This is a genomic window from Maribacter aquivivus, assembly GCF_900142175.1.
Classification (GTDB): Bacteria; Bacteroidota; Bacteroidia; order Flavobacteriales; family Flavobacteriaceae; genus Maribacter; species Maribacter aquivivus.
This window is the reverse complement of the sequence record NZ_FQZX01000004.1, coordinates 1-45,061: the sequence shown is the minus strand read 5'-3', so window position 1 is coordinate 45,061 and position 45,061 is coordinate 1. Positions and strand designations below refer to the sequence as shown.

Annotated in this window: 48 protein-coding genes and 1 tRNA gene; 18 read left to right on the top strand and 31 right to left on the bottom strand. The window is 33.6% G+C overall.

Annotated features, from left to right (window positions below; genetic code table 11):
- Positions 1-257 precede the first annotated feature (257 nt).
- The 18 genes from BUC31_RS18310 to BUC31_RS18225 form a co-directional block, all read right to left on the bottom strand.
- Positions 258-653, bottom strand: coding sequence for a group III truncated hemoglobin (locus BUC31_RS18310; protein ID WP_073246998.1), 396 nt, complete (start codon positions 651-653; stop codon positions 258-260).
- Positions 654-662: 9 nt separating this feature from the next.
- The gene (locus tag BUC31_RS18305; RefSeq protein WP_073246996.1) at positions 663-1,007 is read right to left on the bottom strand and encodes a cupin domain-containing protein; all 345 of its coding nucleotides are present in this window, start codon (positions 1,005-1,007) and stop codon (positions 663-665) included.
- Between the two features lie 181 nt (positions 1,008-1,188).
- Positions 1,189-1,692: a YegJ family protein gene (locus tag BUC31_RS18300; protein ID WP_073246994.1), complete on the bottom strand. Its 504-nt coding sequence runs from the start codon at positions 1,690-1,692 to the stop codon at positions 1,189-1,191.
- Positions 1,693-1,799: 107 nt separating this feature from the next.
- Positions 1,800-2,528 (bottom strand): zinc-dependent peptidase, encoded by a 729-nt coding sequence (locus tag BUC31_RS18295; RefSeq protein WP_073246992.1) that lies wholly within the window; start codon positions 2,526-2,528, stop codon positions 1,800-1,802.
- Positions 2,529-2,599: 71 nt separating this feature from the next.
- A complete protein-coding gene (locus tag BUC31_RS18290; RefSeq protein ID WP_073246990.1) occupies positions 2,600-3,088 on the bottom strand; it encodes a P-loop nucleotide/nucleoside kinase family protein in 489 nt (162 codons plus the stop codon).
- Positions 3,089-3,149: 61 nt separating this feature from the next.
- Positions 3,150-4,004: a DUF5694 domain-containing protein gene (locus BUC31_RS18285; RefSeq protein WP_073246988.1), complete on the bottom strand. Its 855-nt coding sequence runs from the start codon at positions 4,002-4,004 to the stop codon at positions 3,150-3,152.
- Between the two features lie 8 nt (positions 4,005-4,012).
- A complete protein-coding gene (locus BUC31_RS18280; protein ID WP_073246986.1) occupies positions 4,013-4,849 on the bottom strand; it encodes a tetratricopeptide repeat protein in 837 nt (278 codons plus the stop codon).
- 5 nt (positions 4,850-4,854) lie between these two features.
- The gene (locus tag BUC31_RS18275) at positions 4,855-5,352 is read right to left on the bottom strand and encodes a hypothetical protein (protein ID WP_139252031.1); all 498 of its coding nucleotides are present in this window, start codon (positions 5,350-5,352) and stop codon (positions 4,855-4,857) included.
- A 30-nt stretch (positions 5,353-5,382) separates the two neighbouring features.
- Complete coding sequence (locus tag BUC31_RS18270) at positions 5,383-6,075, bottom strand: hypothetical protein (RefSeq protein ID WP_073246982.1); 693 nt, start codon at positions 6,073-6,075, stop codon at positions 5,383-5,385.
- Between the two features lie 144 nt (positions 6,076-6,219).
- Complete coding sequence (locus tag BUC31_RS18265) at positions 6,220-6,735, bottom strand: hypothetical protein (protein ID WP_073246980.1); 516 nt, start codon at positions 6,733-6,735, stop codon at positions 6,220-6,222.
- 60 nt (positions 6,736-6,795) lie between these two features.
- A complete protein-coding gene (locus BUC31_RS18260; RefSeq protein WP_073246978.1) occupies positions 6,796-7,362 on the bottom strand; it encodes a hypothetical protein in 567 nt (188 codons plus the stop codon).
- Between the two features lie 46 nt (positions 7,363-7,408).
- Positions 7,409-7,867 carry a DUF2750 domain-containing protein gene (locus BUC31_RS18255; RefSeq protein WP_073246976.1) on the bottom strand — a complete coding sequence of 153 codons (459 nt, stop codon included), beginning with the start codon at positions 7,865-7,867 and terminating at the stop codon, positions 7,409-7,411.
- Positions 7,868-7,945: 78 nt separating this feature from the next.
- On the bottom strand, positions 7,946-8,461 hold the full coding sequence (locus BUC31_RS18250) for a M23 family metallopeptidase (RefSeq protein ID WP_073246974.1): 516 nt from the start codon (positions 8,459-8,461) through the stop codon (positions 7,946-7,948).
- A gap of 92 nt (positions 8,462-8,553) precedes the next feature.
- A complete protein-coding gene (locus BUC31_RS18245) occupies positions 8,554-9,399 on the bottom strand; it encodes a TlpA family protein disulfide reductase (protein ID WP_073246972.1) in 846 nt (281 codons plus the stop codon).
- A 102-nt stretch (positions 9,400-9,501) separates the two neighbouring features.
- Positions 9,502-10,008: a hypothetical protein gene (locus tag BUC31_RS18240; protein WP_073246970.1), complete on the bottom strand. Its 507-nt coding sequence runs from the start codon at positions 10,006-10,008 to the stop codon at positions 9,502-9,504.
- A 221-nt stretch (positions 10,009-10,229) separates the two neighbouring features.
- A complete protein-coding gene (locus BUC31_RS18235; RefSeq protein WP_073246968.1) occupies positions 10,230-12,074 on the bottom strand; it encodes a hypothetical protein in 1,845 nt (614 codons plus the stop codon).
- 231 nt (positions 12,075-12,305) lie between these two features.
- Positions 12,306-13,547, bottom strand: coding sequence for a Swt1 family HEPN domain-containing protein (locus tag BUC31_RS18230; RefSeq protein ID WP_073246966.1), 1,242 nt, complete (start codon positions 13,545-13,547; stop codon positions 12,306-12,308).
- Between the two features lie 435 nt (positions 13,548-13,982).
- Entirely contained in the window at positions 13,983-15,092 is a 1,110-nt protein-coding gene (locus BUC31_RS18225) for an alpha/beta fold hydrolase (RefSeq protein WP_073246964.1), read from the bottom strand.
- Between the two features lie 177 nt (positions 15,093-15,269).
- Here BUC31_RS18225 and BUC31_RS18220 point away from each other — a divergent pair, with 177 nt between their 5' ends.
- Positions 15,270-15,659 (top strand): GTPase, encoded by a 390-nt coding sequence (locus tag BUC31_RS18220; RefSeq protein WP_073246962.1) that lies wholly within the window; start codon positions 15,270-15,272, stop codon positions 15,657-15,659.
- A gap of 486 nt (positions 15,660-16,145) precedes the next feature.
- Here the strand turns inward: BUC31_RS18220 and yihA are convergent, their stop codons facing one another.
- Positions 16,146-16,763, bottom strand: coding sequence for a ribosome biogenesis GTP-binding protein YihA/YsxC (gene yihA / locus BUC31_RS18215; RefSeq protein ID WP_073246960.1), 618 nt, complete (start codon positions 16,761-16,763; stop codon positions 16,146-16,148).
- Between the two features lie 11 nt (positions 16,764-16,774).
- On the bottom strand, positions 16,775-17,539 hold the full coding sequence (locus tag BUC31_RS18210; protein WP_073246958.1) for an alpha/beta fold hydrolase: 765 nt from the start codon (positions 17,537-17,539) through the stop codon (positions 16,775-16,777).
- A gap of 262 nt (positions 17,540-17,801) precedes the next feature.
- Between BUC31_RS18210 and BUC31_RS18205 the strand changes: the two genes are divergently transcribed.
- The 15 genes from BUC31_RS18205 (at position 17,802) to BUC31_RS18135 (ending at position 33,871) form a co-directional block, all read left to right on the top strand.
- Entirely contained in the window at positions 17,802-18,275 is a 474-nt protein-coding gene (locus BUC31_RS18205; protein ID WP_073247182.1) for a division/cell wall cluster transcriptional repressor MraZ, read from the top strand.
- The gene (gene rsmH, locus BUC31_RS18200; protein WP_073246956.1) at positions 18,265-19,167 is read left to right on the top strand and encodes a 16S rRNA (cytosine(1402)-N(4))-methyltransferase RsmH; all 903 of its coding nucleotides are present in this window, start codon (positions 18,265-18,267) and stop codon (positions 19,165-19,167) included. The genes BUC31_RS18205 and rsmH overlap by 11 nt, the downstream gene beginning before the upstream one ends.
- A 1-nt stretch (position 19,168) precedes the next feature.
- Entirely contained in the window at positions 19,169-19,495 is a 327-nt protein-coding gene (locus tag BUC31_RS18195) for an FtsL-like putative cell division protein (RefSeq protein ID WP_073247180.1), read from the top strand.
- Positions 19,495-21,501 (top strand): penicillin-binding protein, encoded by a 2,007-nt coding sequence (locus BUC31_RS18190; protein ID WP_073246954.1) that lies wholly within the window; start codon positions 19,495-19,497, stop codon positions 21,499-21,501. Before BUC31_RS18195 ends, BUC31_RS18190 begins: the two co-directional genes overlap by 1 nt.
- Complete coding sequence (locus tag BUC31_RS18185; RefSeq protein WP_073246952.1) at positions 21,498-22,961, top strand: UDP-N-acetylmuramoyl-L-alanyl-D-glutamate--2,6-diaminopimelate ligase; 1,464 nt, start codon at positions 21,498-21,500, stop codon at positions 22,959-22,961. Before BUC31_RS18190 ends, BUC31_RS18185 begins: the two co-directional genes overlap by 4 nt.
- A 30-nt stretch (positions 22,962-22,991) precedes the next feature.
- Complete coding sequence (gene mraY / locus BUC31_RS18180; RefSeq protein ID WP_073246950.1) at positions 22,992-24,212, top strand: phospho-N-acetylmuramoyl-pentapeptide-transferase; 1,221 nt, start codon at positions 22,992-22,994, stop codon at positions 24,210-24,212.
- Complete coding sequence (murD, locus tag BUC31_RS18175; RefSeq protein WP_073246948.1) at positions 24,212-25,546, top strand: UDP-N-acetylmuramoyl-L-alanine--D-glutamate ligase; 1,335 nt, start codon at positions 24,212-24,214, stop codon at positions 25,544-25,546. Before mraY ends, murD begins: the two co-directional genes overlap by 1 nt.
- Before the next feature lies 1 nt (position 25,547).
- The gene (locus BUC31_RS18170) at positions 25,548-26,756 is read left to right on the top strand and encodes an FtsW/RodA/SpoVE family cell cycle protein (protein ID WP_073246946.1); all 1,209 of its coding nucleotides are present in this window, start codon (positions 25,548-25,550) and stop codon (positions 26,754-26,756) included.
- Entirely contained in the window at positions 26,743-27,831 is a 1,089-nt protein-coding gene (gene murG / locus BUC31_RS18165; protein ID WP_073246945.1) for an undecaprenyldiphospho-muramoylpentapeptide beta-N-acetylglucosaminyltransferase, read from the top strand. Before BUC31_RS18170 ends, murG begins: the two co-directional genes overlap by 14 nt.
- Position 27,832: 1 nt before the next feature.
- Entirely contained in the window at positions 27,833-29,188 is a 1,356-nt protein-coding gene (murC, locus tag BUC31_RS18160; RefSeq protein ID WP_073246942.1) for a UDP-N-acetylmuramate--L-alanine ligase, read from the top strand.
- On the top strand, positions 29,178-29,897 hold the full coding sequence (locus BUC31_RS18155) for a cell division protein FtsQ/DivIB (RefSeq protein ID WP_073246940.1): 720 nt from the start codon (positions 29,178-29,180) through the stop codon (positions 29,895-29,897). Before murC ends, BUC31_RS18155 begins: the two co-directional genes overlap by 11 nt.
- A gap of 5 nt (positions 29,898-29,902) precedes the next feature.
- On the top strand, positions 29,903-31,249 hold the full coding sequence (gene ftsA, locus BUC31_RS18150) for a cell division protein FtsA (protein ID WP_073246938.1): 1,347 nt from the start codon (positions 29,903-29,905) through the stop codon (positions 31,247-31,249).
- 43 nt (positions 31,250-31,292) lie between these two features.
- The gene (gene ftsZ, locus BUC31_RS18145) at positions 31,293-33,206 is read left to right on the top strand and encodes a cell division protein FtsZ (RefSeq protein ID WP_073246936.1); all 1,914 of its coding nucleotides are present in this window, start codon (positions 31,293-31,295) and stop codon (positions 33,204-33,206) included.
- An 89-nt stretch (positions 33,207-33,295) separates the two neighbouring features.
- Positions 33,296-33,739, top strand: coding sequence for a GatB/YqeY domain-containing protein (locus BUC31_RS18140; protein WP_073246934.1), 444 nt, complete (start codon positions 33,296-33,298; stop codon positions 33,737-33,739).
- Positions 33,740-33,797: 58 nt separating this feature from the next.
- Positions 33,798-33,871: transfer RNA gene (locus BUC31_RS18135), tRNA-Arg, on the top strand.
- A gap of 109 nt (positions 33,872-33,980) precedes the next feature.
- Here BUC31_RS18135 and BUC31_RS18130 read toward each other — a convergent pair.
- The 5 genes from BUC31_RS18130 to BUC31_RS18105 all read right to left on the bottom strand — a co-directional run bounded on the left by BUC31_RS18130 (position 33,981) and on the right by BUC31_RS18105 (position 36,975).
- Entirely contained in the window at positions 33,981-34,445 is a 465-nt protein-coding gene (locus BUC31_RS18130; protein WP_073246932.1) for a hypothetical protein, read from the bottom strand.
- Positions 34,438-35,061 (bottom strand): Panacea domain-containing protein, encoded by a 624-nt coding sequence (locus BUC31_RS18125; protein ID WP_084135092.1) that lies wholly within the window; start codon positions 35,059-35,061, stop codon positions 34,438-34,440. Before BUC31_RS18125 ends, BUC31_RS18130 begins: the two co-directional genes overlap by 8 nt.
- Before the next feature lie 151 nt (positions 35,062-35,212).
- A complete protein-coding gene (locus BUC31_RS18120; protein WP_073246929.1) occupies positions 35,213-35,449 on the bottom strand; it encodes a hypothetical protein in 237 nt (78 codons plus the stop codon).
- Positions 35,450-35,503: 54 nt separating this feature from the next.
- Complete coding sequence (locus BUC31_RS18115) at positions 35,504-36,328, bottom strand: hypothetical protein (RefSeq protein WP_073246927.1); 825 nt, start codon at positions 36,326-36,328, stop codon at positions 35,504-35,506.
- A gap of 374 nt (positions 36,329-36,702) precedes the next feature.
- On the bottom strand, positions 36,703-36,975 hold the full coding sequence (locus BUC31_RS18105; protein ID WP_073246923.1) for a hypothetical protein: 273 nt from the start codon (positions 36,973-36,975) through the stop codon (positions 36,703-36,705).
- 462 nt (positions 36,976-37,437) lie between these two features.
- Here BUC31_RS18105 and BUC31_RS18100 point away from each other — a divergent pair, with 462 nt between their 5' ends.
- Together BUC31_RS18100 and BUC31_RS18095 are read left to right on the top strand one after the other, a co-directional pair.
- Complete coding sequence (locus tag BUC31_RS18100) at positions 37,438-38,082, top strand: hypothetical protein (protein ID WP_073246921.1); 645 nt, start codon at positions 37,438-37,440, stop codon at positions 38,080-38,082.
- 25 nt (positions 38,083-38,107) lie between these two features.
- Positions 38,108-38,320, top strand: a complete 213-nt coding sequence (locus BUC31_RS18095; protein ID WP_073246919.1) for a hypothetical protein — start codon at positions 38,108-38,110, stop codon at positions 38,318-38,320.
- Between the two features lie 459 nt (positions 38,321-38,779).
- On the opposite strand, the gene BUC31_RS18090 is transcribed toward BUC31_RS18095, so the two are convergent.
- From BUC31_RS18090 to BUC31_RS18065, 6 genes are all read right to left on the bottom strand, one after another.
- Positions 38,780-40,072, bottom strand: coding sequence for a hypothetical protein (locus tag BUC31_RS18090; protein ID WP_073246918.1), 1,293 nt, complete (start codon positions 40,070-40,072; stop codon positions 38,780-38,782).
- Between the two features lie 88 nt (positions 40,073-40,160).
- Positions 40,161-40,535 (bottom strand): hypothetical protein, encoded by a 375-nt coding sequence (locus tag BUC31_RS18085; protein WP_073246916.1) that lies wholly within the window; start codon positions 40,533-40,535, stop codon positions 40,161-40,163.
- 3 nt (positions 40,536-40,538) lie between these two features.
- Complete coding sequence (locus BUC31_RS18080) at positions 40,539-40,811, bottom strand: helix-turn-helix domain-containing protein (protein WP_073246914.1); 273 nt, start codon at positions 40,809-40,811, stop codon at positions 40,539-40,541.
- A gap of 87 nt (positions 40,812-40,898) precedes the next feature.
- Positions 40,899-41,807, bottom strand: coding sequence for a hypothetical protein (locus BUC31_RS18075; RefSeq protein WP_139252029.1), 909 nt, complete (start codon positions 41,805-41,807; stop codon positions 40,899-40,901).
- Between the two features lie 62 nt (positions 41,808-41,869).
- Positions 41,870-42,730: a hypothetical protein gene (locus BUC31_RS18070; RefSeq protein WP_073246910.1), complete on the bottom strand. Its 861-nt coding sequence runs from the start codon at positions 42,728-42,730 to the stop codon at positions 41,870-41,872.
- A 73-nt stretch (positions 42,731-42,803) separates the two neighbouring features.
- Complete coding sequence (locus tag BUC31_RS18065) at positions 42,804-44,240, bottom strand: site-specific integrase (protein WP_073246908.1); 1,437 nt, start codon at positions 44,238-44,240, stop codon at positions 42,804-42,806.
- Between the last annotated feature and the right edge of the window lie 821 nt (positions 44,241-45,061).

The following is a 45,061-nucleotide window of genomic DNA, read 5'->3' as shown; positions in this document are numbered from 1 at the left end:
AAAAGCCAAAAGCCAAAAGCCAAAAGCCAAAAGCCAAAATTTAGTATTAAGTAATAAGTACAAAGTATTAAGTATCTCTTGTAAAGTTGGAAGAGAGAAAATAGAGTAAAGAGAATAGACTTGCTTTTACTGTAGATTTTAGTAAAGCTAAATTGTTGTGATTACAAAAGCCAAAAGCAGAAGTAACTGAAAACTGAAGCTACCAACTGATACTGAATACTAACAAACTAGCCCACTATCTCACTAATAAACTAGAATCACTGATTTTCCGGTCTATTCTGCCAAATATGAATATACTGACCAGTAGACATTCTACGAGCCATATCTTTTGCATTATTTGCCAGTTCACCCTCGTATAGTTCGTCAATAGTTTCGAACCAAATTTGTAGCCATTGGGCAAAATGTTCTTGTGAGATGGTGTGCTTAAGATTTTTATCAACGTTCAAGTGTGCCTTAGACGGACTCCCCCTAAACGTGCGGACACCAAAAAGATTAGATTCCCAGAAATCGGTAAGTTTGCTTAGGTGTGCAGGCCATTGTTCATCTGTAATATGTCCGTTGAAAATAGGGCCTAGCATTTCGTTTTGCCTTATTTTATCATAAAAGGTATGCACCAAAACATGTACATCTTCTCTATTGGTAATTTGGGTCATAGTCTCTGTTTAAGAATCGGCAACAACTTTTTCTACCCGTTCTGCAGCATCTTGTTTAGAAAGGGTAAGACGCACAATACTGTCAGATTTTGCTAAAAGGTCATGTGGTACATTGGCAGCTAAGGTAATGATATCTCCCTGCTTTAGGGTGTGATGAATACCTTCTACTCCAAAATCAATCTCTCCTTGTACGATGTGTACTATAATGGGAAAAGGAGCTTTGTGCTCTTTCATAAGTTGTCCGCTCTTCAATAGAATTCGAATCTCTTTTGAGAACGAAGTTTCTAAAAGAACTTTAATAACAACTTTGTTATCGTTGAAATCTAGATTTTCGGTAAAAGATGTCTTTTGCATACAACTGTTTTTACAAAAGTAGCAACCAATATTTTATAGAACTATGATACTTCTCATACTAAACCGATAACTAAGATGTCCAATTAAGAAATAGGTTATTTGAATGTCAACAGAATGTAGATCTTATTACAATAAAAAACAGCTGTTTGCGCTATGCTGAATGGTGAAAAAGAAGCAATAATTATTTGAATATAAGTCCGTTCTCTGCATCGAATTGCGCTTGCTCTTCAGGCGAAAGTGCATCACGAATAGCACGAATGGTAAAACCGCCAACCACTTTGCCTTCGTCGTAGTACATCCAATCGCTAATGTCGGCGTTGTTTACCGTAATGGTATCGCCCAATTGAACTTCGCCGGTGTAAACCGGTTCGTTGGCAATAATTCCCATTAATACATTATCAATTAATTGAATGTCGCCCACCCAAATATGTTCTGCACCACCATCGGCTTCGAATTTCTGTTTAATAGTAAAATACTCAAAATTAGGATTATCGCTAGCTATTGCCTTTTTAAAATCACCGATAGAGTTTTTAGCATCTATCATAGCTTGGTTCATTTTGGCATCGTCATCTTCCACATTGTACACATCTGGTTCACCAGAGCGTTCTGTTTTGTCAGCTGAGCTTTCTTTGCAAGAAGTTAGAATAAATAGTAATGATGCGATGAAAAGTAGCGATTTCTTCATAAGATAAGTGTCTATTTTATTTGATGTGTATTGTAGTACTATGAAACACAACGTAATAGTACTTCTATTGTTTTACTCGATAAGCGAGATTTTAATATCTAGGTAGTTTACTTTGGGTTTTTACCGTTTCTAGGGTCTTGTTTTAACACTTTGGCGGTGGTACGGTAAAAAGTAGGCGAGTAGGAGTAGAACTCATGAGGTTGCTCAAAAAAGGTCTCTAATGAAATGGCAAAAAGCTCCATTAAATTAGTGCCGCCATAGTCTCTGAAAATGGTGTATTTACCTTCACGTATAAGCGGTATTTTTTTAGTAGCCAGTTCTTTCCAAGCGTTGAGGTCCGCATCTTTAAAAGCTTTCGAAAAATACGAGCCTTTGGCATTTTCAATAATTAAGCAATGACTGAACTCGTGTATGGCAATATTTAATCCGTCATCGGTAATAACGAATCCTTTTTCTACCGCAGGCCAAGATAAGTTTACACGCTTGGTAACGGTATTTACATCACCATCATACAAAACATCTCTACCAGTGTATGAATATGAAGTAGGAGTCACAAATATAGTTTTGAAGACACTTAGAACATCTTGTTTCAAGCCAAAAGTAATCTGAACGAATGCACTAGAAATAACCAGTTTCATCTCAGTAGTAAGTTCAAAACCTTCTGTAGCATCAAAATCTGTAGTATTTAAAAACAGCAGTGTTCTCACTACAAAAGACTCTTGATGCTTTTCTGATAATGCAGCGTAATAAGAGTTCCATTTGCTAAGTACCTCATGGCATTCTTGTTTGCTACTGGTCTTAAGAAATAAATTGACGAAAGTATGTTTGGCGTTCAAGTAATTGGTTTGGTTGAAAGTGTGGTTCAGTAAATAATTAGCACAAAAAAATGCGGAGGGTAAAATTAGTGTTATTCGGTGATAACAACACTACCAATAAGTTCATTTTCGGTAGGTTTTTCAAACCAAGTTTCCATAAAATCAAAATTCTCTTTACTGACCTCAAATTCAAAAGTTGCTCCTTTTTCAGTGTTGCGCTGCTGTACACGTTGCCATCTAGTATCTTTAGAAAGATCTAAAAAGTGAAGTTGAATTGTATAACCATGAGTGGCTGCAAAAGCTCTAAATTTTTCTCGATGCTCATATTTTGATAATCCTAGGTCTAGAATAGCATCTGTATGAGATTCTTCTAATTGTGTAACAATATTCAAGATTAAACTTTCAGCTCTTTCTATACGTTCTAAAAACCATTCTAAACCATCAGTCTCTTTCTTGTCGGGTAGAAACAACGTATTGTTCCAAGTGTCAATAGAAAAGAGTACTCCTTTGGTTTTCTTTTTAAGCTCGTTCGAGTAGGTGGTTTTACCTGACCCTGTATTACCGACGATGAGGTGTAGCATAGAGTTTTTGAAATTTTAAGTTTTAGAATAATCTCTTTTACGGATAGATGTCTGGCAGCTCCTACTTCAAATACTCAAACGTATCTACCATGTCATACTTAGCATCTCTGCGCATAAATTCTCTAAGAAAAGCGGTATGACTTCCGCCGGATATAATAAAAACTCTCTCTGTAGGGTCTAGTTTAAGTCTATTTAGGTTAGAGTAGATTCTCAGATTTCTTTGATAATACTTTGCAGCTTCATCAGCACCTTCAAAACCATTTTCAGTACCTACATAGGTGAGCATATCAGCATTTGCAGTGATAAGTAAATCCAGTATTTTAGGATGATTCATTCGAGCTAATTTCTCGTATAATGATATACCTTCCTCAAAAATGTTTTTACCAGGAACGGACTCAAACGGATTGTTCATAAATGTGTTGTAGGTTACAGAATCAATTGCATTTGTGATTTCTGAACCAATGGCATAGTTATATTCCATTTTATGATCAACACCATAAATACGTTTTACACCCGCTAATCTTCCCAATTCAAAAGCAAGAAGTTCAACTTCATTTGGCTCTTCAAAATTAGTCTCTGGCGCCTCTAAATAAGTAGCGTAGTTCTTTTGTAAAGTCTCGTTATATTCAGGTACGGTTTCTACGATAATAACAGTAGGCTTAAACGCAGATAGCATTTTAGCTATTTGGTGAATAGAGTCTTTATTTTTCTCATTGTTTTCATCAAAATCCATGGTGTGGGCATCGCTGGTGTACCCCATGTGGAACGTAGCAAAGTTTAATACTTTTATGCTAGAACTTTCTGGTGTTGTAGGCGTGGCTTCGGTGCTTGTTTCTTCTGCTTCTTTAGGAGTCTCTGCGCAAGAAATAAAGAATGATACGATCAGAAAACCTGCTACAATTTTTAAGTTTTTCATTTTTAGTTTTAAAGTTGGTGGTCGGTGGTTTTTTTGATAGAAGGCTTTTCTTCTAAAGATTGTTTGAAATCTAAAATTTCATTTAAATAAATTTCATTTAGAAACTCGTCATAACTATCTTCTCTTTTTGAGCCTATATTTTCTTCAGCTTTTAAAATATGCTCTTTGGCTTTTTCTGTCTCTCCTATATTTTGGTACGCTTTTGCTATGCCAAAATGAGCTTCCGGAACGTGATCCGATTGGTTTAATGCACGTTGAAATTCAGAAATTGATTTCTCGTAATTACCAAGTTCGTATTCGCAAAGTCCTAAATAAACAAATGCGTGTACATCTGCCCAATCTTCTTTTTGGTTTATGATACTTTGGTTTAAGAAACCGATAGCTTCATGGTAATTCTTTTTTCCGAAATAACACTCCCCTCGTAAAAAGTCAATGTCTTCTCCCCAGGGTGCATCAATCGAGTTAGGTGTTAAGCTATCTAATCTATCGAAATCACTTAAAGCACCGTCATAATCTCGTAATTTTCTCAATTTCATCCAGCCGCTGTATCCCAAATGTATTTTTGGATTATGGTCAACAGCTTTGTCTAATAGCTCAAAACCTTTCGCGTAATCGCCTCTTTTGTTGAAAGCTACAGATTGCTCAAAATAAGCATCGGAATAATCTGGGTGTTGCATTTTTAAAATGTCGAACATCGTTTGAGATAAATAAGAACCTTGAAATTCCTCTGCCAATTTAAATCGGTCAATTTTAGGAGCCAATGCCGTGTAATAGAGCATGATTATTGAAAAAGAGAAAAATAGTAGTGTAAAAAACACCTTAATTATTTTTATAAAAGTCTTCATAGTCTTTAAAATATATCTGTGATTTTACCATCCTGAATTTTAAAGCTCAAATTGTAATACGTATCAAGGGGTTGATTGTTCCATTTACCGGCATGCCAATCCTTCAAGTTTTTAATTGATTCTTGAATCTGTTTTATATTACTAGAATTAAAGCTGGTTTCCTTTAAATCTGTGTTTACCATTTTAATACGAAATCGACCTGTTTGATTCTTACAATTAACGATAAATCTAAAAGTAATGATACCCGATTTTTCGAAATCAAGATGAGTTATAAGTTCTCTTAGTTCTTTTTTTATAGCCTTTTTTCCGCCTTCATAATAAGTGCCGGCCGAATAGTATTGAACAATATATTCTTCATTGCACACCACAAATTCAGAATTGTCAATAGAAGAGTCAAAATCTATATCCCCAACATTATTAGTAGTTTGGTAATACAGCCAAATAATTACGGCTGCAGCTATAAGCAAACTAGTAAGTAAGAGGATATTCAGTTTGTTTTTCAATTTAAATTTCAGTTTTAAAGGGAGAATACTTTACTCAGATAATTCAGTATTAATTTTTTCTAATACCTTGTTGATATTCGTTTCAACTTGAGCATAAGATTGAAGAATGAACTTTCTGTTTTTTTCAATCTTCCAGAGATATGTTAATATTATTTTCTTCTTTTCGGTAGTTATGTTTATAGGTAAATCAATACCAACAATGTTTTGGTCAGCATTGAATTGAAAGTTTGGTGCTAGACTTTGGTTTATTTCCTTAAAATAGTTTTCGTTGAACTGAATTTCTGAATATTCTTCTTCTAATTTTCTTAGTGTCTGATAATCATATTCATATAAAGAGATTATGTCAAGTCTTAAACTGTCATTTTTGATTAACTCTAGACCTTGCGATTTTAAAGTTTCGTATCCGGCTACATTTTGAATGGAAACAAAATCTCTGGTAACAATAAAGTAGTAAATGCCTAAAGAGTCTAAATCAACAGGTTTATCTGTCAAGATATTTTTGAAATACTGGGATGCAGAAATCCCCAATTTATGACCTCCTTCATTGCCTCGAACATCTTCAAGATCTTTTACTAGTCCGTTCGCAATTTCTCTTAGAATTTTTTGTTCAGAGGTACTGTCTCTTCGGTTGTCGTTCCAATTGTTTAAAGCAAAAGCAGATATGACGGCAATAAAAATGGATAGAAATTCAAATCCGTTTTTTTTCCAATTTCCAATTTTCATTAATTTAAATATTTAGCTGCTTAGTAAATATAAACTTACAAAAATTAGAATTATATGTTATGTGCTTTATCAGAAGGATTGATGCGAACGATGAGGTGTAGCATGAGTTTTAATTAAAGGTCATTAATGAACTACGGAATTGTTCTATTCAACGCTAAAACTTTTCTCGATCAAATCAAACCCTGGCTTGTTTGCGGCGTTATCTTCCGTAGCTTGTTGTATTAGAATGGCAAAAGTTTTATCTCCTTCATAAAAAAAGTGAATATCGCCTTCATGATCTAAGCCTAAAATACTTGCCGTAAACTTTAATGAAGTAGAATTTATATCGTTAAATGAACCTTCAACAATACTTTTAAAATTGAGTTTAGAATTTTTATAGATGATATTATTTACTAATTCTTCTTTATAGATATCTACCCATTCATTTATATCCATCTCACCATTTACCCAAGTTATGGTTATAATGCCGCTAGAATCAAAACCATCTTTTTCGACAGATAAATAATACCCAAGGTCATCTATATTTTCTTCATCAGTAATTCCCCAACCCGTGGGGCTGGTTATTGAAACTCCGTCTCTTTCAAATTTTACAGGTTTACTTTCGCTACAAGAAGTTAAGAATAGAAATATGGATGCAATTAATATTAGTGGTGTTTTCATGTGGTTGGTTTTAAAGAGAATTTGATGGTCCTATTTAATCGTCGTTAGAACTGTTTTTTTTTATGATTCAACTATTAACTCTAATTTAAGTTCACCATTTGCCATCTTACTTAATATGATGGCAGATAAGTCTAAGTCGTCAATGTCGTGCCCCCAAATTCCATATTTTCCGTCTGTCTTATTTCTGTTGATTAGTCCCTGGCGTTGCTCTAATGGTGTTGTTTTGGTTTTAGCGGATTCTTCTTCCTCTTTATAAATTCTATTGTACTCAGCGCTTATTTTTTGAGCTAGCTCTTTACGAGTAAATCCATCTGGGTTATTGGATACTATCTTAACTTCAACGGAATTTTCTAAAGGGTAATCAATGATTAAAATAGCATTTGTTTTGCTGATTACAATTTCATCTTTGTCAATTAGATAATCAATTTCAGGTTGAGGGTCTTTTATAGATATCCAGGGGATAATTCCATCTTCAAAAATCTCAAGGTAATCTTCGTCAGTAGTTTTAACTTGAAATAATATTTCAGATGAAGTTTGAGATAATTCGGCTGTGTTTTTATCGTTTTTTGATTTACAACCTACTATAAATTGGCATGCCAGTAAAATGGTAATAATTAGATTTTTCATTATAATAATGTCATTTTAAAATAAGGTTCACCGTTTCGGCTATTAATTACCCATTTGCAACTCTCGCCTGTTCTTCTAAATCTGCTATGCCGTCAAATTTTTGTAGCGGTAGTTCTTTATTGGTAGCTTTAATTTCAGCAACTAAGTCAAGAATTAAATCTAGGGGTTTGGCTTCATAGCCAAACATATTTTGGTCGAATTCGATACCAGCTAGTATTCCGTCGTTTTCCATGCCTACGCCCCAATTTTCTATAAAGTCTGCTAATGCTATTTCGGTAAGCTGATAGTTAGCCCAATGGTTTATGGTGCAAGATTTTGCCCTGCCACTTTCTGCCCAAAAACAAAGTACACCAACAGGTCTGTCATTTTCATCATCATACTGCACAGAGGCTGAGGTTGCAAAACCTTCATGATTTTGAAGTGCATAAACAATATCTGTTTCGCAAACTGTTTTTATAAATTTCTTATATCTATTTGTAATTATATCTGATCCTTGTTGTTCCATGTTTGTAAAAAGTGCTTTTATTGATGACTTGAACGAAGTTAGAATTATTTTATTCTTAGACCTATAAAATTGACTTTGTTAGTTGTGCTCTAAATATTCAATCGGGTTTAAATAGAACATCTTTTTCCAACCTTGTCTGTCAGAATCTAGTTGCCAAATGTATGGTACTAAGGTCAAAATAGAATAATGTAAATGTGGCGATTTACCCGCTGCGTTTCTACTTGTGCCAACAGTACCTATTTTTGAATTTGTATTTACAAAGGACAACGAAGCCGTGTTTAATTCATTCAAATGTGCATAGTAATGTAAGCGCCATTTTGGACCTAGTACTAGAACAAATTTACCACCGATACTTATCTCTCCGGCATATAGTACCAAACCATTAGTTGAAGAATTAATATCTGTTCCTTTTTTTGCAAAGATATCTACACCTTTATGCGTAACAGATTTTCCCCAGGGGTAAAACCAAAATGATTTAGAATTGTAGTCAGATTTTGTTGCTCCTTGAACAGGCATTTTTAAATGCTGTGGAATTAAAAAACCGATAATGAGAATTACAAGTATACTGATTAGGACTTCATTTCTTTTCTTCAATATCGTTTTATGTTGTAGTTGATGTCAACGTTTTTTGAACATTATAAAGGTACAAGCCTGATTATATAAACAATAAGTTCTCGTTTATAATTTTATAATGACGGACCTGGGGGTGGTGGCAAACCTTCGTTCTTGTTGGTGGTTAATATGTCACCATTTTCTAGAAAAGAAATAAGTTCGGTTGCTTTGCTTACAACCTTTTCAATACTGCCATTTTCATTAACTACAATGTGAGTAGGATAGGCTTTTACGAAAAGTTTATTTTCAATAAAATCTTCTTGATTGGGTATGGTTTTATAGTTAAACACTTTTTTAGACAAGAATCTATCTAATGCAGCTTTATCGTCTATCGCCAAACTTATAAATTCAACATTCTCTCGTTGCTTATATTCGTCAACGAATGTATTCAATTCAGGAAACTCAGCTACACAAGGTTTACAATTAATAAACCAACATTTAAAAACTAGTACTTTACCTTTTGTGTTTTCATTGGTATATTCTTTTCCATCTAGATCAGTAAAGCTAAAATCAGGAAAAGGGGTCCCTTCCATTTTAAATTTTGTGTATATATTTTCTGAAGTTGATTTAATAATTTCTCGAATTTTTTTGTCTGCAGAAGCGCTTAATTTGTAAAGTTTATATTTTCTTGCATTATCAGGTGCTATAAGTTTTAAGGGGATATAATCACCAGTGGTCAATAAGTTTAGAAAATCGTCTTTGGTTATTGTTTCAGATTTATCGTTTATGGCAATAAATTCTGACGATAAAATGATGTTATTTTCATGATAGGGCCACCACTTTAAATTATCCAATTCTAAGGTATTGAAATCTATATCTGATTTTTGTGCTGTAGTTTCTGCATTCTTGGTTTTTGTTTCTTTATTTTCTTTACAAGAAGTAATACAAATTAGAAGTAGTAGAATTAGTGTTTTTCTCATTTTATAGCGTTGTTTTAAAAGAAACTTAAATGGTGTATGTATTGATATGAAAAATTAACTCGTTTAAGTTAAGTTAATTATATCAATTTTGTAAATAAAATCTTACCAGTTGGCTTTGTTTACATTATACATATGGGTTTGCCCAACACTGTCTACAAACACGTATGTATAAAACTTTGTATTCATTAATAATTTAGAGAATTTATACCATTTGCTGTTTTCAAGTTTTCCTAATATTGGTTGCTCAGTTCCGTTTACAGTCCAATTCCAGCCATTATTTTTATTGAAGAATACTTTACCTTCTTTAGTAGATTTAATACCCCAATAACTACAGGTAAAAGAGTCGTCTTTTGTTAGTGATTTATCAAAATCCCAGTAGTGGGCGTTTTTTATAAATAAATTAGAGAAAACATCCAAATCTTTATCTAAGAGAATCATTTTATCTATTTGGATTGCGTTATTATATTTATCGTTCCAATGATCATTTATAATATATTCATTCGTTATTTCAATACGTTTTTCATCAGGACCAAAACCTGACCAAAATACAGCGAGATATACTAACCCAATTATTAGTATCGTTAAGAGTGCTTGGGTAATTTTTTTCAAATGAAGGTAGTTTTATAGATTGAAAGAGATGTATTTAAATATCTATGTTGTGTATTTCATTCATCTATATTAGTAAATAGCAAGCAAATAAAAAAAGCTCAAAAGAATCTGATTTTGGAATCTATGAGCTTAGATTTTCATGGTCTTAGATTTTCTTGGTCTTAGATTAAGGATGAATTTATTTATTTGCTAAGTACTCTGTTAGCGCTTAGCTTTTTGCTTTATTTGCTCAACGCTTTTATTATTCGTTCTTCATTAATAACTATATCTCTGAACAAAACGTGGGGGAATTCCGTGTATTTTGATGCTTTAAAAGCATCTGAAATATTTGATAGAGTTGAAGCAGTAATAAGGGACAAATTCATTTCCGTGTCCATTTCACAATCCGTCACAAAGTCATCACTAAACTCAGGTGCAATAAGTAAAATTTTTACAATGCGTAAATCATTTTTGAGAGCTAAATTTTGATATGATTTTAATTGTCTTGAAACTGTACTAAATTTATTATAACCTCGTTCTTTACTCGTTTTGCATTCCACAATTATTACTTCATTATTATCCAGGTTTAAAAGAATGTCAATCATATCCTTATTTGTATTCAGTTTATTTTTGAATTCATCATCAACATTAAATCCTAAACCTGTAAATATGATTTTAGTTAATTCCTCAAATTTGATTCCAAGCTCACTTTCTTTAACAGTAATTCCATTTTCTTTTAATAAGTTTAAGTTTCTGTAAGCAACATTTTCAAAGTTTTCTAAATATAAATTTTCTACATCTTTATAATGTTCTAGAATATTTAAAATGTCGTCTCCACGTTGTTTAATACCATTATCTTTTATGAATTTGGTTAAATCTGACTTGGAAATCAAATCCAATATATCTCTAGGCTTAATATTGTAGTCAAGTAGAAAATCAGCTTTTAAAACAAATTCATCTTGTAACTCAAATTGAGCTTTTATTTCTTTATTTAGTTTTGGTAGGGATTGATTTAGTTCAACGAGTAATTTGTCGAAACCATCTAGTGAAATCCCAACTTTTTCGTCACGCTCAATATTTTCAAAGTGTTCAATAAGACTATTTATCTTATCTTCTAAAACACTTCCTTTTAAATTAGAAATATTTAAACCTTTTTCACAAAGTTCATTTAAGGCCTTTTTCTTTTCTGTTAATGTACTTCCTTGTTTGTAAATATCTTCTAAAAGTAAGTTTGTAAACGAAATACCTTCTTTTATTATTTCTTCAATTTTTTGAGAATGTGATAGTTTTCTGTCGATGTTATGTTCTCTGCCAATTTGGTTTATAATTGGTTCGCGTAAAAGTTTTAAAGTTCTTCGATAGAATTTTTCGGCAACTTCTTTCTGTCTTACTTTACGTAGCATTCTGACCATTTCGTCAGCCACATAAATTGTATTTTCTTTGTTCGAGTAGAAAATGATACCAATATTTTTTAGTCCTTTAATGACTTCATGAATGTCAAGTATTTTAATTGGTAAAATAGAGTAATTAATTAGTTTTACCTCTTCTTGTGAAAGTCCTAATTGTTTAGAAAGAGTAAGAATTATTGATAATTCGTCAGAAGTTATTTTTGCATCTCTATTATTTTCCACGTCATTATGGTAAGCTGTGTTTAAACAGGCTTTATAGATTTTGTAATCTCTTTTTCGAGTTGCGCTTAAATCCGATTTGTCATTTTCAAAATCAGCGTTCAGATTTTTAGTTTTGTTTTTTAAGTTTTTTATTTCTGTTTCGTATAATCTCGAAAACCAATCTTGTTTCATTATGCAATTTCCATCACGAATTATGATGTCAATTAAAATGTCCAATTGCGAAGTGATTTCTTGAAATTCACACTTAATATGTTCTTGAAATTCGCTTGCGGTTAAGTCAAAAATTGTAGAGATATTTTGATTATCAACGGATTTTAAACCTTTATCAGACGAGCTTAAAATCTTATTAATTTCTTTTGGATTTTTTGGATTTTTCGATATTATGTTATCAATGATTTTAATAAATGAGTTCTTTTCTATCGAACCGAGTCTATCTAAAATTTTCTCTAATTTCATTTAGTTTAATCTTTAGAATTGTTGTTTCTTTAATTTGTTAAAACGTTGATTATGTGTCAAGTATGGTATTAGAAAATATTACACTTTTGGATTTGCTCTGAGCCAAATTTTTATATTTTTTTAATTTATTTATTTTAAAGGCCAAATTGAAAATTTGGCAGTCTCGCAAATACACATCAAACTTTTGGAAATCCAGTAATAACTATGGTTTATATACATTGTTGCCAGTAGTTATTTTTTCAATTCGGCTTTTGCTTTCTTAAGAGCTTCGTTTCCAGCTAACGTTCCATTCAGTTTTTCGGGAAATCTTATTGCCTTAACTGGATATAAATTATTGGTGCCTTGATAATCCCATAACTCAATTATTCCATCAGACTCCAGTTGATTTATTAAATCATAACTTGATTGATAGTCATAGCCTATAGAACCCAGATAATTTGTTACAAAATGTTTAAGACCAACAAAATTATCTCTCGTTTTTTGAGCCCATTTAACACTTTCCGTTAACTTTCTTAAAAGTTCATCTTTAGTTATTACGTCATATGTTTCTAAACTATACGTAATATTTTCTTTAAGTGTATCCTTTTCTTCTAAATTGAATTGTATCGTTTCTATTGAATCATTAGCAGTAGAAATAATTTCGGTTAGTTCTTTTGAAAGTTCCGTAGCTCTGTGTAAATCATTCTTAGAAAATAAATTGTTGTGAGCAACTTTGTGTCTTATTTTTTCAAGTTCTTCCCATTTCTGTTGAAAATTATTAGATTTAAATGTGTCTTTGAAAAACTTGGTATAATTACTTTCTAATTCAGTTTTTAAATTCTTAATTGCATCCTCAGTTTCGTCTAAATCTAAAACTTTAGATACAATATCTTCCCTGCTTATAAATCCGGAAGATTGAGAATGAACGACCTTTCCTAATTCTCCAAAGTCTATTAAGTACGCTCTATTGTCGATATGTTTTGAGAATAGTGACTCGTTGTTTTTTCTAGCGTTGACTTTCTTTTTCATTTCGCTATCGGCAGTAACGTTCCACCAACTAGGACCTAATTTTGTTACGAAAAATTTCATCACATATTTTCGTAGCAGATTCTCAACTTTATTTATTTGAGGATATATTTTAAATGATATTTCAGAAGAGACTTCATCAAGAAGTACATAGGTTTGGTCTAAACCAACAGATTCTAAATGTTGTAAAATTAAAATTCTGAGATGTTCAACAACTTCAAAGTCGCCCTCCAGTTTAAGAATGAATGTGTTTTTAATATTAAAATCTTGTTCTTCTTCTTGGCTTATTTGACTAATTCCTAAATTTATTTTTAAGTCATCATCGTGAATTTTATTTCCTCGAATTTTTGGGTTACTCCAGATACCACCATTTGACATTAATGAAAAGGCTAAATTCTTATCTGATTTAATAGTTGTTTGTCCTTTCGAATCAAGAGTCAATATTTCAAATGTATAGTTAGTTTTCATATGTTGGTTTTAATTACTGACAACGCACGTTATAAACGTAATAGAGTGCATTTATTTCTCGTTTTGGTAGTTAATTTACCTAGCCAATATCCCACTAAAGAATAAACCTACAATAACCATTTCACACTACATTACGGGAAACCATAACTGGTTAAAAATTATGTATGGTTTGGGTATTTTTAAGACCAAATGGTCATGTCTAAGAAAATTTTATTTATCTATAATGCCAATGCCAATGCTGGTAGTAAAATGCTAGATTTTACCATAGACAGATAAGTAATGTTTCTTCTATCTGTGCTCTCTAGTAATTTTTACATGGTATGAAAATCAATGTCTATGTAAACCTAGTGGCTATATACTTTAAGGTATTGTAATTAGTGCTTAAATAGGAAATGTAATCTTGCGCTTTTTAATGTATGGTGTTGGCGGTAGTAATTATTTACCCAGTATTTCATTGATATATATGGAACGATATTTTTCTGGATATTCTATTTGTACACCGTGCGTTCCATTTTCAAATAAAAACCACTTTTTAGATGGCGCAATAATGGAATCGAAATAGGTCTTTGCTACACTTGTTTCGGTAAAATGGTCATTGTCGCCTTGTAATATATAAACGGGCACTTTCAATTCGGGAATATCACGCATTAAATTCATGTCAATAGCTGTAGATTCTAAAATCTTAGCTGCAGGATAGTAAGATTCGGGACTGTTTATCATATCGGTAAATTTCTCCTTAAACGTTAACCCATTATCTAAAAACATACTTTTAATAAAATTAAAATCGGTATCTAATTTTATGGGTGCATACTTCATTACAATCTGTCGTTCTATTTCAAAGGCTTCAGTTACCGTATTTTTTGAATTTGGAACATAAGGAGGTCTTCCAATTTGTTTTAATTGATTAATTGAAATGGTATCATTATGTTTTTGAGCTTCTGACATTGCAAATTCATAAGACAACTCTTCTGAAAGCGATAGGTTCGCCATTAGACCACTACCAATATAGGCGTGATATAATTCAGGTTTTTTTTGAACCATATAGGCAGCTACAGCTGTGCCCCACGATAAGCCTTCGATATAAATTTTATCTTTTTTGAACGTTTTTTTTAAGTGATTTGATAGTTCCAGTCCATCATCTACTATATTGGCTAAGGTAATGGATGAATTGGGTATGTTATCATTATAGGCTAGCCCAGAGCCTCTTTGATCCCAATAACAAACCGTAAATATATCTTCCAAATCTACACCTGTAAGTTTATAAATAACGGGTAAAATTGGTGCACCTGGTCCTCCGTGAACTATTAACAATACAGGATTACTCTTGTCTTTTCCTCTAATGGTAATTCTTTGCGGAACTCCATTTATAAGCATATCCTCGTGCATGGCAATACTATTTGGAAGCATAGTACCATTTTCGTCTAAAAAAGGTTCTTCATTTCCAGAGCTATTAATACGGATTATTAGCAATACAATTAAAATGAAAGCGGTAATTACACCCAATAAAACTAAAAACCATTTTCCTATTTTCTTTATTATTCTCATGTGTTATTAATTGATATGTTGGTTTTTGTTGTTACCGTCAACGAATCTATATAGGTGTAATTGTACCTAAGATAGCTGTGTACTAAACCTACAATTAACAATTGAATTTGCATCACAAAAAGCCATAAACGGTTCAGTTAAATGTATAGTTTGCTATATTTTTACGACCAAAAGATCATGTCAAAGAAAATTTTATTTATCTATAATGCCAATAGCGATGCTGGTAGTAAAATGCTAGATTTCGCCCATAAAATTATAAACCCCGCTACTTATAATTGCGCCCTATGCTCGTTAACCTTTGGTTCGTTTACAGAAAACAAGCAGTGGAAAACCTTTAGAGAAAGTTTGTTAGCTAAAGACTACGAGCTAGAATTCTTTCATAAAGATGAGTTTCAAGAAAAGTACAAAAGTAAGTTTGGACATAAGTTTACCTTTCCGATCATATTAATGGAAACGGATCATGATTTAGAAGTGTTGTTATCTAGCGAAAAGATGAATGCTATGGAGACGGTAGAGGAGCTTATTTCTTCAGTTGGATCTTTAGTGGGCGATGCCAGTTTTCAGTAGGCAGTTTCAGTGCTTCGCTTGGTTGTCGGTTGTTGGTCTCATTCGGTCGTTTAGCGTAGCCGAAGTGACAATGCGTTTATTAGGTGGTTTTCGTTTTCCAAACAAACAGATAGCCGCGCTTTGCTCGCTATGACGTTGAAGAGAGTGCAAAGTGTTCAGTAGGCAGTGCCAGTTTACAGTTGATTTCGTTAGTGATTACCACTGTCAGTTCGAGTGAATTTCGAGGTACAAGAAATTTGTATCGAGAACAGGTTTGGAACACGCGAGGGTTCTCGAAACAATTTTTTTACTTCCGCTCTGCTTCAGTAAAAAATTCACTCGAACTGACATTTCGTTTTTGGGAGAGTACTTAGTAGTTAATACAGAAAAAACGCGCAGCGTTAAAAAACGAACAACCATCAACGAACAACCATCAACGAACAACCATCAACGAACAACCATCAACGAACAACCATCAACGAACAACCATCAACGAACAACCAAAAACTACTTCTTCGTTGCCTCAAAAAACTTCTCGTTAATATCATCTATATATGCTAGTACTTCATCACGACCACTACGGTGGCTAGAGCTGGTAACAAAATGCGGTGGTGCTTCTTCCCACATATCTTCTAAAAGTTGGTCCAAGTATTTTTGAACTTGACGATCTACTGCTTTAGGTTTTAATTTATCTGCCTTAGTGAAGATAATGGCAAATGGTACTCCGTTTTCACCCATCCATTGCATGAACTCCATATCTATAGGTTGTGGGTCATGGCGAATATCTACAAGAACAAAGGAGCACACTAGTTGCTCTCTTTGTAAAAAGTAATTGGTGATATATTTTTGAAAGGTCTTTTTATCTCTTTTAGAGACACGGGCATAACCGTAACCAGGTAAATCTACAAGAAACCAATTTTCATTGATTTTAAAGTGATTAATAAGTTGGGTTTTACCAGGTCTACCAGAAATTTTAGCCAAGCTTTTACGCTCGGTCAACATATTTATTAAAGAAGACTTACCAACATTAGAACGACCAATAAAGGCGTATTCGGGTAAGGGATCTTTTGGGCATTTGGCAACATCAGAGTTGCTCATTACAAAGTCGGCCGACTTTATTTTCATTCGTAGGGTATTTAGAAATTGTTTTTCGTCAACCACTCATCAAGAATGGTATTGAATTCATCTGGGTGCTCCATCATAGGTGCATGTCCGCATTTATCCAACCAAAATAAATCTGAATTAGGTAAAAGCTCATCGAACAGTTCAGCAACGTCTGGCGGAGTAACCGTATCATTTTTTCCCCATATAATACAAGTAGGGGTTTTCATTTTTGGTAAATCTTGCGCCATATTATGACGAATGGCACTTTTTGCGATTGCCAAGGTCTTTACCAATTTAACACGATCGTTAACGGTAGCAAAAACTTCATCTACAATCTCTTTGGTAGCAACTTCTGGGTCATAGAAAACATCTTGCGCTTTCTTTTTAATAAACTCATAATCACCCCGTTTAGGGTAACCATCGCCCATGGCACTTTCATAAAGTCCAGAACTACCTGTAATTACCAAAGCCTTTACTTTAGCTGGGTATAATTTAGTGTGTAAAAGACCAATATGCCCGCCTAAAGAGTTACCTAAAAGAATAACATCTTCTAGCTCTTTGTAATCTATAAATTTCTTAAGGTATTTGGCAAAATTCTTTACCGTTGTCTTTAACATCGGCATAGAATATAAAGGCAATTCAGGAATTATCACTTTGTATCCTTTCGGTGGAAAATAAGTATTCACCCCCTCAAAATTACTTAGTCCGCCCATTAATCCGTGAAGAATAATAATGGGTTTGCCTTCGCCTTTTTCAATATACTTAAATCCTCCCTCGGTGATCAATTCGTTTTCCATGCGCACTACTCATCATAATTCTCCAAATATAGGTAATTACCGAGAATAGCTAACAACTCTTTTCGATTAGGTGAGTAGTGGAAACTTTAAGAATTCACTTTATCCATAATTATGGGCTGAGTGGGAAAATTATCCTATAAAATCCGATGAAGTGCAAAAAGGTGCTCAAAAGTGGGGTAATTTATTAACAAAGTGGTTTATAGTGGTAAAATGTGGTAATAATATTTATATATTTGAGTTATATAAACTAAACACATCCATTTTGGACATATTTTTCTTTGGAACTTTTAATTGCAAGGCTGATGCTAAGGGGCGTATTATGCTCCCTGTTGCGCTGCGCAATCAAGTGGCTCCAATACTAAAAGATGGGTTTTTTATCAAGAAGTCATATTTGAGCGAATGTTTGGAATTATACCCGGCATATGAGTGGCACAGAGTAATGGCAGAATTGAATGAAAAAAGTAGGTTCGATGAAGAGAACCTACAGTTTATAAGAATGTATACCGCAGGTCTGCGTCAAGTAGAAGTAGATGCTACCGGTAGATTATTGATACCGAAAGATATTATTTCATTAGGTGGTATTACCAAAGAGGTAGTCATTGCACCAATTGGTAAGCGATTAGAGATTTGGGACAAGAAAGCCTATGATGAATCTATAAGCGCAACGAAAGAAGAGAAGGTGAAGTTGGCAAAGCGTGTAATGTTAGGTGAAAAACCAAGTGGAGATGTATCATAACCCCGTATTGCTGAAAGAATCTGTTGATGGCTTAAACATCAAAGAAGATGGTATATATGTAGATGTAACCTTTGGTGGTGGCGGTCATTCTAAAGAGATATTGAAAAGATTGGGCAAAGAAGGCAGGTTATATGCTTTTGATCAAGATGAAGATGCGCAAGCAAATACATTAGGTGATCCAAGATTTACGTTGATAGCGGAAAATTTTAGATACATCACCCAGTTTTTAAAGTTCTATGGCATAAAGAAGGTAGATGGTATTCTTGCAGATTACGGAGTTTCATCGCATCAGTTTGATCAAGCGGAAAGAGGATTCTCTACCCGTTTCGATGCAGATTTGGATATGCGAATGAGTAAGCGCAATACGCTATCGGCTTTTGAGGTGGTAAATAAGTACTCATATGATGACTTGCGTAAAGTATTGTTCGAGTACGGCGATATAAGAAACGCGAATGCCATGGCAAAAGTAATCGTTGCCAGTAGAGAAGAAGAGCAGATACAAACAACCGATGCATTGAAAACAGTGTTGAAGCAGTTTTTGCCAGAACATAGACAGCATAAAATATTGGCACAGATATACCAAGCGATTCGTATAGAGGTGAACCAAGAGATAGAAGTGGTCAAAGAATTTTTGGAGCAGGCTCCAGAATTATTGAATGAAAAAGGAAGGTTAAGTGTAATTAGCTACCACTCTTTAGAAGATAGGCTTGTAAAAAGATTTATAAGAGCAGGTCAGTTTGACGGAGAGCCAGAAAAAGATTTTTACGGCAATATAGATGTTCCGTTAAAAAAGGTTGGCGGTTTAATAGTGCCTACTAGAGAAGAGATAAAATTGAATAACAGAGCACGTAGTGCAAAATTGAGAATAGCAGAGCGTAATGGCGAAAAATAAAATGAAAACGGGTGTATTAGACCTATTAAAGGGTAAATTTTTGGTGAGCGGTGACGCCCCTAAAAATTGGCTGTTTATTATTTTCATTTCATTTTTGGCAACGGTAATGATCAGTAGCTCTCATAGTGCCGATCAAAAAGTACACCGCATTGCTTTATTAAATGAAGAAGTAAAAGAATTGCGTAATGAGTTCGTAGATATGCGATCAGATGTACAGCAGCTAAAATTAGAATCGAGCATTACCGGTAAAATATCGGAAAAAGGACTGTTTCCTTCAGAGAATCCCCCGCAGAAAATTAAGGTGAAATCTTTAAAAGAGGAGGAATAATGGCGGCAACAGATAAAAGCATATTAAAAAGGCTCTATATAGTAGCGGGTTTCATGGTACTCTTTGCGGGTGCAGTGTTATTTAAACTGGTTTCTATACAAGTAGTAGACGGTGAAAAATACCAGGCATTGGCAGATACACGTACCGAGCGTATGTTTACCATTGAGCCAAATAGAGGTAACCTATATTCTGACGATGGTAGCCTTTTGGCAACTTCAGTATCTAAATACACCATCCGTTTTGATGCCGTAACCGTTAGTAGCGAAGATTTTAAAGAAAATGTAAAACCATTGGCAGATGCCTTAGCAAAGAATTTTGGTAAAACATCTTCTCACTATCAGCAGGTTTTAAGAAAAGCAAGAGAGAATAAAAATAGATATGCATTGCTTGTGCGTAACCTAGATTATTCTGAATACATGGCGGTAAAGAAATTTCCGCTTTTGAATAAGGGAGCATACAAGGGCGGACTCATTATTGAGCAGCATACGAAAAGAGAGCATCCGTTAGGTAAAATTGCAGAGCGTAGTGTAGGGTATGAGCGTGTAGATGAAAACGGATATTATACCCGTGTAGGTATGGAAGGTGCTTTTGGGGAATACCTAAGAGGAATTTCTGGAAAGCGTTTAAAGCAAAAAATAGCAAAAGGACAGTGGAAGCCTATTGGTAACGATAATATTATAGAGCCAAAAGATGGTTATGATGTGTATTCTACTATAGACATTAATATACAAGATATAGCACACCATGCATTATTAGGTCAGTTAGAGAAATATCAGGCAGATCACGGTACGGTAATAGTGATGGAGGTAGAGACCGGTGAGGTAAAAGCAATATCTAATTTAGGTCAGACTACCGAAGGAAAATATTACGAGCGTTTAAACTACGCTATTGGCGAATCTCACGAGCCAGGTTCAACATTTAAGTTGGTGAATTTGGTAGCTGCATTAGAAGATAAGGTGATTGATACCAGTACTGTAATCGATACTGAAAAAGGAGCGTGGAAATTATATAAGCATACCATTAGAGATACGAAGCGTGGAGGTCATGGAAAAATTACCATGTCTACAGCTTTTGAAGTATCGTCCAATGTGGCATTTGCAAAAATGATACATGAAGGGTATAAGAACGATCCAGAAAAATACGTGAACCGATTAATGAGCATGGGTATTCATAAAGAATTAGGACTACCAGTTGTTGGTGAAGGTAAACCAGTGCTGCGTTACCCAGGTGACAAAGGTTGGTCAGGTCTTTCATTGGCGCAAATGGCTTACGGCTATGAAGTGTCTATGACGCCGTTACAAACATTGGCATTTTATAATGCAATTGCGAACGATGGTGAAATGGTAAAGCCACGATTGTTGAAAGAGGTAAAGGAGTGGAACAAGACAATTGAGAAATTTGATAAAAAAGTATTGAACCCTGCAATTTGCTCACAATCTACAGTAAAGAAAGTGCAGCAGATATTAAAGAATGTAGTAGAGAGGGATCATGGTACAGGTCACCGTATGTATTCCAAGAATTTTTCTATGGCAGGAAAAACAGGAACAACGCAGACTAATTATGTGTCTAAAGATAAATCGAAATACGAGTACATTTCTTCGTTTGCAGGCTATTTTCCGGCAGATAATCCAAAGTACTCTTGTATCGTAGTAATCCATAAACCAGACAAAAGTGTTGGGTATTACGGTGCAGATGTATCCGGTCCGGTATTTAAATCTGTCGCACAAAAAGTATATGCAACGTCACCATTAACAAGTGAGGTAGATGTAAAAAATGTGTTAATCGCCAAAAATGAAGACTCGCACCAGGGATATTATAAAGCGGCACAACAAAAATATTCGGCAGTACCTAATGTAAAAGGTATGTGTGGTATGGATGCCGTAGCCATTCTTGAGAATTTGGGTATTGAAGTAGAAGTAAAAGGAAATGGAAAGGTGAAGAACCAATCTATCACCAAAGGCACAGATTTAAAGTCTGTCAAAAAAATAGTATTAGAATTAATATGATGCATTTAAAGGACATATTATATGGAGTGCGTATTACTGCTGTTAGCGGTACTACCTCTTGTGATATAGCATCAGTTTGTTTTGATTCTCGCGAGGTACAAAAAGGTGATGCCTTTGTAGCTATAAAAGGTACGCTTACCGATGGTCATAAATATATAGATGCAGTAGTAGCGGCTGGTGCAAGAGCAATTGTTTGTGAACAATTACCTGCAGACATGATTGATGATGTTACTTATGTACAGGTAGAAAATGGAAATCAGGCATTGGCTTTGATGGCTTCTAACTACTACGGTACACCATCTAAGAATTTAAAATTAGTAGGCGTTACGGGTACCAATGGTAAAACCACAGTATCTAGTTTATTATATCAGTTATTTAAAAAAGCAGGATATAAAGTGGGCTTGTTGTCAACCATTAAAATAATGGTCGATGAAACTGAATTCGCAACAAAACATACCACTCCAGATGCATTGGTAATCAACAAACATTTGAAGTTGATGAATGATGCCGGTGTAGAGTATTGCTTTATGGAAGTAAGTTCTCATGGTATCCATCAAAAGAGAACCGAAGGTTTGGTATTTGAAGGGGCAATTTTTACGAATCTGTCTCATGATCACTTAGACTATCATAAAACATTTGCAGAGTACCGCGATACCAAGAAAATATTGTTTGATCAGTTGCCAAAAACGGCATTTGCATTAACCAATGTAGATGATAAGAACGGCTTGGTAATGTTGCAGAATACAAAGGCTAGAAAAGCAAGCTACGCCTTAAAGAATTATGCAGATTATAGAGCGCAGATACTAGAAAATCAGTTCGATGGTCAGTTGTTAAAAATCAATGACCATGAGCTATGGACAAAATTAATAGGTCATTTCAATGCCTATAATATGTTGGCCATTTATGCGACAGCAGATTTATTAGGATTGGAGCAATTAGAAACCCTTCGCTTATTGAGCGAGTTGGAAAATGTAGATGGAAGGTTTCAGTATTATATATCAAAGAAAAGAATAACAGCAATAGTTGATTATGCCCATACGCCGGACGCCCTAAAGAATGTGCTTGAGACAATCAACACTTTGAGAACTGGAAATGAAAACGTCATCACCGTTGTGGGGTGTGGTGGCGATAGAGACAGATCAAAGCGTCCGGTAATGGGTAATATCGCATCAGAGATGAGCAACAAAATTATTTTCACCTCTGATAATCCTCGTACCGAATCCCCAACTGAGATTATTGCGGAAATAGAGGCGGGCGTAGAGCCACAGAACGTAAAAAAAATATTGTCCATTGAAAATAGGGAGCAGGCCATAAAAACGGCATGTCAACTAGCAAGCGATAACGACATCATATTAATTGCCGGTAAGGGTCATGAGACCTATCAAGAAACCAACGGCGTTCGTATAGATTTCGATGATTTTAAAATAGTAAAAGAGCTTTTAAATAGCTTAGAAAAATAACCAAAGCTTAGTAGCAAGAATACAGATTATATGTTAACCTATTTGTTCGAATATTTAGAAAAACAATACCAATTGCCTGGAGCTTCGCTGTTTCAGTTCAGCACATTCCGTGCGGCAATGGCTATCCTGTTTTCATTAATGATTGCGACGGTTTACGGTAAGCGTGTTATTCTTTTTCTTCAAAAGCAGCAAGTGGGGGAAACTATTCGCGATTTAGGTTTAGATGGTCAAAAGCAAAAGGCAGGTACTCCAACAATGGGTGGGGTTATTATAATCATGTCTACGTTGATACCGGTATTGCTTTTCGCAAGATTAGAAAACATTTATATCATACTGTTGATATTCACCATGTTATGGATGGGGGCAATTGGCTTTTTAGATGATTACATTAAAGTATTTAAAAAGAACAAAGAAGGACTAAAAGGACGTTTCAAAGTATTGGGTCAGGTAGTATTAGGCTTAATCGTAGGTGCGGTGCTTTATTTTCACCCAGAGGTGACAATGCGTGATCATGATAAAACAATCATTACCCAAGATTATACCGTTGAACAGGTAAAAGGAGCGGAAATTAAGTCGACCATGACAACGGTTCCTTTCTTTAAAAACAATGAGTTTGATTATGAAAGTCTAATATCATGGGCTGGAGATGGTGCAAAAGAATATGCATGGTTACTGTTTATACCTATTATCATTTTGATAGTAACGGCAGTTTCTAACGGAGCAAATTTAACTGATGGTATCGATGGTCTCGCGGCAGGTACATCAGCAATAATAGTATTTACCCTCGGTGTTTTTGCCTTGGTGTCCGGTAACATCATATTCTCTGATTATTTGGATATAATGTATATACCACGCGTAGGTGAGTTGCTGGTATTCATTACTGCTTTTGCAGGAGCCTTGATAGGATTCTTATGGTACAATGCCTTTCCTGCACAAGTATTTATGGGAGATACGGGTAGTTTAACCATTGGTGGAGTAATTGCTGTAATCGCAATTATAGTAAGAAAGGAATTATTAATACCTGTGTTATGCGGAATCTTCTTTGCAGAGTCGCTTTCAGTGATGATACAAGTAGGATACTTTAAGTACACAAAGAAAAAATTAGGTGAAGGCAAGCGAATATTTTTAATGTCGCCATTACATCATCACTACCAAAAAATGGGATACCACGAGAGTAAGATTGTTACTAGATTTTGGATTGTAGGTATACTATTGGCCATTGTAACGGTAGTGACCTTAAAAATTAGATAATGGCACTGTTAGTAGTACTTGGTGGAGGAGAAAGTGGAGTAGGTACAGCCATTTTAGGATTGAAGAAAGGATACGATGTATTTGTATCCGATAAAGGAAAAATAAAAGAGAAGTATAAAAACGTTCTTGAACATTTTGGAATTGATTGGGAAGAAGAACAGCATTCTGAAGACCGAATACTAAAAGCCGATTTGGTAATGAAGAGTCCGGGTATACCAGACAAAGTACCCTTGGTAAAGCAGTTGGTAGCGAAAGGTGTTCCGGTAATATCAGAGATAGAATTTGCATCAAAATACACCGATGCAAAAATTATTGGTATTACAGGAAGTAATGGAAAAACGACGACTACCATGCTAACCAACCACATTCTGGTAAATGCCGGATTGAAAGTGGGTATGGCAGGAAACATTGGTGATAGTTATGCGAAAATGGTTGCAGAGAATGATTTTGAGTATTACGTACTAGAGATCAGTAGTTTTCAACTAGACGGTATAGTAGATTTTAAACCACACATTGCCGTGATTACGAATATTACACCAGATCATTTAGATCGGTATGAATATGAGTTTGAAAACTACATCGCATCGAAATTTAGAATTGCAGAAAACCAAGACGAAAACGATTATTTGATTTATGATGCAGATGATACAGTTTTGGTAGAATGGCTGAACAAGCACCCGGTTAAATCAAAATTAATGCCCTTTTCATTGAATAAAGTATTTGAAAAAGGCGCATTTATAGAACAAAACGAGATAATAATAAAAACAACAACAGACACTATTAGCATGATTAAAGACACTTTGGCCTTAGAAGGTCAGCACAATGTAAAGAACACAATGGCAGCGGCAACAATTGCAAAATTAGTCGGTATCCGTAAGGAAACGATAAGAGCCTGTGTTTCTAATTTTCAAGGGGCTCCCCACCGTTTGGAGAAGGTGTTGAAAATACATCATGTAGAATATATCAATGACTCAAAAGCAACGAATGTAAACGCTGCTTATTACGCATTAGATAGCATGAAAACACCTACTGTATGGATCGTAGGTGGTGTAGATAAGGGCAATGAGTACATGGAGTTAATGCCATTGGTACGAGAAAAGGTAAAAGCGATTATTTGCTTAGGTGAGAATAATGAAAAGATAAAGCATGTATTTGGTAATGCTGTAGATCTATTAGTAGAAACATATGCTATGGAAGAAGCTGTGAAAGTAGCTTACAAAATAGCAGAGCGCGGCGATACGGTTTTGTTATCACCGGCATGTGCAAGTTTCGATTTGTTTAAGAATTATGAGGATCGCGGAGATCAATTTAAGAACTGTGTAAAGAACCTATAAGGTGTTGAATATATTTCAAAATATAAAAGGAGATAAAGCTATTTGGGCCATTGCGGCACTCTTGGCCTTATTTTCATTTCTACCAGTATATAGTGCCAGTAGTAACTTGGTGTATGTAGTAGGTAGCGGTACGCCAGTTGGTCATTTGGTAAAACATGCCATACTGTTGTTTTTAGGTTTTGGAATTATTTATGGGGTACATAAAATACCTACACACTTTTTTAAGGGGCTTTCAATGATTGCCCTGCCCATAGTGTTGGTATTGCTCATATTCGTATTGGCACAAGGCACCTCTAGTGGTGGTACAAATGATAGTCGTTGGATCCGTTTACCATTGGTAGGTTTCGGTTTTCAGCCCTCTAACCTGGCAGCAGTAGTATTAATGATATATGTGGCTCGTTACTTCTCTAAAGTAAGAGATATTAAAATAACATTTAAAGACAGCATATTGCCTTTATGGCTTCCTGTTTTCTTGGTAGTAGCGCTTATTTTACCTGCGAACTTTTCCACGGCAGCAATTGTTTTTTCAATGGTTATGGTATTGTGTTTTTTAGGAGGATATCCTATGAAATACTTATTTGGCATTGTTGGAGCGGGTATGTTGTTTTTGACCATGTTCGTATTAACGGCAAAAGCTTTCCCGGATTTATTCCCGAATAGGGTAGATACATGGATGAGCCGTATAGATAGTTTCTCCAACCCTGAGGATTCTGAAGGTTCCTATCAAATTGAAAGAGCAAAAATAGCAATAGCTACTGGCGGAGTAATGGGTAAAGGAGCAGGGAAAAGTGTGCAGAAGAACTTTTTGCCACAAAGTTCATCAGATTTTATCTATGCTATTATAGTGGAGGAATATGGTTTAATAGGAGGATTTATACTCATGTTGTTTTACCTATTTCTACTTTTTAGAATAGTGGTGGTTGCCAATGGTTGTGCATCGGTCTTTAGTAAGTTATTAGTGCTAGGCGTAGGCTTGCCCATTGTGTTTCAGGCGTTGATAAATATGGCGGTAGCGGTAGAGTTATTTCCTGTAACCGGGCAAAATTTACCATTGATCAGTAGTGGTGGAACCTCTAGCTGGATGACCTGTTTGGCAATAGGTATAATACTAAGTGCAAGCAATAAAAGTATAGCTCAGGAGAGTGCTTCTGGCAATGATATTGATATGGATGAAACGAACCCTTTAGAGATTTTAAGTGGGCAATTATAGGTTCATTTTATCAGGAGGAGGTACTGGCGGACATATTTATCCTGCCATAGCTATAGCGAACGAACTGAAAAGGAGGTATCCTGATGCTGAGTTTTTGTTCGTAGGCGCTAAGGATAGAATGGAGATGGAGAAAGTGCCACAAGCAGGGTACAAAATAGAAGGATTGTGGATTACAGGAATTCAGCGAAAACTGACCCTTAAAAATCTACTGTTTCCAATAAAATTGATAAGTAGTTTAATGAGAGCAAATAGCATCGTATCGAAGTTTAAGCCACACGCCGTAATTGGTACGGGTGGTTTTGCTAGTGGTCCGTTGTTAAAGATGGCAACCGTAAAAGGGATACCATGTGTGTTGCAAGAACAAAATTCATTTGCAGGCATTACTAATAAACTATTAAAAGATAAAGTGAAGAAAATCTGTGTGGCATATGATAGCATGGAGAAGTTTTTTCCGAAAGATAAAATTGTAAAAACAGGTAATCCTGTACGTTCAGATTTGGTGGAATTAAAAGCTACTAAAAATGAAGCTTTACAGTATTTTGAATTGAATGCCGATAAGAAAACACTTTTAGTGTTAGGTGGAAGTTTAGGGGCAAGACGTATCAATCAATTGGTAGCGGATCATTTAGAATATTTTGAAGCATTAGGATTGCAAGTAGTATGGCAATGTGGAAAAGGATATTACGAAACCTATAAATCACATCAGTCAGAGAATATTAAAGTATATGCTTTTTTAAACTCTATGGATAAAGCCTATGTAGCGGCAGATTTCATTATTTCTAGAGCAGGTGCAGGTGCGGTATCAGAATTGTGTTTGGTTGGGAAACCAACATTCTTTATTCCGTCGCCAGTTGTGGCAGAAGATCACCAGACAATGAATGCATTGTCATTGGTTGGGCATGAGGCTGCAATTATGATTAGAGAAAAAGAGCTTGATGCAATATTTAAAACGGAGTTTGAATCGGTATTTAAATCCGCAGAAAAGCAACAAGAACTATCAAAGAATATTAAGTCATTGGCATTACCAAATGCCACTGCTGATATCTGCGATGAAATAGAAAAATTGATAAAATAAAATGAACGTAACGCAAATACATAAGGTGTATTTTATTGGCATTGGGGGCATAGGTATGTCTGCTTTGGCGCGTTATTTTGCGTTTATAAATAAGGCGGTTGCCGGGTACGATAAAACCGAGAGCCCGCTAACGAAAGAATTGGCAAGTTCAGGTATTGATATTCATTACACAGATGATATCTATGTAGTGCCACAAGAATATAAGAATGATCAAGAGCATACTTTGGTAGTATATACGCCAGCGGTACCTTCTTCTCATTCAGAGTATCAGTATTTTTTAAATAATGGATTCACGATTAAGAAACGCTCAGAAGTACTTGGCTTAATAACCAAAGACTCTTTTTGCTTGGCAGTTGCCGGTACACATGGTAAAACAACAACCTCTAGTATTTTGGCACATTTGTTAAAGGAAACAGGAGTTAAAATTACTGCGTTCTTAGGCGGAATTTCAGAAGATTTCAATAGTAATTTCTTGTTAGATGGCACGGAGTATTCGGTAGTAGAGGCAGATGAATTTGATCGTTCATTTATGCAGTTGACACCAAACGTAGCCTGTGTTACATCAATGGATGCTGACCACCTTGATATTTATGGCGACGCGCAAGAATTGGAAAGAACATTTATTGACTTTACCAAACGCTTAAAACCTGGCGGTAAACTATTTGTTCGTAATGGTTTGCCTTTAGAAGGGCTAACCTATGGTATAGAAGACGATTCGGATTATTGTATCCGGAACATAAAAATAGAACATGGCACCTACATATTCGATTTGGAGACCCCTGACCTCAAACTAGAAGGGGTTGAATTTAACAAACCTGGGCGACATAATTTGTTGAACGGTTTAGTGGCTTTCGCAATGGCGATGCAAGCAGGTTCCCCGCCGCATCGCCTTGCAGAGGCATTAGCAACATTTAAAGGAGTGCAAAGGAGATTTTCGTATCAGATTAAAAGTGAAGAGTTCATTTTTATTGATGATTATGCGCATCACCCAACAGAGATCAATGCTGTTTTTGAAGCAGTTGCGGAAATGCATCCGAATAAAAAAGTATTGGCAATTTTTCAGCCACACTTGTTTTCAAGAACACGTGATTTTGCAGATGAGTTCGCAAAAAGCTTATCGCAATTCGAAAATGTTTTGTTGTTAGATATCTATCCGGCTAGAGAAGAACCACTTGAAGGGGTTACGGCAGAATGGTTGTTGGATAAGGTGACAAGCAGTAATAAAAAATTAATTTCAAAAGAACAAATCCTTTCTGAGATAAAAAAACAAGATCCTGAAGTTTTACTAACAATGGGAGCTGGAGATATAGGTTTAGAAGTTGTGAAAATAAAAAAAGAGATGTCGTATGCAGGTTAATTGGAATTTTATAAAGTTAGTTGCTTTGGTTCTGGTAATCATGGGGTTATATGCTTTTTCGAATGAGCGTAATAGCGCCAAGAATGTTACGGGGATGAAGGTAGAATTCATTGGGGAACAAAATTTGTACCTCACTGAAGGAACGGTTAATAAATTGTTAATACAAAATTACGGTAGTCTTGATAATGTGCCTAAAGAAAATATAGTTTTGAATACTGTAGAAAAGGCCCTTGAGGCCAATGAAATGGTAAAAAGTGCACAAGTCTATCTAACAATAGATGGTGAGCTAACGTCGAGAATAGTTCAACGTAAGCCGATAGGACGTATTGAGGGGGATTCAAAATTCTATTTGGACGATGAAGGAAAGAGAATGCCTCTTTCAAATAATCATTCAGCAAGAGTTCCTATCATAACGGGCAATATCAGTGGTAAGAGCCTTGAAGATGTCTATGTCATATTGGAACATATAAATATGGACGATTTTTTTCGTGAATCTGTTATTGGTATTCATATTAAAGGAGAAGAAGAATATCAGTTACGATTAAGGCTTAACAATTTTGTTGTGAACATAGGCGGTATTGAAGATTTAGAGGCCAAGTTTAGCAATTTTAAGGCATTTTATGCCAAAGCGAACAAGGATGAAACCTTGGAGGATTTTGCAGAAGTAAGTTTAGAATTCAATAACCAAGTGGTGTGCACTAAAATATAATTAAAATGGAACAAACTAAATATTCAGTCGGTTTAGACATTGGAACAACGAAAATCGTTGCCATAATCGGAAAGCAAAACGAGTATGGTAAAATTGAGATTTTGGGTATCGGTAAGTCCAAAAGTTTAGGTGTACACAGAGGTGTGGTAAATAATATTACTCAAACTATAAAATCTATTCAACAAGCGGTTGAAGAGGCAGAAGCAAATTCTGGTCTTAAAATTGGATCTGTTGTTGTGGGTATCGCCGGTCAACATATTAGAAGTTTACAGCACAGCGATTACATTACCAGAAAAGATTCTGAGGAAGTAATTGGAGACGAAGATGTAGACTTACTATGTAATCAAGTGCACAAATTGATTATGCTACCAGGTGAAGAGATTATTCATGTTTTACCACAAGAATACAAAGTTGATGGTCAGGCTGAAATACGCGAGCCTGTTGGTATGTATGGTGGTAGGTTAGAAGCTAACTTTCATGTAGTAGTTGGTCAAGTTGTTTCTATAAAGAATGTAGGTCGTTGCATTAAAAGTGCAGGATTAGATTTAGGAAATATAACACTAGAGCCATTAGCATCATCTGATGCAGTATTAAGTCAAGAAGAAAAAGAAGCAGGTGTAGCATTAATCGATATAGGTGGTGGTACAACTGATCTGGCTATTTTCAAAGACGGAATTATTAGGCATACGGCGGTAATACCTTTTGGTGGTGGAGTCATTACAGAAGATATTAAAGAAGGATGTTCAATTATAGAAAAACAGGCAGAGTTGTTGAAAACCAGATTTGGTTCAGCATGGCCAGGAGAGAACAGAGATAATGAAATTGTATCTATACCAGGTTTACGTGGTAGAGAGCCAAAAGAAATCTCTTTAAAAAATCTTTCGAAAATAATTCATGCACGTGTCGTTGAGATTATCGAGCAGGTATATGTAGAAATCAAAAACTACGGTCACGAAGAACAAAAGAAAAAGTTGATTGCAGGTATCGTGTTAACAGGTGGTGGAAGCCAACTAAAACATTTAAAGCAATTAGTGGAATATATAACAGGTATGGATACTCGTATCGGGTACCCTAACGAACATCTAGCAGGTGATTCTGATGAAGAAGTTGCAAGTCCGTTATACGCAACAGCTGTTGGTCTTTTAATGAATGCCATTAAAAACCAAGAGAAGTTGAAATTGACACAAGAAGAAATTTTACAAGAACAGGAACTAGAGCAGGAAGAAGAAGAGTTGGTGTATGCTGAACGTGAGACGGAAGCTGTAGCACGCCCGAACCTGCATAAAGAAAGAAAATCTGTTTTTGATAAGTGGTCTGAAAAATTGAAAGAATTTTTAGATAACGCAGAGTAATAAGCATAGCACAAGAGAATACATAACCAGTAATAATTAGAATATGAGTAAGAACAGCGAATTTGATAATATCTCCTTTGATCTACCAAAGAATCAAAGCAACGTTATAAAAGTCATTGGTGTAGGTGGCGGTGGTAGTAATGCTATTAATCACATGTTCCAAGCAGGAATTAACGGAGTTGATTTTGTAATCTGTAATACAGATTCTCAGGCTTTAGACAATAGTCCGGTGCCAAACAAAATACAATTAGGCATGTCATTAACTGAAGGTTTGGGTGCTGGTGCCAATCCTGAAGTAGGTGAACAAGCTGCCATGGAAAGTATGGAAGAGATTAAAAGTATGTTGGATACAACTACTAAAATGATCTTCATTACTGCTGGTATGGGCGGGGGAACAGGAACTGGTGCTGCTCCCGTAATTGCCAAGTTTGCAAAAGAAATGGATGTTCTTACTGTTGGTATCGTTACTATGCCATTTCAATTCGAAGGTAAAATGCGAGTTGAACAAGCACAACGAGGTATTGAAAAATTACGCAATAATGTCGATTCGCTGATCGTCATTAATAACAATAAATTAAGAGAAGTATACGGAAACCTTGGTTTCAAGGCTGGTTTCTCTAAAGCTGATGAAGTATTGGCAACTGCTGCTAGAGGTATTGCAGAGGTTATTACACATCACTACACACAAAACATAGATTTACGTGATGCTAAAACAGTACTATCTAATAGTGGTACTGCTATTATGGGTTCTGCTATTTCATCTGGTTCTGCAAGAGCTAATGAAGCAATCATGAAAGCATTAGATTCTCCGTTATTGAACGACAATAAAATTCAAGGAGCTAAAAATGTATTGTTATTGATTGTTTCTGGTGCGCAAGAAATTACTATTGATGAAATTGGTGAAATCAATGATCATATTCAAATTGAGGCAGGATACGGAGCAAACATCATTATGGGTGTTGGTGAAGATGAAAGCTTAGGTGAAGCTATTGCAGTTACGGTAATTGCTACAGGTTTTAATATTGAACAGCAAGATGATATTGTAAATACCGAGTCAAAGAAAATCATTCATACTTTAGAAGAAGGGCAACGTGCAGAAGCAATGTTGTTATCTAACACTAAAACTGTTCATACCTTAGAAATGGACGATGAGGAAGAGGAGGTAAAACAAGTCAAACCCGTAAAAAAGTATGAGTTCGTTGAGGAAGAAGATTTTGACTTGATACCTACAACGAACTATATTAAAAATTTCAATGTTTTTTACGAGGAAGTACTAGCAGAGAATGTTTCAGAAGAGGATTTTGTTATCGTAGATGCGCCTTCATCTTTTAGAGATATAGAGGTAGTTGATCCAGAAGAATTACAAGTTGAAGAAGAAGATGATCAATTTACAGTTGGTTTTAAAAGTTCTTCAAGAGGAGAGGAAGAAAAAGAAAACGTAATCATGTTTGATTTGCATGATGAAGTAAAAGATATTGATGTTAACGAAAGCATCGAAATTGTACCAGTATTAGAGTATAATAAGAATGGTGAGAAGCGCTATAGTTTAGATGACTATATGCAGTTAGAAAGTAAGCTTACGGGTGCAAAATCTAAAGCTGAAGAGTTCGAGCCTAAAATTATTGAAGACGAGTTGGTATTCGAGAGAAAGACCATAGCTCCAAAAAGAGAGGCACACCCAGAGGAACAATTAGATCCAATGGAAACGCCTATTGAAGAGTTGTTAAGAGATAGGGCTGATGAACGCAGAAGAAAATTGAAAGATTTTAATTATAAGTTCAAAAACAATGCACCTACTAGTTATGACGAAAAGAAACCGGCATACCAAAGACAAGGTGTTGATTTGAATGAAAGTTCACGAGAAAAGAAGATTTCTAGAACATCATTGAGTGGAGATAGTAATGATGATATACAGTTAAGATCTAACAATTCATTTTTACATGATAATGTAGACTAAAAATAGTCTCGTAATATTTTTAAACCCGAAAACTAAGTTAGTTTTCGGGTTTTATTTTTTTTATCTTTGTTGACCAAAATAAAGATGAAATGGGTTTACAGCAAAGAGTAATGGAGCAGTTGAAATTAGCTATGAAAGCAAAGGATTCGGTAGCACTAGAATCACTTAGGGCTATTAAATCTGCTTTATTGGTAGCGAGTACTAGTGGAGGAGGAGAAGTGACTGAAGATGATGAGATACAAATAGTACAGAAGTTAGTTAAACAAAGAAAAGATAGTGCTGCTATTTTTATAGAGCAAGGAAGACAAGATCTTGCTGATCCAGAATTGGCTCAGATAGCGGTAATAGAGCAATTTTTGCCCGAACAACTTACAGAGGAAGAGGTAGAAAAAGTAGTAGTTCAAACTATAGATGCTACTGGTGCTTCAGGAATGAAGGATATGGGTAAGGTTATGGGGATTGTTTCTAAAGAATTAGCCGGTCAAGCTGACGGTAAATTAATATCTACAATCGTAAAAAAGAAATTAGCTTAATATAGTTTAGTATTAGGCATTTTTAATTTTGCTAATTGAACACTGAATATAAAATAATGGCCTCGTGGCGCAACTGAATAGCGCATCAGATTTCGGCTCTGAGGGTTGGGGGTTTGAATCCCTTCGAGGTCACTATTAAAAACACCTAATCGACTATTTGTTAGTTGGTTAGGTTTTTTTTATTTCATTTTTTTGATAAACTGGTACAATAATCGGTACAATAATGTATTGTAGTGCAATTTTAAGATATATCTGTAAGATATTTTGATAATGCTCTTTTGACTTTAAGTTTGATGAATTTCGAATTTAGCAAGCATTGTATTAAAGCAATTTTTTCTGTTTTTTTCAATTCTCCAATAATTTCAAAATCAACATCCTCTACTTTGTAAACATCTTCAATCATTGGTTTTGAGAAAGCATTAATCTGATAACTGTAGACACAAGTATCAAAATCGAAATAAAACCCACAATCGGTAATTTCCACTTTTTCTTGAAAAATATAACATGTATAAGAGCCTTTGGAAACATCATGACAACCATGTTTGATTTTAGAAGGTTCAATTTTTATTTTACTTGTTGGTAGAAAGACAAATATAATTTCATCTCCTTCTAAAAATATAGGTATGTAATATTTATTTTTTGGAGCAGATTGTCCATTGGGGAAATAGAAAGGAGTTATATATAATATATGGAATAAATCAAACATTACTATAATGTCTGTTAATCTCTATATTATCATTGTAACTATTATAGATTTCTTTTTTTTCTTCATCCAAAATAATGGAGAAATCTATTATAAAGTTTGACGCTCTTTTTCTGTTAGTTCTAAATGCTTCTAAAAGATTTTGCTCTAAAGCAATATTATGCCATAAAGAGTTTTTAGCATGGGTTAAATCAGAAAGTTCAGTAGCATTTAAGTTTTTATATTTAGTTGTAACAAATTCTAAGATTTCAATATCACTATCAGTGAACTCATCATCTATAAAACTCTTTTTAGTTTTTAAATATAAATATTGATAATGTTGGAATCTCTCTAATTCTATATATATGTAGTCTTTTAGCATTTTAGGTTGCTCTTCTGTAAGTTCAAGAAAAATATCTTGTGCAACTGGCCCGTATTGCCAAACTTCATATTTTAAACCAATAAAAGGGATTCCGAATTTTTTAATTGAAAATTCATCTAATAGGTATAAATATTTAAGTGCTTGGGTTTTGGTTAGACCTGTAATGTTATTTGTAAGATAAATTAGGGTGTTTCCTATCTTATCAATTTCTTGATTACTATAACCTGATTTGTTTATATGTTGTGGAACTAAAGACATGTTACTATTATAAGCAAAATCTTTGCCAAAGTTAGTATAATTTTTATAATTTAAAGATGTTATATGCTATCGATAAAATATAACGAATTAACTATTTAATTATTTTTTAAATATTGTAAAACTGTTTTCTGAATTGGATTATTTTTTTTCATTAAAATATCTTTGGTAATTTAACATACCTGTCTAAAGTTTTACCACTTACAAAACTACCTATCTCTAATATCTTATTTGTGGGTATATCATACATTACCTCAACCCAGAAATAGGATAGAGAATAAAGGACGTACCTTATTCTGCCATCTTTAACACTATCTACAAATTGACCTTTTGTAAATACTGTATCATATTTGTCATGATTAGATAAAATATTAAAATCGTAAATACCCATATTTTTATTTTTTAAGACAATGCTAATGGATATTAATCTAGTTAAGGTAGATATTTAATATTTAATTATTGCATTAGCAAGTTGGGAGAAGTAATCTTCATTACCATCTGGTTTAAATTCTATGTAGTGGTCACTATTATATAACCTCATAAGATCCCATTTGCTATCTGTTAATTTTATAAGAATGTTTTCTGGTATCTCATATGCTAATGATCCCGAGTCTCCACATTCCGTCTTTAAAACGTTGGTTAATTCAATAATGCCATGTAAATCTGTTTTAATTTTAATTATATCATCTTGTCTAAAGCAGCCTTCCAATCGATATCTTGATTTGTAATATGCTTTTAGATAGTATTTTCCAGAATGTACTTTTGCTATACTGAAATCAATATATGGGCTACTCTGGTAGGCTATTGTTAGTCTTGAAGTATGAAATGAAGTAGTCTCCTCCATTTCGTCATATATTTTCTCGACCGTAACACCTTTGTCATAATCTGCAATTTCTTTTAACTCTAAGGCGGTATCAATTGCAATCTGAAGTTTTTTGTTTCTTGAATCTTTAAATATTGCATACATGCCACTTCCGATAGAATTGTGCAATGCTTTAAATTCTAAGATTTCGATAACTTCATTAGGACTTTCGGGCTTAAATGTCATAGTCAATCCAGTTCCAAAAATTGATGCATATGAACTTCTACCTGATGCGGCATATTTTAAAGTTAGAAGGTCTCCTACATGGTACGTCTTTTCGTTAATGGCGGTATATGAATCATATTTTCCGCGGATTTTAATATCTGGATTGCTTACCTGATCATGTGTAACTTGTCCAAAAAGATTTACTTGAGTTATGATATAGATTAAGAAAAATAAATGTCTCATTTTTAGAATAATTTATCTGATTTTTTTACGCAATATCAGAAATTATTACTCAACTGATTTACGGTAATCCGTAATTGTGGCTTTCTATTTTGAAGTTTCGAAGGATTTAATCATAATGTCGCATTTATATAATTTGCTTTTCAGGCTGTCAACTTGGTTTGTTAATGCTTCGGCTTCATTACGTAAAGAGTTGGCTTGTTCTTTATATTTTAAAACCTCATCTTTTAATCGCATATTCTCTTTTTGCAATTCTAGGTTTTGGTTGGTACAGCCAGTCATTAGGATAAGTAAAATTATTATTCGCATACTTGAAAAATACAAAACATTGATTAGATAAAAAGATCTAAAACTTGAAATAATATTGATTATTCAAACTACTTCCTTTCTCTAACCCAATTATCAATTGGAACATTCCAAAATCCGAGTACTGGTATAATAAACATTATTACTCTTGAAGGGTATTTGTAGTATAAATTAAAATCCAAGGTGTCAGGTTCAAACTCGACAAAGAAGCCATCCATCGATAAAGGCTTGTTTTCGTGTAATCCTGCATCTTTTAATGCTGCTTCATACCTTTCCTTACCTATTTCCTTTAAAAGGTCTTTAATACGCTTTAAATCGTAATTTCTAAAAATTATTTTGGACATATTCCAAAATTCAGGATATATTCCTAAAAATTCAAATTATTTATTGCCAATTATTTTTGTATGAGTTTTTGAAATTAATCACTTCGCGCGCGTATTGGTTTACTTTTAAATAGAATTTTATAAGTATAAACCTTTTTAGGGTGTTAAGTTCGTTAAGTCTTGAACATGTGAAATTTTATTGTTTTTAAACAACTACGCGCGCACGTGAACAGATAACCGAATATTGTAGGTTCATATATGTTTTGCATAAATACTCGCGCGTTGTGATCTGGAATAAATCTTTAACTAAAATCAGGTTTTGTCAGGTTATCTCTTTTTTACCGTTCCAAAAACAATTCCTTTTTATGGTTTCCGATTAGTCCGTTTTTAAAATATTTTTGAAGATTATGGTTTCCCGTAAAAGGAAACTTTAATTAAATCTAATCTTTGAACATTAAATTATAATTCTAAAAATTTATTGTTATGAGATTCAAATTATCATTCCTGTTTTTATTCTACTGTATCCTACTAACTGGACAAAAAAATAATCATGTCGATTCGATTAGTTATGACGAATTACAAGAATTGACAAATTCCAAAGAGTATAAGAACTATTTTGACGTAAACGAATATATAACTCGGGCAGGTGACAAAATTGTAATTGGCGATACATTGGTGATAGGTAAGCCAAGTAACTCAAATAATATTACTCAAGGTTCTGTTGCAATTGGTCAGGCAATTAATAATCATAGTTATATTTACTTAGGTACAACTGCTGCTGCATTGACTGGAACTCTGATGATGGGGAATGACGGTATGTTAAATGACAGGGTTTTTGTTGTTGGAATTTCTGCAGGTCGAATTTCAAAGAAAAACGACTATGAAATATACTTAGAGTTGAATAAAGTTGGTGGAGGTAGGTTTTTAGGAGTTAAGAAGTTGGCACGTGTTCTTTTTGAAAAGGCAATGGAGTCTGGTGAAATAATTAACTCTAATGCTAAAATGACTAGAAGCGAGGCAATAAGGAAATTGAAAGAGGCAAAAGAGTTATATGATTTAGAAATGATGTCTAGTGATGAATATGATGCATTAAAAAATCAATTATCACCAATTATTAAAGAGCAATAACCGTATACAATCTAAACTTTTAAAAATGAAAGAGAATAAAACTATCTCAGAAAAGCACAGGAAGTTTGTAAATGAACGTGAGGATTGGACGGATAGGCAAATTCAATTATCACAAGTTTATTATTTAAGGTTGATACAAGATGCTACAGAAAGAACAAGAAGCAATACATCAACGATTGTTTGGATTGTGGTAATTGGTATTGTCATTTCAATACTAGGTGCTTTGGTAGGTTTATAGCCTTTTTAAAATCTAAAGTTTCTTGAGTTTTTTTTAGAATTATATTATAAAGTCATCTTTTATAAAACAACTACGCGCGCGGACGGATAGTGCGATATAATTAATTTTCTATTCTGCATTACAACTTGCGCGCTTTGTGACTGTGAAAAAGCCTTGTAGTGTTAAAAGATTTTACTTTTTAACATTACAAATACAATTCCTTTTTATGGTGTCCGATTAGTCCGATTTTGTTTTTTGACCTGTACGCGTAGTGACACCAGAAAAGTCTTTGTTCTCTGCATTAATCAATATATAGATTTTTATAATTTCTAAAACCTTATATCAAAGGATAGGTTTTGTTAGGTTCTTGTACGGGTGTGTGATGTCTAATTACTCTATCTCTCAAAGAGAATTATAATTTAATAGATATAATATTCTACTTATCAAAACAATACGCGCGCGTAGAGGTGGTAAACAATTTTAGAATTGTCTGGTGTTTATTTTTGATACAGTGAAAAGTAGCATTTGATTATCTATTGGTTGTGAATTGTAATGACGATTTCTTATTTGTTTACTTAATTGGTCATATACCGTATTTTCATATTTGTTTGGTTTACCTGTTAACAATATAAATTTGAGTTCGTTAAATTTGATAGGGTCTGTTTTTTCAAGATGCCTTAATCCAGTATTTGATAATAGTAAAGAGGTTTGTTTCTGCATTGAAATGTTTACACCGGTAACTGGGCAAATACGAGAATTGAAAACCGTAAGCATTCTACCTTTATCTAAAGTGGAATTTTTACGTTTTTCGGATTTTGTTGGTAGTGTGGAATTTTTACGCTTTTCAGGTAGTAGAATCTCTAATTTTTCCTTTATCCTATTATGAAACTCTGTATTTATATTTAAGCCTGTTCGGTCTAGTAATACATTATAACTTTCACACTTTTCGTTAAATGTTGCACTTCTTTTAGTTTGTATTACATTGTACCAAAATGAACTGTTTGAATATTTGATTAATCTGTTCTTATCCCTGGGGTTTAGTTCGTTTAGTTTAGGGTATTGATCTATTATTAATACTTTCAATGAGTTTTTTATTAATGCTTCTTTTAACTTATAATAGACTTCGATATTTAATAAGTCGCCTATATTTTTAATGCCTAGTGTTTTTATGTTTTTACTTTGCTTTGATCCCATTTCAAACCTTAAAGTCTTTTTATCGCAATATTCTGGGTATTGAAAGCCTTTAGAATATAGTTTGACATAAGAAAAGTAATTTGGTTTTCCTTTATAATAACTATGCGCTCTCTTTGCATACCTATGTTCTTGGTCTTGAATGAATAAATTTCTTGAGTGATAGATATTGTAACCTATTACTTCTTTGTCATAGTCATTAAATAAAAAGTTTAAACCGTATTCAAGATTATTAGCAGAATAGTTGCTATAACTTTCAATATTAAAAATGCTTACAAATCTTTTAAACGTTTCAATACTATCTAAGGCACTAAAATTATTTGCGTTATGTTCATTTTTATTAAACCAGTAATGTGGATTGAAACCTATTACAATCCTTTCTCTACCTTCGTTTGGCTTATTTGGTTTGTGCGGTTCTTTTCTAAATGATATGCCCTCAAACTCCTTTGTTTCTTTATTATAAAATTCTCCAGTTTCTTTGCTGACTTTTTCAATTTTATTCTTGAAATGTATCAAAGGGTGATTCCATAATCTTTGAATTTCGCAAAGGTCGGTAACCCAAATTTGGATGTAGTCAATCATTAAAATATTATCTTTGAGTTGTTATCGTTGCCGATAGCATTTGAACAAATTGAGGGGCTTATTCAGCCCCTTTTTTTGTTTTAATGACCTATCCTTTAAAATTATTTAAAAAGCCCCCTAATGGCTTTGGGTAGAAGTCTTCAAAGTAGTAGATGACTAACTCGTTACCATTATCTTTAAATCTTGCTATTAATAGATTTTTTTGGTTAATGGTGTCACCATAAAACAAGTCTATATCATGCGTAGCATACAAACCAGTAATTTGTTTACTCCATTTATTAGGTTGTCTTATTTTGACTGAATAGATATACTTTGCTTTTGAGAAACCACGATTAATTCCAATATTGAGTTTATTGGATAGTATTTCTTTGCCGTCTACAAGGTTGTAATGCCTAACCTCTTTAAATAGTTTACCAGTATCTAGTTTGAACTGCATTACTTCTGGCGTTGGTATCGTTGCCATTACTTAAAGTTCTATTAATGCAGATTCTACTTCACTACGCTTGTAATAAACTTTACCAGAACATCCATAAGATTTGAGTATTCCCTTTTTTGTCCAGTTATATAAAGAACTAAGATTTATCTTTAGTAAATCTGCTGTTTCTCTGCGACTAAGTAGTTCTTCTGGTGTCTTTGGTTGAAAACTCTTTTCGAGTTCGTTTAAAAGGTTTTTAACATCTTGATTGATGTCTTTTCTTAATTGTTGTGGAGTCGTTGCGACAAATTGTAATTGTTCCATTTAACATTATTTAGATTATTAATAATGCTGCAAGGTCAATCGATTTGGATGGTACTATTGTCGGTACTGGTACTGTTTGAGGACTATTTATTTTGTGGAGTTATATTGAAGTAAAAAGGTGTCGCACATTTGTATCGAATTTTCATTACAATATTCAAATAGCAGTTTAGTTTTTATATTATTACTTAGTATGTTTTTATTGTTGATTGAGGTATTGTTGTATGTTTCGCTTAGATAGGGTCTGTAACTTTTCCATTCAGAATCAAATAGTGTTTTAGCAATCTGCGAGAAGTTTGAATGATGTTTCTTAATTAGACTTTCTATTTCGCCAGTTGCAAAAAGTAATCCTATTTTAAACCAAATTAAATCTGTTGGATTTTTACTTATTTGATTTTTGACAACTATTTTTTCTTCTTTTGGGTATTGGGTAGCATTTTGTTTTTTCCATTTTTTGCTAAACATTGGATTATATTCTGCTACTATCATCCAAGCCTTATATATCTCTCCGTCTATATAGCCTTGGTCAAAGAGTGCATCTTCTAATATTTTATATTTTTTTTCTTTTTCAGATTTTAATAATTGAAGAGGTAAACAAGAAACATTTATTGCATCGTATACTTTGCTGAAGACTTTATTGATAAAAATTTCATTTTCGTTAGGGAAGAGTTCAGTTTCACTTTCTATTATTTTTAAGTAATTAAAATAACCAGAACGAAATCCCTTTCCATATTGTTTTAAGTGTTTTCTAAGTTCAATTTTTGAAATTGGTTTATTTGAATTGTCAAAAAGTTTGTTGTTTTTAATTAATTGTAATAACCATTCGTATCGCGAGTTGGAGAAATAAAAAGAAATTTCATCAATCTCAATAGGGTTGAATTGAACTCTATTAAAATCCTCTAAAATATTAATGTCGGTTAAGGAGTTGTCTATGGCTACAAACTTTAAGTATTTTATTTCTTCATTATTTGGTTGTTGTTCGTTTGTTGTTTGCTGCATTTTTAGTAATTCTAATTTAAGGTCAATCAATTTCTGTTATTCTATACTTTTATTTGTGCTAACTAATCAATATCATAGATAATAGCATGATAATGATTTAGGAATTCAGTAGTCATTTCAATTGTGTTGTCAATACAGTAGTTATATATTGTTATAATTTTTGAATTGCTGTTCCAAATATTTTTATTGTTTTTAGAGTTGTTATTGTAGGTTTCACTTATGTACGGTCGGTAACTTGTGTAATTGGTTTTAAACTTTTCTTTTGCCATTTGAGTAAAATTATATTGGTGTTTTTGAATTAAATTTTCAATTTCACCGTTTGCAAAAAGTAACCCTACTTGAAACCAAATTAGGTTTATGTTTATGTTGTTATAATTTGTTTTATTTATTTGAGGGTCAATTCCTGATAGATTTTCACAATATTCAATTGTCTCTGCAATTTTGTATTTAATTTTTTGTAGGTAGTCTATTAATTGATTTACATTTTTTGAAGTAAGTAGGTTAAAGTTGGAATTGGTATTTGAAAAGTCATGATTTACTCGTCCTCTTATGTTTTGCAACTTTCTTTTAAGTTCGCTAGTGTTTTCGAAACAGGTTATAAGCATTTGCATTAGTTCTTTTATGTCGGAGATACTATTTTGTTCTAATTTGTATGATATATAGATGTTTGTTGTATTCGAAAAAATTAGGCAAGTAGAGATTTGTTGTAATGTTTGAGCATAATCAAATAAATCGAAATTTTCTTCTATGTCATTAGTTTCAATATAATATTCATTTAGGCTGTATTCTAAATTTTCCTCAATAAGATAATCTGCTTTTAATCCTAAATCTGAATTTATCTCTTCATCGTCCGTTGGTATTTTAATCAATTGAAAATAATTGTCTAGTTGATTGAGAAGTCTTTTAGTTTTCTTTCTAAGCATAATTTATAGTAAACGTTCTAAGTATAATATGGCTACTGTTAATAAGACTTGTAATTTGTGTTCAAATATTAAATTATGCAGTTTTAGGTATAGTAGTTAGTTTGATATTGTTTTTCTTCTCTTGTCTTTCTTTATGGTAGTTATCTAGTTGCTCTTTCGTACTTGCTATGTTGCTTGTATTACCTCTGTTGATGTATGCTCTTAGCATTTGCTCTGTTGCGTGTCCTGTAATATTCATTATCAAAGTTGTGTTGATGTGTCCGTAGTAGTTGGTAGCAAATGAACGTCTAAAGGTTCTGGTAGTTATGAGAGTGTATTTTTCATGCTTGTCTATAATGTTCCTAGTTTCATTTTTACCTTTTATTTTCAAAACAGTTGCTTTGCTGCCTTTTATTTTTTCGTTTAATTTTGATAGTCTACATACCTCTTTTATGTCCTCATTTAGTTTAACTCCGTTATCTGGGTAATTTGTTTGAGGAAGTCCGTATTTATTAATTAGATATAAAATTCTATCACTAATAGTTATTTGAACAATTGCGTCTGTTTTATCCGTTCTGAATTCCCAATAGTTTATACCATCTATATTTTTGATATTCTTGTCAATTAATTTGTTTTGGTCTGTATATCTTAATCCAGTTTCACACCCTATAAGAATTGCCTTTTTTGCATCTAACAAATTAGGGTTTTTAATTTCTTTCTTGTCTATTTTGTCGAGTTCATCATAGTTCAACCAAACAACTATTTTGTCCTTATAGACATCTTTGAACATTTCAAAGGACCTTAAAGTTCTGCTGATTTGTATTACTTCCTGTTCGTCGTTTTCGTATGCTCTAACTGCTGAACTCCTAAATTTTTTTAGTTGAGTATTAATATATGATTTACGATACTTCATTTCGTTGTATGCCCAATTTTTAAAATGGTCAGCAAAATTAGAGTTGAGGTCTTTTATTGTAAATTCTTTTTTTTGGTTTTCTTGAAACTTCAGCAATAGTCCGAGTGTTACTTTATATTTTTTTAATTCGTTCCTATTGGTTGCGTATTTAATAAACATTCCTTTAATAGCATTACTTAATAAATTAGCCTGCCTTATAATTTCTATACTTTCTTTTTCGGATTCTAAAGCATGTTTTTGTTCTTCATCTGCTGAGGTAATTTTTTCTTTAGTGTCTAATATTGATACGGCTTTTTGTATTGATTGTTTTAACCAGTCTGATGTAATTGGTAATCCTTTGTTATTATCAACTATAAAAAGATCTAAAATAGATTTTTGAACATCTTCTAAATATGTCTTATGACTTTTAAGTGTTGCGGATATGTTACCAGTAAAATCTTTTGGTTGTAGATGTTTGTTTGTGGGCTTGCCTTTTTTGGTGGTTCTTTTAAACCAGTATTCTCTTTTGGATTGAATAGGTGTAGATACTCTGTAATCAATCTCTGTTCCATGAACTAGTCGTATTGATAGTTTGCCAGTTTCTTTAGAACCTCTGTAAATGAAGTTAATCTTTGCCATTTTAAAGTATTTGAACAATCTAAAGATAGTAAATGGTACAAAAAATGGTACAATAATTATGTTTTAAATGCAATAGGTTTAAATTATATTAGAACAGTTGTTTAATTTATTATATAAAATGTAGTGTATAAGGGTTTACATTGAATTAGGGTGTTATAAGAATTTGAATCCCTTCGAGGTCACTAGGTTTTAAAGCCACATCTTAAAAGTTGTGGCTTTTTTGTGTTTTAATCCTCACTGTAATGAGGTTAGTTGGTTTTACCTATTTATATAGGTAGAGCTTAGGTGTCGAATGACCTAGTAATGATGTGGTTTTTATTTTTTATTGTTGTGTGTATTGAAAATCGTGTTAGTATGTATAGATAGTATCGGAAGAACTCTTTTTAAGTAGAAGTTAAAACGGATTATTATAGTTGCTGATTTGTGATATACCAAGTTCAAGTTGCAAGAATTCTATGTAGTATATATGAGTAATAATTAAAATCAGTCTTTTTCTGCTTATGTTTTTTACTGTTGTAAGAGTATAGATATTAAAACTGCGACACTATTATATGTTATTTACACTTTTTTCAGGTCATATATATGTAGTATAATGACTAGTTGAAACTTCTTTTTTGAGTATCTAATACTGTTTGAATTTAAGAAACACTAACCAGTTTAATAGTGGAAGGCTATAATGTGTATTGAGGTAATCATTGTTGTTCAATTTTTATGTGATTTCAGTTATTTCTAACAGTCGGTAAATCATGGTGTTATGGGTTGGTTAAAAAACTTTGGTTATTTTATTTCAAAAAGTCTTGTGATATTAAGAATAGTGTGTA

Bases quoted from the DNA above. Each gene is read 5' to 3' on its own strand.
- BUC31_RS18100 (WP_073246921.1), top strand. From the start codon at position 37,438: ATGAGATTCAAATTATCATTCCTGTTTTTATTCTACTGTATCCTACTA.
- mraY (WP_073246950.1), top strand. From the start codon at position 22,992: ATGTTAACCTATTTGTTCGAATATTTAGAAAAACAATACCAATTGCCT.
- BUC31_RS18065 (WP_073246908.1), bottom strand. From the start codon at position 44,240: ATGGCAAAGATTAACTTCATTTACAGAGGTTCTAAAGAAACTGGCAAA.
- ftsZ (WP_073246936.1), top strand. From the start codon at position 31,293: ATGAGTAAGAACAGCGAATTTGATAATATCTCCTTTGATCTACCAAAG.
- yihA (WP_073246960.1), bottom strand. From the start codon at position 16,763: ATGAAAATAAAGTCGGCCGACTTTGTAATGAGCAACTCTGATGTTGCC.
- BUC31_RS18285 (WP_073246988.1), bottom strand. From the start codon at position 4,004: ATGAAAAACTTAAAAATTGTAGCAGGTTTTCTGATCGTATCATTCTTT.
- BUC31_RS18260 (WP_073246978.1), bottom strand. From the start codon at position 7,362: ATGAAAAATCTAATTATTACCATTTTACTGGCATGCCAATTTATAGTA.
- BUC31_RS18155 (WP_073246940.1), top strand. From the start codon at position 29,178: ATGCAGGTTAATTGGAATTTTATAAAGTTAGTTGCTTTGGTTCTGGTA.
- BUC31_RS18305 (WP_073246996.1), bottom strand. From the start codon at position 1,007: ATGCAAAAGACATCTTTTACCGAAAATCTAGATTTCAACGATAACAAA.
- ftsA (WP_073246938.1), top strand. From the start codon at position 29,903: ATGGAACAAACTAAATATTCAGTCGGTTTAGACATTGGAACAACGAAA.
- BUC31_RS18095 (WP_073246919.1), top strand. From the start codon at position 38,108: ATGAAAGAGAATAAAACTATCTCAGAAAAGCACAGGAAGTTTGTAAAT.
- BUC31_RS18120 (WP_073246929.1), bottom strand. From the start codon at position 35,449: ATGGGTATTTACGATTTTAATATTTTATCTAATCATGACAAATATGAT.
- BUC31_RS18220 (WP_073246962.1), top strand. From the start codon at position 15,270: ATGTCAAAGAAAATTTTATTTATCTATAATGCCAATAGCGATGCTGGT.
- rsmH (WP_073246956.1), top strand. From the start codon at position 18,265: ATGTATCATAACCCCGTATTGCTGAAAGAATCTGTTGATGGCTTAAAC.
- BUC31_RS18225 (WP_073246964.1), bottom strand. From the start codon at position 15,092: ATGAGAATAATAAAGAAAATAGGAAAATGGTTTTTAGTTTTATTGGGT.
- murC (WP_073246942.1), top strand. From the start codon at position 27,833: ATGAACGTAACGCAAATACATAAGGTGTATTTTATTGGCATTGGGGGC.
- BUC31_RS18080 (WP_073246914.1), bottom strand. From the start codon at position 40,811: ATGGAACAATTACAATTTGTCGCAACGACTCCACAACAATTAAGAAAA.
- BUC31_RS18190 (WP_073246954.1), top strand. From the start codon at position 19,495: ATGGCGGCAACAGATAAAAGCATATTAAAAAGGCTCTATATAGTAGCG.
- BUC31_RS18090 (WP_073246918.1), bottom strand. From the start codon at position 40,072: ATGATTGACTACATCCAAATTTGGGTTACCGACCTTTGCGAAATTCAA.
- BUC31_RS18235 (WP_073246968.1), bottom strand. From the start codon at position 12,074: ATGAAATTAGAGAAAATTTTAGATAGACTCGGTTCGATAGAAAAGAAC.
- murD (WP_073246948.1), top strand. From the start codon at position 24,212: ATGGCACTGTTAGTAGTACTTGGTGGAGGAGAAAGTGGAGTAGGTACA.
- BUC31_RS18310 (WP_073246998.1), bottom strand. From the start codon at position 653: ATGACCCAAATTACCAATAGAGAAGATGTACATGTTTTGGTGCATACC.
- BUC31_RS18185 (WP_073246952.1), top strand. From the start codon at position 21,498: ATGATGCATTTAAAGGACATATTATATGGAGTGCGTATTACTGCTGTT.
- BUC31_RS18270 (WP_073246982.1), bottom strand. From the start codon at position 6,075: ATGAAAATTGGAAATTGGAAAAAAAACGGATTTGAATTTCTATCCATT.
- BUC31_RS18265 (WP_073246980.1), bottom strand. From the start codon at position 6,735: ATGAAAACACCACTAATATTAATTGCATCCATATTTCTATTCTTAACT.
- BUC31_RS18300 (WP_073246994.1), bottom strand. From the start codon at position 1,692: ATGAAGAAATCGCTACTTTTCATCGCATCATTACTATTTATTCTAACT.
- BUC31_RS18245 (WP_073246972.1), bottom strand. From the start codon at position 9,399: ATGAGAAAAACACTAATTCTACTACTTCTAATTTGTATTACTTCTTGT.
- BUC31_RS18290 (WP_073246990.1), bottom strand. From the start codon at position 3,088: ATGCTACACCTCATCGTCGGTAATACAGGGTCAGGTAAAACCACCTAC.
- BUC31_RS18280 (WP_073246986.1), bottom strand. From the start codon at position 4,849: ATGAAGACTTTTATAAAAATAATTAAGGTGTTTTTTACACTACTATTT.
- BUC31_RS18140 (WP_073246934.1), top strand. From the start codon at position 33,296: ATGGGTTTACAGCAAAGAGTAATGGAGCAGTTGAAATTAGCTATGAAA.
- BUC31_RS18115 (WP_073246927.1), bottom strand. From the start codon at position 36,328: ATGAGACATTTATTTTTCTTAATCTATATCATAACTCAAGTAAATCTT.
- BUC31_RS18230 (WP_073246966.1), bottom strand. From the start codon at position 13,547: ATGAAAACTAACTATACATTTGAAATATTGACTCTTGATTCGAAAGGA.
- BUC31_RS18105 (WP_073246923.1), bottom strand. From the start codon at position 36,975: ATGTCCAAAATAATTTTTAGAAATTACGATTTAAAGCGTATTAAAGAC.
- BUC31_RS18070 (WP_073246910.1), bottom strand. From the start codon at position 42,730: ATGCTTAGAAAGAAAACTAAAAGACTTCTCAATCAACTAGACAATTAT.
- BUC31_RS18130 (WP_073246932.1), bottom strand. From the start codon at position 34,445: ATGTTTGATTTATTCCATATATTATATATAACTCCTTTCTATTTCCCC.
- BUC31_RS18210 (WP_073246958.1), bottom strand. From the start codon at position 17,539: ATGGAAAACGAATTGATCACCGAGGGAGGATTTAAGTATATTGAAAAA.
- BUC31_RS18085 (WP_073246916.1), bottom strand. From the start codon at position 40,535: ATGGCAACGATACCAACGCCAGAAGTAATGCAGTTCAAACTAGATACT.
- BUC31_RS18075 (WP_139252029.1), bottom strand. From the start codon at position 41,807: ATGCAGCAAACAACAAACGAACAACAACCAAATAATGAAGAAATAAAA.
- BUC31_RS18125 (WP_084135092.1), bottom strand. From the start codon at position 35,061: ATGTCTTTAGTTCCACAACATATAAACAAATCAGGTTATAGTAATCAA.
- BUC31_RS18195 (WP_073247180.1), top strand. From the start codon at position 19,169: ATGAAAACGGGTGTATTAGACCTATTAAAGGGTAAATTTTTGGTGAGC.
- BUC31_RS18255 (WP_073246976.1), bottom strand. From the start codon at position 7,867: ATGGAACAACAAGGATCAGATATAATTACAAATAGATATAAGAAATTT.